At 70.6% G+C, this 57,306-nt stretch carries 49 protein-coding genes and 1 pseudogene (2 of these 50 running past the window's edge); 22 read left to right on the top strand and 28 right to left on the bottom strand.

Going from position 1 to position 57,306, the window contains the following annotated elements:
• The 3 genes from ABZU25_RS07900 to ABZU25_RS07910 form a co-directional block, all read left to right on the top strand.
• Positions 1 to 846, top strand: partial view of a ParA family protein gene (locus tag ABZU25_RS07900; protein WP_355028561.1) — the 3' portion only. It extends 474 nt beyond the left edge of the window; the window shows 846 of its 1,320 coding nt (coding positions 475–1,320); its start codon lies off the left edge, out of view; the stop codon is at positions 844 to 846.
• A gap of 27 nt (positions 847 to 873) precedes the next feature.
• Positions 874 to 1,887 carry a ParB/RepB/Spo0J family partition protein gene (locus tag ABZU25_RS07905; protein ID WP_355028562.1) on the top strand — a complete coding sequence of 338 codons (1,014 nt, stop codon included), beginning with the start codon at positions 874 to 876 and terminating at the stop codon, positions 1,885 to 1,887.
• Positions 1,888 to 3,527: 1,640 nt separating this feature from the next.
• On the top strand, positions 3,528 to 4,532 hold the full coding sequence (locus ABZU25_RS07910) for a hypothetical protein (RefSeq protein WP_355028623.1): 1,005 nt from the start codon (positions 3,528 to 3,530) through the stop codon (positions 4,530 to 4,532).
• Positions 4,533 to 4,638: 106 nt separating this feature from the next.
• Here the strand turns inward: ABZU25_RS07910 and ABZU25_RS07915 are convergent, their stop codons facing one another.
• A complete protein-coding gene (locus ABZU25_RS07915) occupies positions 4,639 to 5,643 on the bottom strand; it encodes a D-alanine--D-alanine ligase (RefSeq protein WP_355028563.1) in 1,005 nt (334 codons plus the stop codon).
• Positions 5,644 to 5,650: 7 nt separating this feature from the next.
• The gene (locus ABZU25_RS07920; protein ID WP_355028564.1) at positions 5,651 to 6,964 is read right to left on the bottom strand and encodes a PLP-dependent aminotransferase family protein; all 1,314 of its coding nucleotides are present in this window, start codon (positions 6,962 to 6,964) and stop codon (positions 5,651 to 5,653) included.
• 293 nt (positions 6,965 to 7,257) lie between these two features.
• On the opposite strand from ABZU25_RS07920, the gene ABZU25_RS07925 reads away from it, so the two are divergent.
• Positions 7,258 to 7,923 (top strand): GNAT family N-acetyltransferase, encoded by a 666-nt coding sequence (locus ABZU25_RS07925; RefSeq protein WP_355028565.1) that lies wholly within the window; start codon positions 7,258 to 7,260, stop codon positions 7,921 to 7,923.
• Positions 7,924 to 7,939: 16 nt separating this feature from the next.
• On the opposite strand, the gene ABZU25_RS07930 is transcribed toward ABZU25_RS07925, so the two are convergent.
• The 7 genes from ABZU25_RS07930 to murJ form a co-directional block, all read right to left on the bottom strand.
• A complete protein-coding gene (locus ABZU25_RS07930) occupies positions 7,940 to 9,103 on the bottom strand; it encodes an N-acetylmuramoyl-L-alanine amidase (protein WP_355028566.1) in 1,164 nt (387 codons plus the stop codon).
• Positions 9,104 to 9,275: 172 nt separating this feature from the next.
• Entirely contained in the window at positions 9,276 to 9,599 is a 324-nt protein-coding gene (gene trxA, locus ABZU25_RS07935; RefSeq protein WP_053651673.1) for a thioredoxin, read from the bottom strand.
• Positions 9,600 to 9,630: 31 nt separating this feature from the next.
• Positions 9,631 to 10,581 carry a thioredoxin-disulfide reductase gene (gene trxB / locus ABZU25_RS07940; RefSeq protein ID WP_355028567.1) on the bottom strand — a complete coding sequence of 317 codons (951 nt, stop codon included), beginning with the start codon at positions 10,579 to 10,581 and terminating at the stop codon, positions 9,631 to 9,633.
• 182 nt (positions 10,582 to 10,763) lie between these two features.
• Positions 10,764 to 11,753 carry a hypothetical protein gene (locus ABZU25_RS07945; protein WP_355028568.1) on the bottom strand — a complete coding sequence of 330 codons (990 nt, stop codon included), beginning with the start codon at positions 11,751 to 11,753 and terminating at the stop codon, positions 10,764 to 10,766.
• Positions 11,750 to 12,466, bottom strand: coding sequence for an RNA polymerase sigma factor SigM (gene sigM / locus ABZU25_RS07950; protein WP_355028624.1), 717 nt, complete (start codon positions 12,464 to 12,466; stop codon positions 11,750 to 11,752). Before sigM ends, ABZU25_RS07945 begins: the two co-directional genes overlap by 4 nt.
• A gap of 43 nt (positions 12,467 to 12,509) precedes the next feature.
• Complete coding sequence (locus ABZU25_RS07955) at positions 12,510 to 14,117, bottom strand: protein kinase family protein (RefSeq protein ID WP_355028569.1); 1,608 nt, start codon at positions 14,115 to 14,117, stop codon at positions 12,510 to 12,512.
• Between the two features lie 445 nt (positions 14,118 to 14,562).
• Positions 14,563 to 16,302: a murein biosynthesis integral membrane protein MurJ gene (murJ, locus tag ABZU25_RS07960; protein ID WP_355028570.1), complete on the bottom strand. Its 1,740-nt coding sequence runs from the start codon at positions 16,300 to 16,302 to the stop codon at positions 14,563 to 14,565.
• A 129-nt stretch (positions 16,303 to 16,431) separates the two neighbouring features.
• Here murJ and ABZU25_RS07965 point away from each other — a divergent pair, with 129 nt between their 5' ends.
• Positions 16,432 to 17,892 carry a CCA tRNA nucleotidyltransferase gene (locus ABZU25_RS07965; protein ID WP_355028571.1) on the top strand — a complete coding sequence of 487 codons (1,461 nt, stop codon included), beginning with the start codon at positions 16,432 to 16,434 and terminating at the stop codon, positions 17,890 to 17,892.
• 56 nt (positions 17,893 to 17,948) lie between these two features.
• Here the strand turns inward: ABZU25_RS07965 and ABZU25_RS07970 are convergent, their stop codons facing one another.
• Together ABZU25_RS07970 and ABZU25_RS07975 are read right to left on the bottom strand one after the other, a co-directional pair.
• Positions 17,949 to 19,484, bottom strand: a complete 1,536-nt coding sequence (locus tag ABZU25_RS07970) for an SPFH domain-containing protein (RefSeq protein WP_355028572.1) — start codon at positions 19,482 to 19,484, stop codon at positions 17,949 to 17,951.
• 28 nt (positions 19,485 to 19,512) lie between these two features.
• Entirely contained in the window at positions 19,513 to 20,034 is a 522-nt protein-coding gene (locus tag ABZU25_RS07975; protein WP_355028625.1) for a hypothetical protein, read from the bottom strand.
• 80 nt (positions 20,035 to 20,114) lie between these two features.
• Here ABZU25_RS07975 and ABZU25_RS07980 point away from each other — a divergent pair, with 80 nt between their 5' ends.
• Both ABZU25_RS07980 and ABZU25_RS07985 read left to right on the top strand, forming a co-directional pair.
• Entirely contained in the window at positions 20,115 to 20,594 is a 480-nt protein-coding gene (locus ABZU25_RS07980; protein WP_355028573.1) for a methylated-DNA--[protein]-cysteine S-methyltransferase, read from the top strand.
• A 119-nt stretch (positions 20,595 to 20,713) separates the two neighbouring features.
• Positions 20,714 to 21,655 carry a hypothetical protein gene (locus ABZU25_RS07985; protein WP_355028574.1) on the top strand — a complete coding sequence of 314 codons (942 nt, stop codon included), beginning with the start codon at positions 20,714 to 20,716 and terminating at the stop codon, positions 21,653 to 21,655.
• A 92-nt stretch (positions 21,656 to 21,747) separates the two neighbouring features.
• On the opposite strand, the gene ABZU25_RS07990 is transcribed toward ABZU25_RS07985, so the two are convergent.
• Together ABZU25_RS07990 and ABZU25_RS07995 are read right to left on the bottom strand one after the other, a co-directional pair.
• Positions 21,748 to 22,827 carry an inositol-3-phosphate synthase gene (locus ABZU25_RS07990; RefSeq protein WP_355028575.1) on the bottom strand — a complete coding sequence of 360 codons (1,080 nt, stop codon included), beginning with the start codon at positions 22,825 to 22,827 and terminating at the stop codon, positions 21,748 to 21,750.
• A gap of 23 nt (positions 22,828 to 22,850) precedes the next feature.
• Positions 22,851 to 23,489, bottom strand: coding sequence for a PadR family transcriptional regulator (locus tag ABZU25_RS07995; protein ID WP_355028576.1), 639 nt, complete (start codon positions 23,487 to 23,489; stop codon positions 22,851 to 22,853).
• A gap of 175 nt (positions 23,490 to 23,664) precedes the next feature.
• Here ABZU25_RS07995 and ABZU25_RS08000 point away from each other — a divergent pair, with 175 nt between their 5' ends.
• Positions 23,665 to 24,114, top strand: a complete 450-nt coding sequence (locus ABZU25_RS08000) for a DUF5318 domain-containing protein (protein WP_355028577.1) — start codon at positions 23,665 to 23,667, stop codon at positions 24,112 to 24,114.
• Positions 24,115 to 24,253: 139 nt separating this feature from the next.
• Here the strand turns inward: ABZU25_RS08000 and ABZU25_RS08005 are convergent, their stop codons facing one another.
• Positions 24,254 to 24,961 (bottom strand): hypothetical protein, encoded by a 708-nt coding sequence (locus ABZU25_RS08005; protein WP_355028578.1) that lies wholly within the window; start codon positions 24,959 to 24,961, stop codon positions 24,254 to 24,256.
• Between ABZU25_RS08005 and ABZU25_RS08010 the strand changes: the two genes are divergently transcribed.
• Positions 24,924 to 27,161 (top strand): transglycosylase domain-containing protein, encoded by a 2,238-nt coding sequence (locus ABZU25_RS08010; RefSeq protein ID WP_355028579.1) that lies wholly within the window; start codon positions 24,924 to 24,926, stop codon positions 27,159 to 27,161. The two genes, ABZU25_RS08005 and ABZU25_RS08010, sit on opposite strands and share 38 nt — an antisense overlap.
• A 127-nt stretch (positions 27,162 to 27,288) precedes the next feature.
• Positions 27,289 to 28,797, top strand: a complete 1,509-nt coding sequence (locus tag ABZU25_RS08015) for a glycosyltransferase 87 family protein (protein ID WP_355028580.1) — start codon at positions 27,289 to 27,291, stop codon at positions 28,795 to 28,797.
• A gap of 15 nt (positions 28,798 to 28,812) precedes the next feature.
• Here ABZU25_RS08015 and ABZU25_RS08020 read toward each other — a convergent pair whose 3' ends face one another.
• Positions 28,813 to 31,248 (bottom strand): hypothetical protein, encoded by a 2,436-nt coding sequence (locus ABZU25_RS08020; RefSeq protein ID WP_355028581.1) that lies wholly within the window; start codon positions 31,246 to 31,248, stop codon positions 28,813 to 28,815.
• Positions 31,245 to 32,036 (bottom strand): deoxyribonuclease IV, encoded by a 792-nt coding sequence (locus tag ABZU25_RS08025; protein ID WP_355028582.1) that lies wholly within the window; start codon positions 32,034 to 32,036, stop codon positions 31,245 to 31,247. Before ABZU25_RS08025 ends, ABZU25_RS08020 begins: the two co-directional genes overlap by 4 nt.
• Before the next feature lie 638 nt (positions 32,037 to 32,674).
• On the opposite strand from ABZU25_RS08025, the gene rpsF reads away from it, so the two are divergent.
• The 4 genes from rpsF (at position 32,675) to rplI (ending at position 34,337) form a co-directional block, all read left to right on the top strand.
• Positions 32,675 to 32,965: a 30S ribosomal protein S6 gene (gene rpsF / locus ABZU25_RS08030; RefSeq protein WP_036411437.1), complete on the top strand. Its 291-nt coding sequence runs from the start codon at positions 32,675 to 32,677 to the stop codon at positions 32,963 to 32,965.
• An 81-nt stretch (positions 32,966 to 33,046) separates the two neighbouring features.
• Complete coding sequence (locus ABZU25_RS08035) at positions 33,047 to 33,595, top strand: single-stranded DNA-binding protein (protein ID WP_355028583.1); 549 nt, start codon at positions 33,047 to 33,049, stop codon at positions 33,593 to 33,595.
• A complete protein-coding gene (gene rpsR / locus ABZU25_RS08040; protein ID WP_051723758.1) occupies positions 33,595 to 33,876 on the top strand; it encodes a 30S ribosomal protein S18 in 282 nt (93 codons plus the stop codon). The genes ABZU25_RS08035 and rpsR overlap by 1 nt, the downstream gene beginning before the upstream one ends.
• A 14-nt stretch (positions 33,877 to 33,890) precedes the next feature.
• On the top strand, positions 33,891 to 34,337 hold the full coding sequence (gene rplI / locus ABZU25_RS08045; RefSeq protein ID WP_355028584.1) for a 50S ribosomal protein L9: 447 nt from the start codon (positions 33,891 to 33,893) through the stop codon (positions 34,335 to 34,337).
• Between the two features lie 136 nt (positions 34,338 to 34,473).
• On the opposite strand, the gene ABZU25_RS08050 is transcribed toward rplI, so the two are convergent.
• On the bottom strand, positions 34,474 to 36,018 hold the full coding sequence (locus tag ABZU25_RS08050) for a hypothetical protein (protein ID WP_355028585.1): 1,545 nt from the start codon (positions 36,016 to 36,018) through the stop codon (positions 34,474 to 34,476).
• 383 nt (positions 36,019 to 36,401) lie between these two features.
• Between ABZU25_RS08050 and dnaB the strand changes: the two genes are divergently transcribed.
• Positions 36,402 to 39,146, top strand: a complete 2,745-nt coding sequence (gene dnaB / locus ABZU25_RS08055) for a replicative DNA helicase (RefSeq protein ID WP_355028626.1) — start codon at positions 36,402 to 36,404, stop codon at positions 39,144 to 39,146.
• Between the two features lie 23 nt (positions 39,147 to 39,169).
• Here dnaB and ABZU25_RS08060 read toward each other — a convergent pair whose 3' ends face one another.
• The 5 genes from ABZU25_RS08060 to ABZU25_RS08080 form a co-directional block, all read right to left on the bottom strand.
• Positions 39,170 to 39,844, bottom strand: coding sequence for a maleylpyruvate isomerase N-terminal domain-containing protein (locus ABZU25_RS08060; protein ID WP_355028586.1), 675 nt, complete (start codon positions 39,842 to 39,844; stop codon positions 39,170 to 39,172).
• A 104-nt stretch (positions 39,845 to 39,948) separates the two neighbouring features.
• Complete coding sequence (locus ABZU25_RS08065) at positions 39,949 to 40,317, bottom strand: zf-TFIIB domain-containing protein (protein WP_355028587.1); 369 nt, start codon at positions 40,315 to 40,317, stop codon at positions 39,949 to 39,951.
• A gap of 22 nt (positions 40,318 to 40,339) precedes the next feature.
• Positions 40,340 to 40,972: a phosphoribosyltransferase family protein gene (locus ABZU25_RS08070; protein ID WP_355028588.1), complete on the bottom strand. Its 633-nt coding sequence runs from the start codon at positions 40,970 to 40,972 to the stop codon at positions 40,340 to 40,342.
• Between the two features lie 41 nt (positions 40,973 to 41,013).
• Positions 41,014 to 42,351 (bottom strand): glycosyltransferase family 87 protein, encoded by a 1,338-nt coding sequence (locus ABZU25_RS08075; protein WP_355028589.1) that lies wholly within the window; start codon positions 42,349 to 42,351, stop codon positions 41,014 to 41,016.
• Between the two features lie 67 nt (positions 42,352 to 42,418).
• Positions 42,419 to 44,935 carry a bifunctional diguanylate cyclase/phosphodiesterase gene (locus ABZU25_RS08080; RefSeq protein ID WP_355028590.1) on the bottom strand — a complete coding sequence of 839 codons (2,517 nt, stop codon included), beginning with the start codon at positions 44,933 to 44,935 and terminating at the stop codon, positions 42,419 to 42,421.
• A 1,182-nt stretch (positions 44,936 to 46,117) separates the two neighbouring features.
• Here ABZU25_RS08080 and moaC point away from each other — a divergent pair.
• The 4 genes from moaC to ABZU25_RS08100 all read left to right on the top strand — a co-directional run bounded on the left by moaC (position 46,118) and on the right by ABZU25_RS08100 (position 48,832).
• A complete protein-coding gene (gene moaC, locus ABZU25_RS08085; protein WP_355028591.1) occupies positions 46,118 to 46,609 on the top strand; it encodes a cyclic pyranopterin monophosphate synthase MoaC in 492 nt (163 codons plus the stop codon).
• Positions 46,606 to 47,076, top strand: a complete 471-nt coding sequence (locus ABZU25_RS08090; protein WP_355028592.1) for a MogA/MoaB family molybdenum cofactor biosynthesis protein — start codon at positions 46,606 to 46,608, stop codon at positions 47,074 to 47,076. The genes moaC and ABZU25_RS08090 overlap by 4 nt, the downstream gene beginning before the upstream one ends.
• A gap of 74 nt (positions 47,077 to 47,150) precedes the next feature.
• Positions 47,151 to 48,407 carry a molybdopterin molybdotransferase MoeA gene (locus ABZU25_RS08095; RefSeq protein WP_355028593.1) on the top strand — a complete coding sequence of 419 codons (1,257 nt, stop codon included), beginning with the start codon at positions 47,151 to 47,153 and terminating at the stop codon, positions 48,405 to 48,407.
• A complete protein-coding gene (locus tag ABZU25_RS08100; RefSeq protein WP_355028594.1) occupies positions 48,404 to 48,832 on the top strand; it encodes a molybdenum cofactor biosynthesis protein MoaE in 429 nt (142 codons plus the stop codon). The genes ABZU25_RS08095 and ABZU25_RS08100 overlap by 4 nt, the downstream gene beginning before the upstream one ends.
• A gap of 4 nt (positions 48,833 to 48,836) precedes the next feature.
• Here ABZU25_RS08100 and ABZU25_RS08105 read toward each other — a convergent pair whose 3' ends face one another.
• Positions 48,837 to 50,282, bottom strand: coding sequence for a glycosyltransferase 87 family protein (locus tag ABZU25_RS08105; RefSeq protein WP_355028595.1), 1,446 nt, complete (start codon positions 50,280 to 50,282; stop codon positions 48,837 to 48,839).
• 215 nt (positions 50,283 to 50,497) lie between these two features.
• Positions 50,498 to 51,043 carry a DoxX family protein gene (locus tag ABZU25_RS08110; protein WP_355028596.1) on the bottom strand — a complete coding sequence of 182 codons (546 nt, stop codon included), beginning with the start codon at positions 51,041 to 51,043 and terminating at the stop codon, positions 50,498 to 50,500.
• Between the two features lie 132 nt (positions 51,044 to 51,175).
• Between ABZU25_RS08110 and ABZU25_RS08115 the strand changes: the two genes are divergently transcribed.
• On the top strand, positions 51,176 to 51,724 hold the full coding sequence (locus ABZU25_RS08115) for an N-acetyltransferase (RefSeq protein ID WP_355028597.1): 549 nt from the start codon (positions 51,176 to 51,178) through the stop codon (positions 51,722 to 51,724).
• Positions 51,725 to 51,748: 24 nt separating this feature from the next.
• Here the strand turns inward: ABZU25_RS08115 and ABZU25_RS08120 are convergent, their stop codons facing one another.
• The 3 genes and pseudogenes from ABZU25_RS08120 to ABZU25_RS08130 form a co-directional block, all read right to left on the bottom strand.
• Positions 51,749 to 52,990, bottom strand: coding sequence for an ATP-binding protein (locus ABZU25_RS08120; RefSeq protein WP_355028598.1), 1,242 nt, complete (start codon positions 52,988 to 52,990; stop codon positions 51,749 to 51,751).
• A 135-nt stretch (positions 52,991 to 53,125) separates the two neighbouring features.
• Positions 53,126 to 53,626 carry a hypothetical protein gene (locus tag ABZU25_RS08125; RefSeq protein ID WP_355028599.1) on the bottom strand — a complete coding sequence of 167 codons (501 nt, stop codon included), beginning with the start codon at positions 53,624 to 53,626 and terminating at the stop codon, positions 53,126 to 53,128.
• 280 nt (positions 53,627 to 53,906) lie between these two features.
• Positions 53,907 to 54,353, bottom strand: a pseudogene (locus ABZU25_RS08130) (hypothetical protein); the annotation flags it as partial.
• Between the two features lie 408 nt (positions 54,354 to 54,761).
• On the opposite strand from ABZU25_RS08130, the gene ABZU25_RS08135 reads away from it, so the two are divergent.
• The gene (locus ABZU25_RS08135; RefSeq protein WP_355028600.1) at positions 54,762 to 55,766 is read left to right on the top strand and encodes an EamA family transporter; all 1,005 of its coding nucleotides are present in this window, start codon (positions 54,762 to 54,764) and stop codon (positions 55,764 to 55,766) included.
• A 10-nt stretch (positions 55,767 to 55,776) separates the two neighbouring features.
• The gene (locus ABZU25_RS08140) at positions 55,777 to 56,418 is read left to right on the top strand and encodes a prepilin peptidase (protein ID WP_355028601.1); all 642 of its coding nucleotides are present in this window, start codon (positions 55,777 to 55,779) and stop codon (positions 56,416 to 56,418) included.
• Positions 56,419 to 56,435: 17 nt separating this feature from the next.
• Here ABZU25_RS08140 and ABZU25_RS08145 read toward each other — a convergent pair whose 3' ends face one another.
• Positions 56,436 to 57,306, bottom strand: partial view of a UvrD-helicase domain-containing protein gene (locus tag ABZU25_RS08145; RefSeq protein WP_355028602.1) — the 3' end only. The gene runs 2,318 nt beyond the window's last position; the window shows 871 of its 3,189 coding nt (coding positions 2,319–3,189); its start codon lies beyond the right edge, outside the window; it ends in the stop codon at positions 56,436 to 56,438.

A 57,306-nucleotide genomic window follows, 5' to 3' on the forward strand; every position in this document is an offset into this window, starting at 1 on the left:
CGCGCCGTGCAGATCCTGAATCCCAGTGGCGAGGTGACCATGCCTCGGCCCGACCGGACCCGGGTCATGTGCGTCGCCAACCAGAAGGGCGGCGTGGGCAAGACCACGACCACCGTCAACCTTGCAGTGGCGCTCGCCCTGCACGGCAACCGGGTGCTCGTGGTGGACCTCGATCCGCAGGGCAACGCCTCCACCGGGCTCAACGTCCCGCACCACACCGGAATCCCGGACGTCTACGACTGTCTGATCAACAGCGTGCCCCTGGCCGAGGTGGCGCAGGCGGTCGAGGGCATCCCCAATCTCTGGTGCGTACCCGCGACCATCGACCTTGCCGGCGCCGAGATCGAGCTGGTGTCGGTGGTGGCGCGGGAGTCGCGCCTGGACCGGGCGATCGCCGCCTACCCGGGCGAGTTCGACTACGTCTTCATCGACTGCCCGCCGTCGCTCGGTCTGCTCACGGTCAACGCTTTGGTTGCCGCGCAGGAGGTGCTGATCCCGATCCAGTGCGAGTACTACGCCCTGGAAGGGCTCAACCAGCTGATCAACAACATCAACCTGGTGCGCCAACACCTCAACCCGAAGCTTGACGTCTCCACCATCCTCCTGACGATGTACGACCGGCGTACCCGGTTGGCCGATGCCGTCGAGCAGGACGTCCGGAACCACTTCGGCGACAAGGTTCTCCAGGCGGTCATCCCCCGCAACGTCCGGGTCTCCGAGGCGCCCAGCTACGGCCAGTCGGTGATGACCTACGATCCCGGATCGCGGGGTGCCACGAGTTACTTCGAGGCCGCCCAGGAGATTGCCGAACGAGGCGTCAAGGAGCCGGTGGGCCGGAATGCGTAGTGCGGACGAGTCGCTGGGAGGCGAGGCATGAAGAACCGTCCTCGGGGCGGTCTGGGTAGGGGCCTGGGAGCGCTGATCCCAACCGGGCCGGTGCCGGGTGCCGCTGGCACCTTAACCGCGGAGCCGGAGAACGAGTACGCGGACGACACCGGCACCGCGACCGTCCCGGCGGCACCCGTCGAGGCACAGGTTCACGAACCAGAGTCCACGCTCAGCCCGGTACCCGGAGCGCGATTCGCCGAGATCCCGGTAGACGCGATCCTGCCCAACCCGAAGCAGCCCCGCCAGGTCTTCGACGAGGAGGCACTGGAGGAGCTCAAGACCTCCATTCAGGAGGTCGGTTTCCTCCAGCCCATCGTCGTTCGGCAGCTCGACGACGAGAAGTACGAGCTGGTGATGGGCGAGCGGCGTTGGCGGGCCGCCCAGGCGGTGGGGCGGGACAGTATTCCGGCGATCATCCGGGACACCCGTGATGACGCCATGCTCCGCGATGCCCTGCTGGAGAACATCCACCGAGCCAATCTGAACCCTCTCGAAGAGGCCGCCGCCTACCAGCAACTGCTTGAGGAGTTCGGGGCCACCCACGAAGAGTTGGCGCGCAGGATTGGCCGGAGTCGCCCGCAGATCTCCAACACGATCCGGCTACTGAACCTGCCGGCCCAGGTGCAGCGCCGGGTCGCCGCAGGGATCCTGTCGGCGGGTCACGCCCGCGCTCTGCTGAGCCTCGACGGCACCGAGGCGCAGGAGCAGTTGGCGTTGCGGATCGTGGCGGAGGGTCTGTCGGTTCGGGCGACCGAGGAGATTGTCGCCCTGACTCTGAACGACGGGCCGCCGAAGGGGCAGGCCGCGAAGCGCCGGCCGAAGGCGCACGCGCCGGCCCTGACCGATCTGGCCGATCGACTGTCCGACCGGTTCGACACTCGGGTAAAGGTCGACATCGGCCGGAGCAAGGGAAAGATCACCATCGAGTTCGCGACCGTGGACGACCTTGAGCGGATCGTCGGGATCATCGGCGTGCAGCAGGAGGAGGGCGAGGGCTGAGCCCGTCCTCGTCGCCGACGACCGCGCACCCCTCCGGGGTAGCGCGGTCGTTCCGCATCCGGCCCGCCGCGTTTCACGTGAAACAGCCGCCGTTCCCGCTCCTCAGGCGAGGATTCCCGAACGCGGGAGTCGTTGTCGGTGGCTCCAGCGGGCCGGACCGTGACTCAGCAGCCGACACTCGGCCCACCGGACGGGACCGCCCGACGACGACTCGGTGGGCGCGTTTCACGTGAAACGGAGATCGCTTAGGCGGCGGAACTCCCTGGGGCCTCACCCGAGGATGACCATGAGGTGCCTTTGCGACCGCTGAGTGGCCCGCTGCCGCCTCGCGTGGCCCAAGGCGACCTTCCGGTGGGCCCGAACGTGCCCCAATGCCTCTCGACGCGAATGCGGCCCACTGGCTCCGCTGTTACTTCCTTGTCTCCCGTCGACGGTCGACTGCTGCCTCCAGCCGTTGGTGCGTGAGGTTCGGCGAGGGTTTGGATTCCGGTCGTTGGTGCCTGAGGTTCAACGAGGCGTCTGAGGTTGGGCGGGGGTGCCTCTGGACCTTGGTGCCTGAGGCTCGGCGGGGGCGGCTCCGGTCAGTTGGTGACTGACTGTCGGCTGGGTCACCCGCCGGCTGTTGCCTGACGATCGGCCGGGGCCTCCCGTCGTCGTTCGGTTGCTGCCTCGCGTGCCCGCCCGCCAGAATCTCCGGCGGCGTCTGACGTCCGCAGACGATTCGTCGACGGTCGGTCCATTGCTGAGGTCGCGTGTCCTCTCGGCCGCGACTGCGCGTCCTCGCGGCCTAGCCCGTGGCGTGGACGCGCCGATCAGGACTCGGCGGCTCTCCCGTCCCCCGAGCCACGTCGTGCTTGATTCAGATCGAGGTCAGGTCGGCGTGGTTGTGCGAGGGCACGCACCACTCGCCCTTGCCGTGGCGCTCCTTGGGCGGTGGCGTGGCGACCGTCTCAGTGAACCGTCGGCGTGGACCCACCCCAGAGGCGACGGCTCGGCACGGAGAACGCCTCCGGAGGTCGCTCGTGCTGTCGACGTCCGGCTGCCGATCCACGGAGGTGGTCCCTCCCGGGGCAGCTTTCGCAGCGGCAGAGGACGGCAGATCGGCCGCGGCGGCCGGCGGTGGCGAGCAGTTGTTGCCGAGCGGTTCAGCGATCTGCGGACAACGACCGACCGGCCGAAAAGTTATCCACAACCGTTGTCCACAGGCACCCCCTGTTTCACGTGAAACAGCGCGTGAGAGCGGGTGCGAGCCTGTGGATGACGGCCTGTGTTGGCGATCTCGGCAGCCTGTGGATATCGGCTCACCGCGCGGTGGTGACGTGGCACACCCGGCCGACCGAGGGCACTGATCTGGTCGGTCGGGAGCGGTCAAACAGGTAGGGACAGCGGTGCCAGACTCGGTTAGGGTCAGCGTCGTGCACGACACCCCTCCCTCAGTCCCGGACTTCACGCAGTGGCCGTCGTTTCCCTTCGAGGGGGACCTCCACGTGAAGCAACTCGATGATCCGGTCCCGGTCGAACCGCCCCGGAAGGGCGAGGGTCTCCGGGAATGCACCGCCTGCAACGCACCCGACGAGGCCTATATCTGGGTCGGCGAGCGGTGGCGGGTCCGTGCCATGGACCGGCCTACCGGCCTGCCCATGGTGCTCATCCTGGAATCGCGGACCCACCTCGACCTTGGTGACCTGCCGAACCTGCTTGCCGCCGAGCTGGGCGTGATGACCGTACGTCTGGAACGGGCCATCCGGTCGCTCGACGGTGTGGCGCGGGTACACGTCAACCGGTGGGGAGACGGCTCGGCCCACCTGCACATGTGGTTCCTCGCCCGGCCGTACGGTCGCCTTCAGTTGCGGGGCACCTTCCTGTCGCTGTGGGATTCGATCCTGCCGCCGATCTCCGAGGCGCAGTGGCGGGAGAATTTGGCGCTCGTCGCCGCCTGGCTTGCCGAGTTCGGCGGCCGTCCGCTCGCCGAGCCACCCCGTATTCAGTGGCAGGCGCCGTCCAGTCTGCTGGCCCAGTCCGCCGCCGCGGATGCCGCTGCCGCCGCGCAGGCAGCCTCGGCGGCGGCCGCCTCCGTCATCGAGGCAGCGGAGGAAACCCCGGAACCAGCGCCGGAGCCCACCGCCAGTGCCGATCACGCCGACGGTGCGGGGGCACCCGCAAACGATCCCGTGGGCCCGGACTCGGACGCCGGCTCTCCGGCCGACACCGAACGGACGAGCGGACCCGCTCGATCGGCATCCGCCACCAACGAGCCAACCGGCGCGTCCACCGCCCCAACACCCGGCACCCCAACGTCCGGCAGCGCAACGTCCGGCACCCCAACGTCCGACACCAGAGCATTCGGCACCCCACTGTCCACCGCGCCAACGTCCGGCACGTCAGCATCCGGCACGTCAGCATCCGGCGTTGCTGGCACCGACGAGTCGGCTCCTGGCGGACCCGCAGTCCCCAGCGGCGCCGCATTCCCTCGTGACCGGGCGGGCAGCACCGATGTCGAGGCCGCCCGCGGCGCGGCCAACGAGACCGCCCGAAAGGCCACCCCGGACAGCGCCACCCCGGACAGCGGCGCAGCGGGTGCTTCACCTGCCACACCCGCGCACGCCGACGGCCCGGACACGTCCGACGTACGCACGGCTCCCTGATCGCGGATCGACAATGAGGGTGGCGCGGTGGTCCAGGATCGCGGCAACCGCGCAAACCCTGTGGTCGGCCTGGGGGCAGCGCCGCACCGAGGCGGCGGCGAGTGGGTCAGGGAGCGGTGACGCGCGCCGCCGCTCGGGCGACCAGGGTGCCGAGGAGTCGGCCGAAGTCCAGCCCTGCCGCCTGCACGGCGAGTGGCAGTAGCGACGTCTCCGTCATCCCCGGGGAGACGTTGACCTCCAACACGTGTGGCTGGCCGGCAGCGTCCACGATCACGTCGACCCGGGAGAGGTCCCGCAGACCCAGTGCGGTGTGCGCGGCGAGGGCCACGTCGGCGACGGTGGCGGACACCTCCGGGTCCAACCGGGCCGGAGCGTGCCAGGTGGTCCGCCCTGCCGTGTAGCGCGCGGCGTAGTCGTACACCCCGTTGCGCGGCACGATCTCCACCGGTGGCAGCGCCTGTGGGCCGTTGCCCAGGTCGACCACGGAGACCGCCACGTCCATACCGGGCACGTACCGCTCGACCAGGGCGGTGGAGTCGTACGCGAAGCAGCCCACCATCGCGGCGGGCAGCGCCGCGGCGTCCCGGACCACCGCGCCACCCAGCCCCGATCCGCCCTGTGCGGGCTTCACCATCAGCGGCAGACCCAGCCGGTCGACGATCCGGTCCAGTACGGCGACCGCGCCAAGCTCGGAGAAGCGATCGTGTGGGAGGGCCACCCAGTCCGGGGTGGGGATGCCGGTCTCGCGGAGCACCGCCTTGGCCGATGGCTTGTCCCAGGCGACCCGGGAGGCTCGGGCGTCACAGCCGACGTACGGGATGTCGCACAGGTCCAGCACACCACGCAGTGATCCGTCTTCACCGGTGGCACCGTGCAGTGCGATGACGACGGCGTCCGGCGGGTCGGCGGTCAGCGCCGGCAGCAGGGCCACGTCGGCGTCCCGCAACTCGGCCTCCACGCCGACGGCGCGCAGTGCGTCGAGCACCCGGCGACCGGAGCGCAGTGACACGTCCCGTTCGTAGGAGAGCCCACCGGCGAGCACGACGACGCGCAGGTCGGCCGGAACGGCGGAATCGGTCACGAGGAGGCGCTCGACGGCGGTCGTACCCATGCCGGCATCATGCCAAGTCGGGCCCGGGCGCGTCGGAGCCGGCCTGGCCGCGGCGGCCGGTGGCGCCGCCCACGGCACCGAAGACCCGGCGCATCGCGATCTCCTGCTCCATCACGCCGGCCAGCCGGCGGACGCCCTCGCGGATCCGCTCCGGCGACGGGAAGCTGAAGTTCAACCGCATCGCGCCGGTGCCGGTGCCGTCGGCGTAGAAGCCGGTGCCGGGCACGTAGGCGACCCGGGCGGCGACCGCGCGGGGCATCATCGCCTTCGAGTCGAGCCCGTCGGGCAGGGTGGCCCAGGCGAAGAGACCGCCGGCCGGTTTGGTCCAGGTGGTGCCCTCGGGCATCAGGTCGGCCAGCGCGTCGAGCATGGCGTCCCGGCGTTCGCGGTAGACCTCGCGGTAGACCTTGAGCTGCTGCCTCCAGGGCATCGTGCCCAGGTAGGTGGAGACGGCGGCCTGGGCGTAACCGCTGGGGCAGAGGATCTGCGCCTCGCTGGCGATGACCAGCTTGTCGCGGACCGCGTGCGGCGCCAGGATCCAGCCGACCCGCAGCCCGGGGGCGAAGGTCTTGGAGAAGGTGCTGAGGTAGAAGACCCCGTCCCGGCGGCGGGCCCGCAGGGGCGCCGGCGCCTCACCCTCGAACCCCAGCTGACCGTACGGGTCGTCCTCGACCACGAGCAGGCCGGCGCGCTCGCAGATGTCGAGCACCCGCTCGCGGCGCTCCTCGCTGAGGGTCACACCGGTCGGGTTCTGGTAGGTGGGAATGGTGTAGAGGAATTTCACCCGTCGGCCGGCGCGGGCCAGGTCGGCGAGGGCCGCCTCCAGCGCCTCCGGGATCAGCCCGTCGGCGTCCATCGGTATGTGCACGACCTGCGCCTGAGCGGCCTGGAAGACACCGAGCGCACCGACGTACGTCGGCCCCTCGGCCAGCACCACGTCACCCGGGTCGAGGAAGAGTCGGGCCACCAGGTCGAGTGCCTGCTGCCCGCCGACGGTGACCACGACGTCCTCGGGGGAGGCGCCACACGCGGCGTCGATCCCGGAGAGCGCCATCACCTCGCAGATCCGCTCGCGCAGCTCGAGTGTGCCCTGACCGATGCCGTACTGAAGGGTGGTCACGCCGTGCTCGGAGCCGAGCCGGCCGAGCATCTCGCCGACGGCGTCGAGGGGCAGCGCGGCGATGTACGGCATTCCGCCGGCGAGCGAGATGACCTCTGGACGGCTGGCCACCGCGAACAGTGCTCGGATCTCGGAGGCGGTCATCCCGCGTACCCGCCGGGCATACCGGTCGGTGTAGTCGTCGAGTGTCGTGCCGGTCATGACCTCACCTCGATCGCTGCTCGGGTGGCTCCCGCCCCGGGTACCCCATGCGCCGATGACCATGGCGACGGGACACCGATTGTCGATCCTAGTCCGCCAGAACCATGCTGCCGCCCCACCGATACGGATCGACCACATGGCGGACCGTCCTGGCCGTCCCCCGGTGTGGTGAGCATCTGCGCGTCCCCTCCCGGATCGCCGATCGGCGGCGTACGATCGCTCGTCGGAGCAGGATGGCGGCGCTGTCGTTGCATGCCGGTCCTACCACCGAGCCTATTGTGGGGATGCGCCATATGTCGCGACGTCTGGTCAGCCTGACCCTCGACACGTTGGAAGACCTTCCTCGCCCGTGCCGGCAGTGCGTCTACTGGGAGCTTGATCCGGTCTCCGCGGACCGGGCCTGCGCCGCCGGCGATCCGGGCCTGGAGAAGGAGGCGTGGGTCTCCCAGACGCTGCTGGAGTGGGGTTCCTGCGGCAAACTCGCGTACGTCGACGGCATGCCGGCGGGTTTCGTGACGTATGCGCCGCCCGCCTACGTGCCCCGCTCGATGGCGTTCCCGACCTCGCCGGTCTCCGCTGACGCGGCACTGCTGATGACCGCCAACGTGGTCGCCGCGTTCGCCGGTGGCGGGCTGGGCCGGATGCTGGTGCAGGGCGTCGCGCGGGACCTGACCAAGCGGGGGATCAAGGCCATCGAGGCGTTCGGCGACGCCAAGTTCGGCGACGCGGACGACCCCGCGGGCGGCTGCGTGGCACCTGTCGACTTCTTCCTCTCGGTGGGGTTCAAGACCGTACGTCCGCATCCGCGCTTCCCCCGGCTGCGCCTTGAGCTGCGTACCGCGCTGAGCTGGAAGTCCGACGTCGAGTACGCGTTGGAGAAGCTGCTCGGCTCGATGAGCCCGGAGACCCTGCTTCGTCCGGTGCGTCCCGCCCCGGCCAGCCGCTCCACAAACACCTGATCGCCGGATCGGCGGATCAGTCGATCACCGTGCCGGCGGTCACGACGGCCCGCAGTTCGCTGACGTCCAGCGAGCCGGTGGGCACGTCCCGCTCGATCGGGTAGTACATCCGCTGCACCGCCGCCACGATCGCCTCCACCACCCGGTCGCGGAAACGGGGATCGACAAGTTGGGCTCGGTCCGTGGGCGAGGTGAGGTAGCCGACCTCGACCCGGACGGCCGGCATCCGGGTCAGCCGCAGCAGGTCCCAGGTCTTGGCGTGGGTACGGCAGTCCCGGAGCCCGGTGCGGGCGACGATCTCCCGCTGCACCAGCCCGGCGAGGCGTTCACCGGTCGCCGACGTCACGCCGTTGTCGGTGCCGTAGTGGTAGGTGGCGACGCCCTCCGCATCGGGGTTGGCGTGGCCGTCGAGGTGCAGCGAGATGAACACGTCGGCGCCCAGCGAGTTGGCCAGCAGGGCCCGGTCGGTGTCCGGTAGGCACCTGTCGGGCGACGGGCCGCGAGTGAGCTGCACCCGTACCCCGGTCGCGGCAAGTCGCCCCTCCAGCCGGCTGGCCAGGTCATGCACCAGGTCCGCCTCCGTCCAGCGCAGCGAACCGTCGGGCACCACCATCCCGGGGTCGGTGCCCCCGTGCCCGGGGTCGACGACCACCGTCTTGCCGAGCAACGCCGGCCCGGACTGCCGGATCGCGTCGGATTCGCGGAGCCACTGCGGTCGGCCACCGACCACCTTGCGGCCGATCCGCCGCAACGCGTTCATTGTGTGCGGGCCGCAGGACCCGTCGGGGGTGAGGCCGACCTCGCGCTGGAACTGGGCCACCGCGCGGGACGTCCGGATGCCGTAGATGGCGTCCGCGCGGCCCACGTCGTACCCCATCTCCAGCAGCCGCTCCTGCAGTGACCGAACGTCCTCGCCGCTGAGTGGGTCGGGGATCGCGTGGTAGAGGGTGCGGGCGCCGAGCCGCCAGCGGGCAGCGTCCAGGGCGCGCCAGGTCTCCGCCCCGACCCGGCCGTCCACGCTGAGGCCGCGGGACTGCTGGAACGCGCGGACCGCCCGCTCGGTGTCGCTGTCGAATTCGTCGGCGGCCGGTCCTGCGACGGTGAGTAGGTCGAGGCCGGTCAGGATGCTGCGGATCTCCGTGACCGCGGGTCCCCGGTCACCGGATCGGATCGGACGCACGGCACGACCCCCTCTGCACGACACTGGCTGGCCGGGCGGCCCAGGGTTGAGGCTATGCGTTCCGGGGCGGCGAGGTGGCACGGCCGGGAAAAACGTCGACCGGCGCGGCCGGAAAGACAGCGAACCCCGCACCCGACGAGCGGGTACGGGGTTCGGTGGATGTTTCGGCTGGTCAGAGAGCCGACTCGATGAGTCGGACCAGCTCGCCCTTCGGCTTGGCACCGGCGATCGACTGCACCGGCTGGCCGTTCTTGAACACGGTGAGCGTCGGCACCGACATGACCCGGTAGGCGCGGGCGGTCTCCGGGTTCTCGTCGATGTTCAGTTTGACGATGCTGACCCGGTCGCCCATCTCGCCGGCGATCTCCTCGAGCAGCGGCGACACCTTGCGGCAGGGGCCGCACCACTCGGCCCAGAAGTCCACCAGAACCGGCTTGTCGGCCTGCAGCACGTCAGCGACGAAGCTCTTGTCGGTGACCGCCTTGGTATTTCCCACTGTGCCCCTCCTCCGGGATGTGTTCCTTGTTTCAGCTGAGCGTCGCGATGAACCGTTCGGCGTCGAGCGCGGCGGCACAGCCGGTGCCGGCCGCGGTGATCGCCTGACGGTAGGTGTGGTCGACCACGTCGCCGGCAGCGAAGACGCCGGGCACGTTGGTGTGGGTGCCGGGGGCCTGGACCTTCACGTAGCCCTCGTCGTCCAGCTCGACCTGACCACGGAAGAGCTCGCTGCGGGGGTCGTGACCGATGGCCACGAAGACACCTGTCACGTCCAGCACCTTGGTCTCACCGGTGTGCACGTTGCGGACCCGTACGCCGGTGACCTTGCCGTCGTCGCCGAGGATCTCCTCGACGGTGCTGTTCCACTCGACCTTGATCTTCTCGTTGCTCAGCGCCCGGTCGGCCATGATCTTGCTGGCCCGGAACGAGTCGCGCCGGTGGATGATGGTGACCGACTCCGCGAAGCGGGTGAGGAAGGTGGCCTCCTCCATCGCCGAGTCACCGCCACCGACGACCACGATCTGCTGGTTGCGGAAGAAGAAGCCGTCACAGGTGGCGCAGGCGGAGACGCCGTGGCCGAGGAACTCCTGCTCGCCGGGCACGCCCAGCGGACGCCAGGCCGAACCGGTGGAGAGGATGATGGATCGGGCCCGGTAGGCGGTCTCGCCGACCCAGACGGTGCTCACCGCGCCGGAACCGGCGTCGCCGGTGTCCACCAGCTCGACCCGGGTCACGTCGTCGGTGAGGAACTCGGCGCCGAACCGCTCGGCCTGCTTGCGCATGTTGTCCATCAGCTCGGGGCCGAGGATGCCGTCGGCGAAGCCGGGGAAGTTTTCCACCTCGGTGGTGGTCATCAGCGCACCACCGGACTGCACGCCCTCAATGATCAGCGGCTTCAGGTTGGCGCGTGCGGCGTAGACCGCCGCGGTGTAGCCGGCCGGCCCGGAGCCGATGATGATCAGGTTGCGGACCTCGTCCACTGCCGTCTCCCGAATGTGTGTGTTCAGCGTCGGTGAGCGCACCGGTGCTGATCCGAGTTGCCGACGCCTGGATGGGGCCGACAGCTGACTTCCAGAACGTCATCGTACGAACCGGGGATTCCCGAGACGGGCATCTGGTGGGTCAGGTCACGTGGATGGTCATCGTGCCGTTGACCGTGGATTCACCCTACCCGCGCCGAATACCGGCTGTCCGAGCCGGACCCCGGCACTCCGCACTCCGGGCCGCTCACCCAGGCCCAGCGGGCCCCCGTCGTGTCGGTGAAACGGATGATCAGCGCCTGCTCGCCCTGGAAACGCGCGTAGTCGATCACCTCGACCGCCAGTGGGGCGGATCCGTGCTCCGCCGCCACGTCGGCCAGGCAGGTGCTCAGCGCGGCCTCGGTGGTCAGCCGGGCCAACTGGTCCAGCCCGTCGGGCGAAGAGCGTCGCTCCTCCTCGGTGCCCACCCCCGGCTGCGAGCCGGGAGCAGCACCGCTCGCCCGGCCGGGAGACGACGTGGTCTGCCTGTCGGCGCCCGGCGCGTTGCCGAGGGTCTGCGGGGTGTAGTCCGTACCGCTGCGCAGTGTCGGGCTTGTGGTGCGGGCCGCCGCGGGCGCTGCGGCGTCCTCGGGCGCGCTGGCCGGCCGGTCCATGGCGCTGGTGCCGGATTCGTCGCCCGCGCGCATCGACAGCTGGTTGAGGCCCAGCGCGACCGCGACGACTGCCATCGCGGCGGCGGCCATCGGCGCGCCACGGCGTAGCCAACCGCGCCGGCGACCCGGGCCGGTGGACGTCCGGCGACCAGAACCGGCCGGTGCGGGGACGGCTGGCCGCCGACCCGCCCCGCCCTGCGCCGGTACGACAAGCGGTGGCGCGGGGCTGTCGACCTCGTCGGTCGAGGTGTCTCCCACCGTCGGCCCCGCGTCAACGAGCGCGCTGACGAGACGGTCGGCGATCGCCTGCGGCATCTGCGGCGACGGCTCGGCCCAGCGGCCCAGGTCCGCACGGACCTCCGCGAGCGCGGGAGCCAGCAGCGCGTACGCCTCGGCCCAGGCCGGGTCCGTGGACACCAGCCGGGCGACCTCCTCCTGCTGCGGGGTGCCGTCCAACGCCCCGCCGAGGTAGTCAGCGAGGAGGTCGTCGTCGACCTCCCGGAACCCCTCGGTCGTCACGTGTCCTCCTGGTTGGCGTCCCGCCGGTACCGCCCCGACCCCGATCCGACGCCCTCGGCCGGGCCTGGGTTCCCCGGCGTGACGCCCGGCACCTCCCTGGTCGGGCCGGACGCTTCTGAACGGGCCGGCGGCGGCGGGGCGACGGCGGGCCGAAGGTGCCCGAGCAGCACCGCCAGCCGGGCCCGCCCCCGGGCGCACCGGCTCTTCACCGTCCCCTCGGCGACACCGAGGATCCGGGCGACCTCGGCGACCGGGTAGCCCTGCACGTCCACAAGCACCAGCGCGGCACGTTGCTCGAGGGGCAGCGCGGCCAGCGCCTCGCGGACCACCAGCGCGGTGTCGTGGTCCGGTGCGGGTGCGACCGGCTCGATCCCGCCGGTGCCCGAGCCGTCCCCCGCACGGTTGCCGTCCGGCAGCGGCACTGTCGGGTGCGCCTGCCGGCGACGGATCCGATCCAGGCAGGCGTTCACCACGATCCGGTGCAACCAGGTGGTGACGGCGGAGTCACCGCGGAACCGGGCGGCCGCCCGGTGCGCGGAGAGCAGCGCGTCCTGGAGAGCGTCGGCGGCCTCTTCACGGTCACCGAGCGTACGCAGGGCGACCGCCCAGAGCCGGTCGCGGTGCCTGTGGAACAGCTCGGCGAAAGCCTGCCGGTCGCCATCGGCGTGGGCGCGCAGCAGCTCCAGATCCGAAGCGGCGGCGCGCCCGTCCATCACCACGTCCTGCGGATGCGGTGCCACGACGGAGATGCCGAGATCACGACCCCTGGACCGTGATCTCCTGGACGTCGACCTGGAAGCCCCGGTCACTGGCCGGCAACTCGGTGATCCAGAACAGCAGGTACTGGTATTTCGCGTCGGCGTCGAAGCCGTCGAACGCCATCGTGGTGCCGTCGTGGTCCTCGAAGGGCTGCCCGATGGTGGTCTTCGCGGTCTTGTAGTTGGTGATCAGTTGCTTGTCACCGTTGGAGGTCGACGGCGGGTTGACGGTGCCGGTGAGAAGCTGGGCGGAGGCGCCGCGGGCCGAGAGGACCGCCTGCACCGACTTGACGGTGTGCGGCGCGCCGAGATCCAGCCAGATCCCCATGCCCTGCTTCTGGTTGCCGAACTTGGCGGCCGTGTACGTGTCGGTGCCCCAGCCCTTGTCCGGGTCGCCGTCGGTTACCTTGTCGGCGCCGCCCAGCTCATCGCGCTTCTGGCTGTCCGGGTCGATGATCCGAACAGCCTTGACGGGCAGCTTGCGGACTGTGGCGGCGGCCGGAGTGGGACCGCTGGACGGGGCGCTCGACGACGGCGCGGGACCCTGGCCGGTCTGCGGGTCCTTGTCGCCGAGCGTGCTGATCCCGATCAGCAGACCGACCAGGGCTACCGCCAGCAGGCCGGCGATGCCGATGGCGACCTTGCGACCACCGGCGGCGGCCAACGGCGACGGCTCTTCGCCGGTCTCGCCGGCGAACCGCAGCGGGCCGCTGTTGTCGAGGTAGTGCTCCTCTTCGGCTGGCACGTCCAGTCGGGCCAGCTCGGCGGCGAGCACATCGGAGGACGGCGGGGCGATCTCGGTGTCGAGCAGATCCATTGTCAGGTCGTCCAGGTACGCGGGCACACCCGCCCGGACCTGACGTGGTGCCGCGATGCCACCTCCGGCGTCCCGAACGGCGTCCGGGATGGCGGCCCGGCCGTGACCGGCGGTGGCGCCGTGCAGCGGTGCCTCGGCGTGCGGCCACGAGCCGGTCAGCGCGAAGTAGAGGATGCCGCCGACCGCCCGGATGTCGTTCTCCTGGCTGTCGGCGCCGTCGGTGCGCGCGTCGGCCAGGACCACCCGTCCCTCGTCACTGATCATGACGGTGCCGGGGTGGACGTTGCCGTGCACCATGCCGGTGGCGTGCACGGCGGCGAGTGCGCTCGCGACGGCGTTACCGATCGCGGTGGCGCGGGCCGGGTCCAGTGGGCCGTCGGCCGCCAGGTCGCGCAGGGACTGCCCGTCGACCCATTCGCGCACCACGTACGCCCGCTCGGCCTCGTCGATCGCGTCGTAGACGCCGACCAGGTTGGGATGGATGACTCGGCTGGCCGCCACTGCGGCCTGGAGCATCTCGGTGGCGGAGTCGCCACCCGGGTAGCGCAGCACCACCGCGACGGGACGGCGCAGGATGACGTCGACCCCGCGCCAGACCAGCCGACCCGCGCTGTCGTTGTTGATGTGCTCAACCAGCTCGTACCGCTCGGCGAGGACTTCACCGGCCGTGGGAGCACCGAAGGTCATGACCGGAGGAGCGCTTTCGTCCGCCTCCTGACCCTCGCCGACCTGGGTCACCCGTCCTCCCTCGGTGATCGTGTCGATCGATGGACCCGCACTGCTGGGCATGTGGCTTCCCGCTCTGCCGTTGAAGGAACCGGCCGACCGGTGTCGACGCGCAGCGTCGGCCCCTGCCGTACCCGTCGAGAGCGACCTTACCCGGGTTGCCCGTCTCCTCGACATGTCATCTTCCCGCCGTACCCGACGGGCTTCCGGCAGTCGAAGAACTCGTCCGGTTACGACCGTTGTCAGCCACGTTGCTGGCACATGTACTAGCTAATCTACGGCTTCACCGCAAGCGACCGACGCCGGGGCCGGGCTGGGGTGGCGCTACCGCCAACGTGCCTGTTCCCGCCGATCGGCTTGCCACGCTCAGCCGTACGGTTGGTTATCCACAGGACGATGCGGTGGTTGACCGGCGAATCGCTGAGTTATCCACAGCTGTGTCCCCAGCCTGGTGATCCGTTGTCACGTTCCGTGTGTATGTCAACTTTTTGTGACCGACCGCTGCCGGTCAGCGACCGAGGCGGCGACGAACCATCCCGACCACCTCGGTGATCTCGCCGATCCGCAGCACCATCGCCAGACCCAGGTAGCTCCCGCCGATCACTGCTCCACCGACGACGAGTTGGATCGCCGCCTCGATCCAACTCGGCTTGTCGCCGCCCGGCAGAACGGCGATCACCAGCCATCCGATCAGCGCCGCGCCGAGTGCGGCGACCACGACCCGGCCGAGGGTGCGCATGATGCCGCCCAGCCCGATCCGGCCGACCCGGGGCCGCAGCAACCAGGCGGAGGCAACCGCCGCCGCCAGGTACGAGACCGCGTTGCCGATCATCATCCCGGCCGCCGCGAAGTGCGCGGCGAACGCGGCGAAGAGCACGATCTGGACGCCGACCCGCAGCGCCACCACCGGGATGTTGATCAGGGCTGGGGTGCGGGTGTCCGGCAGCGCGTAGAAGGCAAAGGTGAAGAGCTGACTGATCGCGAACGGCACCAGGGCGAGCGCGGCGGCAAGTAGAACGGTGGACGTCGCCGTCGCGTTCTCGGCGCTGAACGCCCCGTACCGGAAGACCACGATCGAGATCGGGGTGGACAGCACGGCGTAGCAGACCGCGATCGGCGCGAGCACCGCTGTCACCATCCGGACACCCCGGGAGAGGTCGGCGGTGACGTCGTGGAACCGCCCGTCCGCCGCCGCCGCTGCCATCCGGGGCATCAGCGCGGTGATGATCGAGACGGCGATGATGCCGTGCGCCATCATCAGCAACAGGAAGACGTTGTTGTAGATCAGGATGCCGGCCTGGTCCGTGCCCGCGGCCCGGGTGAGGAGGTTGACCACCACGAAGAGACCGAGCTGGTTGACGGCCACGTAGCAGAACATCCAGGCGCCGAGCTGGGCCAGCTCGCGCAGCCCCAGCTCACGGAAGTCGAACCGCCACCGCCACCGGAAGCCGACCTTGCGCAACGCCGGCAGCAGCCCGGCGGTCTGCACCGCCACACCGAGCAGGGTGCCGCCACCGACCAGCAGGATCCGGCCGGTGCCCATGTCCGACGGCTGTAGCCCCTTCGCCCCGTAGACCAGGATGTAGAGACCGAAGACGCCGATCACCACCAGGTTGTTGAGGATGGGCGCCCACATCGGCGCGGCGAAGTGGCCCCGGGTGTTCAGCACCGCGGCGATCAGCGCGCTGACGCCGGTGAAGAACAGCATCGGCAGGATCAGCCACGACAGGTGCGTGATCAGGTCGGTGTAGGCCTTGTCCTTGCCACTGGCGTAGATGGCGGTCAGCCAGGACGCCGACGCCACGGCGATCAGGGCCGCCGCGGCCAGCGCCAGCACCGCGAGGGTGAGCAGCCGTTGGGCGTACGCCTCGCCCCGGTCCGCGTCGCTCTTGCGCCGACGGACCAGCACCGGGATGAGCACGCTGGTCAGCACCCCGCCGAGCAGGAACTCGTACACCTGGTTGGGGAGGAAGATGGCGGTCGTGTAGGCGTTGCCGATCAGGTTGCCGAGGGCGGCACCGATCATCAGGTTCCGGATGAAGCCGGTGCCCCGGCTGACCAGACTGCCCACCGCCATGACCGCGCTGTTGGCGGCGGCGCTGGTTTCGCCGACGACCTCGGGCGGGGGCGCCGTAGCCTCCACCCCGGGCTGGTTCAGCGGCTCCGCGGAGATGAAGATCGCCCCGTCAGCCGGCGGCACGTTACCGTCCGGCGTGGCGTTGGCGCTGCGGTAGAGCCCGCCGCTCATCTCCAGCCTCCCAGGGGGGTACGTCGAGCCGGACACCGACCCGCACGCCACAGACCATAGTCAACCCCCACCCGTTACCCCGCGCCCGGCGGATCGGATCACACCCCGGCCCGATAAGCTGGCGATCCCATGTCCGACGCCTCCGCTCCCCACGCCGCCGACCGCCGCGAACTCACCGCCGCGCAGCGCAACGCCGTCGCCGAACTGCTCCGGGTCTCCCCGGTCGCCGACGAGTTGGGCCGCCGGTTCGTTCGCGCCGGTCACGAGTTGCACCTGGTGGGCGGTTCGGTGCGGGATGCCCTGCTCGGGCGACTCGGTGACGACCTCGACTTCTGCACCGACGCGCACCCCGACGAGACGCTGCGGATCCTCAAGGGCTGGGCCGAGTCGATCTGGGAGACCGGTCGCGAGTTCGGCACCATCGGCGCGCAGCGCGACGGCCTCCGGCTGGAGATCACCACCTTCCGTGCCGAGTCGTACGACCAGGTCAGCCGCAATCCGGTGGTGGTGTACGGCACCAGCCTCGACGAGGACCTCAAGCGGCGCGACTTCACGATCAACGCGATGGCGGTCAGCGTGCCGGAGCACCGGTTCACCGACCCGCACGGCGGCCTGGACGACATCTCGGCCCAGGTGATCCGGACTCCGAGCACCCCGGCTGAGTCGTTCGGCGACGACCCGTTGCGGATGCTGCGGGCCGCCCGGTTCGCCGCCCAGTTGCGCTTCGCCGTGCACCCGGACGTGCACCGGGCGATGAGTGAGCTGGCCGCCGACCTGGACCGGATCACCGCCGAGCGGATCCGGGACGAGTTCACCAAGCTGCTCTGCGGCGCGGACCCGATCACCGGGCTGCGGCTGCTTGTCGACACCGGCCTGGCCGAGCGGTTTCTGCCGGAGCTGACCGGTCTGAAGCTGGAGATCGACGAGCACGCCCAGCACAAGGACGTCTACGAGCACACCCTGACGGTCGTCGAGAACGCGGTCTCCTACGAGGAGGAGGGCTGCGACTTCATCCTGCGGATGGCCGCCCTCCTGCACGATGCGGGCAAGCCGGCGACGAAGGCGGTCGGGCCAGACGGTCGGGTCAGCTTCCACCACCACGAGGTGGTCGGCGCTCGGCTGACCAAGGCCCGGATGAAGGCCATGCGTTACCCGAAGGACGTCATCGCGAAGGTGACCGCGCTGGTCGCGCTGCACCTGCGCTTCTACGGGTACGGGCGGGGTGAGTGGACCGACTCGGCGGTGCGTCGCTACGTCGCCGATGCCGGTGACCTGCTGCCCCGGCTGCACAAGCTGACCCGCTCGGACTGCACGACCCGTAACCGGCGAAAGGCCGCCCAGCTCGCGGCGGACTACGACGCGCTGGAGGAGCGGATCACCCGGATCGCGGCCGAGGAGGACCTGGCCCGCGTCCGTCCCGACCTGGACGGTAACGCGATCATGGAGCTGCTCGGCGTACCGCCGGGGCCGGTCGTCGGGCGCGCCTGGAAGCACCTCAAGGAGCAGCGCCTCGAACACGGCCCGCTGGACCGCGACGCCGCCGAGGTGGAGCTGCTGCGCTGGGCCCGCGCCGAGGGCCTGATCACCTAGCGCCGCCGCCCGCGCGCCGCCCCCGAACCGGGAGCGGCGCACGTCGGCGTACGGCGTCAGCGGGTCTCGACCGCGGTCCCGTCCACGGCCGGGGTGCCCCTGCCGGCGGAGGTGCCGTTGCCGGCCGGCGTCGACGCCGAGCCGAGCCGAGCCAGCAGACCGGCCAGGTCGATCCCGGTCAGATCGCTGCCGAGCTGAAGCCCCTGGGCCACGTTGCCGGCCACCGACTTCGTCAGCGACGACGCGCCGTCGGTGGAGATGACTGTCATCTTGTCGATCGCCCCGATCGGCGCGCTGGCCGCCTCCACCACCTGCGGCAGCACCTTGACCAGCAGATCCAGCACCGCAGCCTCCCCGTACGCGGCGAACGCCTCGGCCTTGCGCGCCATCGCGTCGGCCTCGGCCTCACCCTTGGCCAGGATGGCCGCCGCCTCGGCCTGACCCTCCCGCTCCACAGCCTCGGCGATCGCGGAACGGCGGCGCTGCTCGGCCTCACCTTCCTTGGCGCCCTCGATCGCGTTCGCCTCGGCGAGCGCGGCACGCCGGGCCCGCTCGCCCTCACCGGTGAGCCGCGCCTGCTCGGCGGATGCCTGCGCGGCGGCGATTACCGACTGCCGCTGCGCGTCCGCGTGCAGCACCGCCGCGGCGCGGGACGCCTCGGCCTCCTGCTCCACCTTGTACCGGGCCGCGTCGGCGGGCTTGCGCACCTCGGTGTCCAGTTGGCGTTGCTTGAGTTCGGCGTTGCGCTCGGCGACCTTCTGCTGCTCGGAAAGGATCGCCTGGTCCCGCTCCGCCTGGGCGAGCGGCCCGGCGGCGGCGGACTTCGCCTTCGCCGCGTCGATCTCGGCCTGGATGCCGGCCTGCTTGAGGGACAGGTTGCGATTGGCCTCCGCGATGGCCTCCTCGGCGAGCAGCCGTTCCTGCTCCGCCTGCTGCCGGGCGCGCGCCTCGGCGATGGCCGCGTCCTTGAGCACCCGGGCGGCCTCGGGCCGGCCCAGGTCCTGCAGGTAGGAGCCTTCGGCGAGGATGTCCTGGAGCTGGAAGGTGTCAAGCACCAGACCCTGGTTGGTCATCGAGTGCTCGGCCTCCTCGGCGACCGCGCTGGCGAACGCCGCCCGGTCCCGGATGACCTCCTCGACGGTGAGCCGGCCGACGATCGAACGCAGCGCGCCGGCCAGCACCTCCCGGGTGAAGTTGTCGATCTCGTCCTGTTGGTGCAGGAACCGCTGGGCGGCGGCCCGGATCGCGTCCTCGGTGCCGCCGACCTTGACGATCGCCACGCCGTGCAGATCGGCGCGGATGCCCTGCTTGCTCACCGCGCCCCGGATGCCGACGTCGATCCGTCGGCTGGACAGGTCGAGCGACTGGAGCTTCTGCACCACCGGCAGCACGAAGACCGAGGCGCCCAGCACGACCTTCTGCCCGGAGTTGTCGGTCGACCGGCCGCCGTCGGCGGTCTGCGTGGTGCGGCCCTTGCGGCCGGTGACGATGAACGCCTCGTTCGGCCCGGCCACCTTGATCCGGGAGAGCACGAAGAGCACCAGGATGAGCGCGAGGAGCACCGCGCCACCGATGGCGATGAGCAGGGCCATATAGGGAGTCCCGTCTACGAGGAGGAGATCAGTAAATCTCGACGTGCACGCTGGTCTCGCTGAGCGCCTGCACGACGAAGACCTGGGCGCCGAGCGGTATCGGCTGGTCCGCGCGGGCGCTGAGCTTTACCGGTTGGCCGGCGAGGCGTACCCGGACCTCGCCGTACCCGTCGGCCGGCACCGGGGTGACGACCAGGCCGAGCGCGCCGACCAGGTCGTCGCGGGTGGGGGTGGGATCGGTGCGCATGTTCCGGGCCGCGCGGCTCAGCCGGGACGCCAACCACCCGGTCGGCACGGCCGCGAGCACGCCGCCGGCCGCCGCACCGACGATCATGCCGGGGGTACGCGCTCCGAGCAGTTCGTTGACGATGGCCCCACCGAACCCGAACGCCCCGGCGAAGCCGGCAACCGTCTCGACCGAGATCGGACCGTCCACGTCGACATGCCCGAACTGGAACAGCTCGGTGCCGAGCAGCGCGAGCGCGAGCACCCCGATGCCCGCCCCGCCGATGATCAGAAAGATGAGCGTCCCCGTTGCCACGACCTGCACGGTATCGACGCCCCGCAACGCGGACCACCTCCGATCGACGGGGTCCGTTCGGTGTCACCCGCATCGGGGAGAATGGGGCGATGCGCTGGACCGTGCTCGACTCACCGATCGGCGAGTTCTCCGTCGCCACCGATGGCGCGAGCGTCTGCGGCACCCATTTCGGCCGGGTCGAGGCAGCCACCGAGGAGCCCGATGACGTGCTGTCCCGGCAGGTCGTCGCCGAGCTGCGGGCCTACTTCGCCGGCGAGCTGACCGCGTTCACCGTTCCGGTGTCGATGCCGCGCGGCTCGGACTTCGAGCGGGCCGTGTGGCGGGAGATGACGCGCATTCCGTACGGCGAGACGCTGACGTACGGCGAGGTGGCACGCCGCGTCGGCGATGCCGGGGCGGCTCGGGCGGTGGGCGTGGCCTGCAACCGCAACCCGGTGCCGGTGATCGTGCCGTGTCACCGGATCGTCGGCGCGGGCGGCAAGCTGGTCGGCTTCGGTGGGGGCCTGCCGCGCAAGGTCAAGCTGTTGGAGCTGGAGGCCGCTGTCGCACTGCGCCACGCCTGGTCCTGACCGCTCGCGGTCGGCCCGCGCGATCGGAACGAATCCTGACTATCAGCCGACCGGTCGATGTGAAGCTGTCGTCGCAACGGTCATGATCGAGCGTCATTTCCACTTTCGCGGGGGTACCCATGACCGAAAATCAGGACAAGACCGTCGGCCGCCGTCAGCTGTTGCGCCGCGCGGGCACCGTGGCCGCCGGCGTGGCCGGCACCACAGTGGTCGGTGCGGCAGTCGCCGGCCAGGCACAGGCCGACCCGGGCCAGCCGGTGATCCAGGCCGCCAGCAACTTCGTCACCGGCGGTGGCACCACCGCGCTGGTCAACCCGGCGAACGGGCCGACCCTGCGGTTGGCGAACACGAACGTCACGGTGGCCCGCGACATCGAGTTCGCCGGCCCGCCGCTCATGCTGATTCCCAGCGGTGAGCTGCTGAGCGAACAAGCGCCGGTCGGCTCGATGGGCGTGGACAAGTACGGCAACTTCCAGGTGGTCTCCGTCCAGAGCGGCAGCACCTCGCTGACCGACTACGTGCACACCACCGGCAACTCGAACCAGATCGTGCCGATCGTGCCGCAGCGGATCATCGACACCCGGGAGGCGGCCCTGCGCACCCGGATCTACAACGCCTCGGCGACCACCCTGGACTCGTCGGGTCGCCTGAAGGGCGGCCAGACGATCCACGTCCGGCTGGATGACTTCGTCCACTACGGTGACGCGCTCTTCGGCATCGTCACCGCGACGACAGCGGTCAACGCGGGCTTCCTGCAGATCTTCCCGTACGGCACCCCGCGTCCGGCGAACTTCGCCTCGCTGAACTACGTGGCCAACCAGGTCAACTCGAACGCGTTCATGTCGGGCATCGGCTGGGAAGAAGACTTCATCTCGATCTACGCACTCCAGACCACGCACGTCGTCCTCGACGCCACGGCGTTCGTGATCGGCTACGGCGAGGTCGACCCCGCGATCCTGCCGTTCTCGGTAAACGCGGCGGCGCGCGGAGCCGAGTCGCTGGCCGATCGCAAGGCGAAGCGGGCGGCCAAGGCCAAGCAGAGCACGCCGAGCTGGAAGTAGCTCGAGCGCCGCACCAGACGGCGAGGCACCACATGCGGCGAGGGCCGGGTCCCAACGGACCCGGCCCTCGGCCGTACCTGCTGCTCAGCGGGTCAGCGCTCGACCTCACCGGCGATGAACTCCTCGACGGCCTGGTGGGCGTCGTGGTCGGCGTACTGCACCGGCGGGGACTTCATGAAGTACGACGAGGCCGACAGGATCGGGCCGCCGATCTTCCGGTCCAGCGCGATCTTCGCAGCCCGGACCGCGTCGATGATGACGCCAGCCGAGTTCGGCGAGTCCCACACCTCGAGCTTGAGCTCGGCCATCAGCGGGGTGTCACCGAACGAGCGGCCCTCCAGCCGGATGTACGCCCACTTGCGGTCGTCCAGCCACGGCACGTGGTCCGACGGGCCGATGTGCACGTCGCTCTTGCTCATCTCGTGCGGGATCTGCGAGGTGACCGACTGGGTCTTCGAGATCTTCTTCGAGACCAGCCGCTTGCGCTCCAGCATGTTCATGAAGTCCATGTTGCCGCCGAAGTTGAGCTGGTACGTGCGCAGCAGCTCGACGCCGCGGTCCTCGAAGAGCTTCGCCAGGGCGCGGTGCACGATGGTGGCGCCGACCTGGCTCTTGATGTCGTCACCGACGATCGGCAGGCCCGCGTCGGTGAACTTCTGGGCCCACTCCGGGTCGGAGGCGATGAAGACCGGCAGGGCGTTGACGAACGCGCAGCCGGCGTCGATCGCCGCCAGGGCGTAGAACTTGGCGGCCTGCTCGGAGCCGACCGGGAGGTAGCAGACGACGACGTCGACCTGCGCGTCGCGCAGCGCCTGCGCCACGTCGACGGGGGTGGCGTCGGACTCCTCGACGATCTCGCGGTAGTACTGGCCTAAACCGTCGAACGTCGGACCGCGCTGCACGCTGACACCGGTCGGCGGCACGTCACAGAGCTTGATGGTGTTGTTCTCGCTGGCGACGATCGCCTCCGCGAGGTCCATGCCCACCTTCTTGGCGTCCACGTCGAACGCCGCGACGAACTCCACGGAGTTGACGTGGTAGTCGCCGAAGGTGACGTGCATGAGACCCGGGACGCGGTCGTTCGGGTTGGCGTTGCGGTAGTACTCGACGCCCTGAACAAGGGACGAGGCGCAGTTACCCACACCGACGATGGCGACGCGGACGGAGCCCATAGCGTCTGCCTCCTTCTTTTCTGTCAAGGCCGCTCATTCCTGGTCTCTCCAGGCGGAGGCGGGCTGTTGTCTTCTCGTCGGCCACCGGCCGTCCCGGTGTCCGGGACCGTCGGGGCTCGGCCGGAGCGCTCGTTGGCGATGAGCTCCTCCAGCCAGCGGACCTCGCGCTCACAGGCGTCAAGGCCGTGGCGCTGTAATTCCAAGGTGTAAGCGTCGAGGCGCTCGGCTGCCCGGCCCAGCACGTCACGAAGCCCTTCGCGACGCTCCTCGATCTTGCGGCGGCGACCCTCCAGAATGCGCAGTCGGGTCGCCTGGTCGGTTCGGGCGAAGAACGCGAAGTGCACCCCGAAGCCCGTGTCGTCGTACGTCTCGGGCCCGGCCTGTGCGATCAGCTGGGCAAAGCGTTCCTTGCCGTCCGCTGTGATTTTGTAGACCACCCGACCTCGTCGGCTGGTCAGCGCGGGAACCACCTCGGCAGTGGCGGGTGTCTCAGCAGCTTCGGTGATCCAACCCGCCGCCTGCAGCCTGCGTAGGGTCGGGTAGAGCGAGCCGTAGCTGATCGCCGCCCGGATCGCGCCGAGTTTGGCGGTCAGCTCCTTGCGCAGCTCGTAGCCATGCATCGGAGACTCCTGCAGGAGGCCGAGGATGGCGAACTCGAGCACTGGCCACCCTCTCTTTTCCCTCCGGCGTGGAGCGGTAACCGCCACGATGTATCGGACCGATACATCGCACGTTAGCGGGTTGCGCCGGCCAGGGCAAACCCCCTATCCGAGACGCTGTCGTCACGGATCGTGAGCATGGTCGCCTGCTCGGGCCGGACCGCGTACCCTTCTCCGCATGCGTACGCAGCGCCAGGTCGTCGACTACTCGCTTCAGAAGCGAGCAGTGCTGCGTGAGCTCCTGGCCGGCCGGGTCGGCACGTACGACGTCTGCGACGCGTCGCCGTACCTGAAGAACGCCGCCCGGTTCCACGGAGAGCCGACCGACCGGCGCTGCCCGATCTGCCGCAGTGAAAACCTGACCCTCGTCCACTACATTTACGGCGACGAGCTCAAGCAGTCCGCCGGACAGGCGCGGACACTGACCGAGCTGCCCGTGCTGGCGATGACGCTGCGTGAGTTCCAGGTCTTCGTGGTGGAGGTGTGCCTCGGCTGTGACTGGAACCATCTCATCGAGCAGTACCTGCTCGGCCGGGACGGTCTGACCGGCGACAGCGACGGCACCGGCGAGCAGGATGTGGTGGCCGCCGAAGGTGCGGGTCGGCGGAGGCGAGAGGCGCAACGGTGATCACAGCTGGTTGGACCGGCCCCGGGGCCATCGACGAAACCCGGGACGGACGACCGCTCGTTGGTCCGATTGGCCCGATTGATACGGCATTGACCACGGTGCAGCGGCACCCCCGTGCCGCTGTCCCAGGTGAAGCAACTCACGGCAACCCGGTGGCGGCGCAGTCGCGCCCCACCGCGACCGGCAGGGTGTGAGGAATGAACTCGTACGGCGATCCCAGTTCTGCGCGCGGACGGGCCCAGTACTCGGGCCCGGCGGGCGACCCCGGGGCGGGCGCGGACGACGCGTACCGCCGGCCCGGCGGTGACTCCGGCGGAAATGGCTGGTCGGCCTCGGAGGGCGGAGCGGCGACCCCGGGCCGCGCCTCGGTGACGCCGCGGGCCGCCGGTGGTCGGGCCACGGTGGGCGGATCGGCCTCGGTGCCGCCGCGTGGTGGCGCGGCGGCCGGATCCGCCTCGGTGGGCTCGGCGGCCCCGGGCCGAACAGGACGCGCCTCCGTGCCGGTGTCGCCGGCACCCGGAGTGGCTGCCGGCCGCGCCGGCGCCGGGCGGGCCTCGGTGCCAGTGTCCCCGGCACCCGGCGCACCGGCAGGTCGGGCCGTGGTCGGCGCCGCCTCGGCGGGTCGAGCCAGCGTCGGCTCCGCGTCGGTGGGTGGCCGGGCCGCGGTCGCCCGAGCGAGCGTCTCTCCGGTCTCCGGTGGCCCGGGTGGGCCGGGTGGACCCAACGGTCCCGGCGGGCCCAACGGCCCGGGCCGAGGTGGTCGTGGTGCGGGCGGCGCGGGTGCGGCACGTTCGAAGAAGCGCAAGCGGATGAACCTGCTGATCGCCGGGGTCGCGGTGTTCATCATGCTGGCCGGTGTCGGCGTGGTCGGGTTCACCTACTACTCGACGAACGTGGTCATGCCCAACGAGCTGCCACTGCCGCTGTCCACCACCGTGTACGCCAAGGACGGCAAGACCCAGTTGGCCAAGCTGGGCAGCGAGAACCGCACCTTCGTCACCATCAGCCAGATCCCGGAGCATGTGCAGCACGCGGTGGCGGCAGCCGAGGACCGCAACTTCTACCGGCACTCGGGCGTCGACTACAAGGGCATCGTCCGGGCCGGATGGAACAACATCTCCGGTGGCGACAAGCAGGGTGCCTCGACGATCACCCAGCAGTACGCCCGCAACGCGTTCGAGAACCTCCAGGACGACACGTACGGCCGGAAGGTGAAGGAGGCCATCCTCGCCTCCAAGCTGAACGAGAAGTACGACAAGCCGGAGATCATGCAGCACTACCTCAACGTCATCTACTTCGGACGCGGTGCCTACGGCATCGAGGCCGCGGCACAGACGTACTTCGGCAAGGCGGCGAAGGACCTGACCGTGGGCGAGGGTGCGGTGCTCGCGGCGGTCATCAAGCAGCCGCAGGCGAGCGACACCCACAAGGGGTTCGACCCCGCCGTCAACCTGCCGGACGCCAAGTCGCGGTGGGACTACGTGATCGGCGGCATGAAGAAGGAAGGCTGGTTGGACGCTGCCGGCCAGCCCGCGTCGCCGACCGCGTACCCCAAGGTGCTGCCGCCGAAGAAGGGGAACGGGTTCGGTGTCGACAGCCCACGGGGCAACGTCATCAACTACGTCCGCCAGGAGATGGACACGATGGGCCTCTGCTCCGACTCCGGAGCGGAGGGCAAGACGAGCTGCGTGGACGCGCTGCGCGACGGCGGCTACCGGATCACCACCACCATCGACCCGAAGCTGCAGACCGCCGCCGAGAACACGGCGATGCAGTCGAAGAAGGGTTCGTTGCTCAACGAGCAGCCGAAGAACCTGATGGCTGCGGTGGTCTCGATCGACCCGTCGAAGGGTCGGGTGCTCGCCTACTATGGCGGTGACAGCGGCGCCGACTTCGACTACGCCGGCATGAACACCGACAAGAACGGCGACCTGACCGGTGGCCACCAGCCGGGATCGTCGATGAAGGTGTACACCCTGGCCGCCGCCATCGAGGCGGGCATCTCGGTCAAGTCGCACTGGGACCCGACGCCGTACAAGCCCGAGGGCTCCGCTGTCGCGATCGGCAACGCCGGCCGTACCAACCTCAAGTGCGGCAAGTACTGCACCCTCGAAGAGTCGACGGTCCAGTCGTACAACGTGCCCTTCTACTGGGTCGCCGACACGATCGGCGCCGCCAAGGTGGTCGACATGGCCCGGAAGGCCGGCGTGACCACCATGTGGGGCGTCGACCCGCCGCAGGCCTTCGACCTGTCGAAGAAGGGGCCGAACCCGTTCGACAACTACACCGCCTTCGGCAAGTACCCGATCACGGTGTTCGACCACGCCAACGCCATGGCCACCTTCGCCAACGACGGCAAGTACATCAAGGCCCACTTCGTGTTCAAGGTCGAGCAGCAGGACAAGGACACCGGCAAGTGGAAGGTCGTCGGCAGCGAGCGCATCAAGTCGGAGCAGCGGATCCCCAAGAAGATCACCGATGAGGTCACCGGTGTCCTGAAGCAGATCCCGCGCCCCAACGACATCTCGCTGGAGGACGGCCGGCAGGCCGCCGCCAAGACCGGCACCTGGGAGTACGACAAGGACGACAACTCGCACGCCTGGACGGTCGGCTACACCCCGCAGAACGCCACAGCGGTGTGGGTGGGCAGCCGCGATCCGAAGAAGCCGGAGATCCGGCTCGCCAACGGCGACGACATCGGTGGTTCGAAGCTCCCCGGCCCGATCTGGGAGAAGTTCATGAACACCGCCCTGAAGGGCCTGGAGGAGATCCCCCTGCCCACCATCACCGGCGAGGGTGACGTCACGAAGGGCAACGGCAAGGAGCCGCCGCCCACGACTCCGGGCCTGCCGGGCCAACCGGGCTGCGACCCGCTGACCGACCCGTTCTGCACGGTCGCCGGCGGCAACCCCGGAGGGAACCCGGGCGGTAATCCTGGTGGTAACCCGGGCGGTAATCCCGGTGGGCCCGGTGGGCCCGGCGGGCCAGGCGGACCCGGTGGCGGCGGCGGTGGACTGCTGCCCGGCGTACCGCCGAACCGGGACTGATCCGCAGCTCCGCACGACGCCGCCGCCGGCCGGACGACCTGTTCGGCCGGCGGCGGCGTTTCCGTACCCAGATCTCTCCGCGTCGGGACGGGACGGGTACCCCCGTCATACGGCAGGATGCCTTCTCATGAGCACCCAGTCGACGCCCGGCATCGACGACGCCGGAACCACCGACCACCCGTCCCGATCCGACGGGTTCGTCCGCGGCCTCTCCGGCGCGATCGGCGGCCCACTGGGCGACCACGCGACGGCGCTGGACCGGCCGGCCGGCCAGGAGCGGCGCTTCTGGACCGCGGTCCGGATCGTGCTGGCCCTGGCCTGCCTCACTCTCGCGCTGCACTGGGTGCAGAAGTCGCCCTGCCAGGACGGCGCCTGGCAGAACAACGTCCAGTACAACAGGTTCTGCTACACCGACGTTCTCGCCCTGTACTACGCCGAGGGGCTCAACGAGGGCAAGGTGCCCTACCGCGACCACCCGGTCGAATACCCGGTGCTGACCGGCTACTTCATGGGCGCGCTGGGCCTGCCGGTGCACGCCGTCGGTGACGGCGACCCGAGCATCAACCAGGGCCAGTGGTTCTACAACCTCAACGCGCTGGTGCTGGGCGCGCTCGCGGTGGCCACTGTGGCGGTGATCCTGGCACTGCGCCGCCGACGACCCTGGGACGCCGCGTTGTTCGCACTCGCCCCGGCGCTGGTGCTCACCGCCACCGTCAACTGGGACCTGCTGGCCATCGGGCTGGCCGCCTTCGGTCTGCTGGCCTGGGCCCGAAAGAGACCGGCGGTCGCCGGCGTGCTGCTCGGGCTGGCCGGCGCGGCGAAACTGTGGCCGTTGTTCCTGCTCGGGCCGATCCTCGTGCTCGGACTGCGGGCCAACCGGGTCCGCCCGGCGCTCACCGCCGTCGGTACGGCGATCGCCGCCGTGGTACTTGTGAACCTGCCCGCCGCACGGGCCTACCCGGACAACTGGAACCGGTTCTTCGAGCTGAACACCACCCGGCCGATCGACTGGGGCACGCTCTGGTACATCGGGCGCTACCTGGACGGCAAGGTCGGCAACGACCCCGGCCAGCTCGGCCCGTTCGAGTGGCTGAACGCCAACATCCCCACCCTCAACACCCTCTCGTACGCACTGTTCGGGCTGGCCTGCCTCGGGGTGGCCGTGCTGGCGCTGCGGGCACCGCGCCGACCGCGGCTGGGTCAGCTCGCCTTCCTGGTGGTCGCGGCGTTCCTCATCTTCAGCAAGGTCTGGTCGCAGCAGTTCGTGCTGTGGCTCCTGCCGCTTGTGGTGCTGGCTCGGCCGAAGTGGGGGGCCTTCCTCGCCTGGCAGATCGCCGAGGTCTGCTACTTCGTCGCCTTCTACGGTGAGCTGCTCGGCGCGGCGACCAGCCGCCCGGTCTTCCCGGAGGGGGTGTTCGTGCTGGCCTCGACGTTGCGGCTGACCACCGTTGTGGTGCTCTGCGTGCTGGTCATCCGGGAGATCCTGCACCCCGAGCGGGACGCGGTGCGGGCCACCTACCCGGACGACCCGGACGGCGGCGTGCTCGACGGCGCACCAGATGCGCCGTGGCTGGACCGCTGGCGCCGCCGAGCGACGACGAACGAACCGGAACCCGAGCCGGCCCCCACCGGGTGATCCCGCAAACCCGCGTCAGAGCCGGTAGACGACGGCGTCCCCGACTTCCTGACGGGTGATGCCGAGCGACTCGACAGGCGCGTCGATGGTGATCTCCCACGGCGTGCCGGGCACCTTGGCGCGTAGCAGCACCACCGTCCGGACGCCGAGCGTGCGCAGGTAGTCGACGCTTGTCTGGTTGGGGAACGACTGGCTCACCCGACGGACGTCGTCAAGTTGACGGGGGGTGAAGCCACTGCCGCCGTTGACCACATCGGGGAACCCGCTGGTCGACCAGAGCATCACGTGCTGGTCCAGGTTCTGGCTGCTCGGCAGCACCAGCAGGGGCCCCTCGGCCGCGCGCAGCGCCGCCGGCTGGGTCGGCACCACCGGGTGCGGGGTGCTGTTCAGGCCCTCGACGGTCACCAGCAGCAGCGGCAGCAGCGTGGCCATCCGCAGCCACGGACCCGGCCACGACGGGATCCGCTGCGCGGTCAGCTCGCGGACCCGGTCGGTGAGCGCGGTGACCGCTCCCGCCGCGAGCAGGCCCAGCAACAACGTGGTCCACAGCATCAACCGACCCGGGGTACGCAGCGCGCTCCAGCCCGGCACGTGCTCGAAGAGCGGCACGTAGGTGAAGGTGCCGTCGAAGAAACGGGTGCCCATCGCGAAGGCCATCGTCACCAGCACCCCGGCGAGCAGCAGCAGTCGGTGCCGCAGCCGCCAGACCGAGAAGAACAGCCCACCCAGGGCGAGCGCGTAGAGCACGAAGCCCGGCAACAGGGTCATCTCCGGATGCCACGGCAGCGCCGCACGGGCACCCTCGTGCAGCCCACCCCAGATCCACGACTCCGCGGGCGCCGTCACGAAACCCGACGCCGGCGGCGAGAAGATGCTGACGTCGTCGATGGTGCGCTCGGCGTACGGGTGCAGCTCGGTGACCCGGAAGAACGGGAACGCCATCAGCAGACCCACACCGGCGAACAGCACCCCACCGAGCACGTTGGCGACGAACAACCGGCGACCGAAGGGCACGGCCTGGCGGGTGCGCAGCCGCCGCACGTAGAAGAGGACGACGGCGACCAGCACCGCGCCGCCCAGGAAGTACGCGAACGGCAGCCCGATGCCGAAGCCGAGGCTGAGCTGCCAGGCCGCCACCAGCCACCCGCCGTAGACCCAACCGTCGTGTCGCTGCTCGGGTCGGTAACCGTGCCGCAGTGACCAACCGTGCCCGCGCGCCAACATCGCCAGCGCCAGCGGGATCCCGCCGTTGGAGAGCACGTGCAGGTGCCCGGCCTGGGACAGCAACCACGGCGCGTAGGTGTAGGCGACACCGGCGACGGCGGCACCGATCCGGCCGGCGCCGAGCTGTCGAGCCAGGGCGTACGCGCCGAACGTGGCGAGCGCGTGCGCCAGCACGAACATGATGTTGTAACGCAGGATCGCGTCCTCGGGGCCGCTGCCGAGCATCCCCGCCGGGGCGTACCCGAGCAGTGTGTCGGAGAACGCGAAGCTCCACAGCTCGGGGAAAAACGTGTTGGACTGCCACAGGTGCGCCGGGTCGGTCAGCAGGATGTGCCCCGACCAGGCCATCTGCCAGGCCTGGAGGCTCGGATCCCAGTAGTCCTGCGGGAGTGTGTAGCGCGGGTAGCGCAGCGTCGGCCAGGTCATCAGCACGGCCAGTGCCAGCGCGCCGAGGGCGGCCAGGGTCCACTCGTGGATCAGGAATCGGCCGACGGCCCGGCCGGCCCGGCTGAAGATGGACGGCTTCGGCTCCGGCGCGGAAGCGAACGCCTCCCAACGATCCGGGTCAGCCGGCTTCGTCTCGCCATCGGTCTGCGTCTGACCGTTGGCCTGGCCCGCCTTCTCGCCCGTGGCCGTGCCACCTCTCTCGGCCGCATCGTCCTTGGTGTCGCCGTCCTTGACCGGGTCACCGACCTTGGTCGCGTTCGCCTTGGTGGCGTCGACCTTGGTCGCGTTCGCCTTGGTGTTGGCGCCCTTGGTGGTGCCGGCCTTGGTGGTGCCCGCCTTGGTGGTGCCGGCCTTGGCCGCCTCGTCGTCCTTGGCAGCGTTGTCCTTCGTGCCGTCCTCGGTGGTGGTTGCGCCCCTGGCCCACCAGCGCCGTGCTCGACCACGCCCCCGTTCACGCCAGCCGCGGGCTGAGTCGCTGTCCGCTGTCGCGTTGCCGTCCTCGGTCGCATCGTTCTTCGCGGGGCCAGGCTCGTTGTCGCTGGTCGCGGCGCTGGCACCCGTGGGTCTGCCGTTCGCGGCGTCCCCTGACGTCGTACCGTCGGCCAAGCGCGGGCGGTGCGCGGCGCTCTCCGCGGCGGGCGCGTCGTCGGGGACGGTGTCGGAGGCGCGGGCCGGCCGGGCCGGGGTGCCCGTTGCGGACGCGGTGGCGGGGCGGATCTCGGCGTCCGGGCCGGCGGGGGCGGGCCGGGCCTTACCGGTCCCGGGTTGTCCGGTCGTCATGCTGGCCGGCTCTCCGTCCCGAGCTGCTCACGGAGGAAGTCGATGTCGGCGGCCTGACCGGCCACACCTCCCGGTGTCTCGACGACCACCGGCGCTCCGGCCGCCCGGATCACCGCCACCACCAGTTCCGGGTCGATCGTTCCGCCGCCCAGGTTGTCGTGCCGGTCCTGCCCGGAGTTGAACGCGCCCTTGGAGTTGTTGGCGTGGATCAGGTCGATCCGTCCGGTGATCGCCTTGACCCGGTCGACGAGCCCGAGCAGCTCCTCGCCGCCCGCGTACGCGTGGCAGGTGTCCAGGCAGAAGCCGACCTCGTGGTCGCCGATGGCGTCCCAGAGTCGGGCGAGCGCGTCCAGTCGTCGGGCACAGGCGTTGTCGCCCCCGGCGGTGTTCTCGATCAGGACCGGCACGCCGAAGCCGCCGGAGTCGGCGGCGTACGCGAAGGTCTTGCGCCAGTTGTCGAAGCCCACGGCCAGGTCGTCCCCGGCGTTGACGTGCCCGCCGTGGACGATCAGGCCCTTGGCGCCGATGGCGGCGGCGGCGTTTGCGTGCCCGAGCAGCAGTTTCCGGCTCGGAATCCGGATGCGGTTGTTGAGGGTCGCCACGTTGATGACGTACGGCGCGTGCACGTAGAGGTCGACCTCGGCCGCGCGCAGCCGCTCGGCGTCTTCCCGAGGCTTGGGCGCCTTCCATCCCTGGGGGTCGGAGAGGAAGAACTGCACGGTGTCGGCGGACCGGGCGGCCGCCTCCGCCAGCGGGTCGGTCGAGTCGACGTGGGCTCCGATACGCATGCGAGCGAGCCTACGTCGCGACCCTGACCGCCGCCGCGACGGTCGGGGCGATGTCGCGCGCCGTTCACGTCACCGCTCGGACCGACGGTCGTTGATGGATTGAACCGGCGACCACTGCCCGGCCAGCCGGCGGTGCGAGCGCCGCGTACGGCGACCCGGGTCGACGGCCGACAGCGAGGTTGCCTCCGCCACGCGGCCCGGCGCGGCGGGGGTGACCCCTTCCGTCAAGCGGATTCCGACCGACGAAGAATCTCGGAAATTTGTGCTTTTTCCTCCGACAAGGTACGAGTGCTGTTGTATCGTCAGATAACAACACGATAAAGCTCCGCGGGGCGTCTCCAGTCCAACCTCATCGGTGTGGTCGTTCCTCCCCAGGTCCCACCCAAGGAATGCGGACGGGACGCCCCGCGGCCTCGTTGGACGGGGGTCCACCACCGATCGGTGCACGGTCGGGCGGTGGACCCCCGTCAGCATGTCCGGGTGCTGACCCGACCGCCCCGGGCATGATCGTTCGGACCGGGTATCCTGGCCAGGTTGTCCGCGTCCGGTCGGGTTCCCCCGGCACGTGCGGGCAGCGACGCACGACCTCCTGCCACGGAAGGACCGTGGCCGCTTAGCCCACAGGAGGTGAGCACGTCTTGCGTCATTACGAGATCATGGTGATCCTCGACCCCAGCCTCGAGGAACGCACCGTCGCCCCGTCGCTCGACACGTACCTGAACGTGATTCGGACCGCGGGTGGCTCGGTTGAGAAGACCGACGTGTGGGGCCGCAGGCGCCTCGCGTACGAGATCAACAAAAAGGCAGAGGGCATCTACGCCGTCGTCGATCTGCAGGCCACGCCTGCTGCGGTGGCCGAGCTGGACCGTCAGCTGCGTCTCAACGAGTCCGTGCTGCGCACCAAGGTCCTCCGACCGGAAATGCGCTAAGCCTTCAAACCCCCGGTTCGTCCGGATCAGCCTCCGCGACTCTGTCAGAGGGCTCTGGGAGCCTGTACGACGAGACGCTGAGTGCGCGAGGAGATGGTCATGGCAGGAGACACCACCATCACGGTCATCGGCAATCTGACCGATGACCCCGAGTTGCGGTTCACCCCCTCCGGGGCTGCGGTCGCCAAGTTCCGAGTCGCTTCGACGCCCCGATTCATGGACAAGGCGTCGAACGAGTGGAAGGACGGCGAGCCGCTGTTCCTCGCTTGCACCGTGTGGCGTCAGGCCGCCGAGCACGTCGCCGAGTCGCTGCAGCGTGGCGCTCGGGTGATCGTGTCGGGCCGGTTGCGTCAGCGGTCCTACGAGACCCGCGAGGGTGAGAAGCGCACTGTCATCGAGCTTGAGGTCGACGAGATCGGCCCGTCGCTGCGCTACGCCACGGCGAAGGTGCAGAAGATGTCCCGCTCCGGCGGCGGTGGCGGCGGCTTCGGTGGCGGCGGTGGCGGTGGCGGTGGCAGCCAGGGTGGCGGCGGAGGCAACTTCGACGACCCCTGGGCTTCGGCCGCTCCCTCTCCCTCTCCCGCGCGTGCCGGTTCGGGCGCCAATTTTGACGAGGAGCCACCGTTCTAATGGCGCCTAGCGCTCGCGATCGCAAACCAGGAGCACGTGCAACGGCCAAGGCTGCGGCACTGCGCAAGCCAAAGAAGAAGGTGAACCCGCTCGACAAGGACGGGATCGCCTACATCGATTACAAGGACACCGCGCTGCTGCGCAAGTTCATCTCCGATCGCGGCAAGATCCGCGCTCGTCGGGTGACCGGCGTGACCTCGCAGCAGCAGCGTCAGATCGCTCGTGCGGTCAAGAACGCCCGTGAGATGGCGCTCCTGCCGTACACGGCCACCACCCGCTGAGAGGAGGCACCGATATGAAGATCATCCTGACTCAGGAAGTGTCCGGCCTCGGTGCCCCGGGCGACGTCGTCGAGGTCAAGGACGGCTACGGCCGTAACTACCTGCTGCCGCAGGGCTTCGCGATCGCCTGGACCAAGGGCGCGGAAAAGCAGGTCACGGTTATCAAGCGGGCCCGTGGGGCCCGCGAGATCCGCGACCTCGACCACGCCAACGAGGTCAAGGCTCAGCTCGAGGGTCTCAAGGTCAACCTGAAGGTCCGCGCCGGCGACGGCGGACGGCTCTTCGGCTCGGTCACTCCGGCCGAGATCGTCGACGCCGTCAAGGCGGCCAGCGGCCCGGTCCTCGACCGTCGCCGGCTGGAGGTGCCCGGTCACATCAAGTCGACCGGCAGCTACCCGGTGAAGATCAAGCTTCACCCCGAGGTGACCGCGTCGTTCAACCTCAACGTCCTTCAGGGCTGACGTTCGCAACACCATCACGAGGGCCCGCACCGAGCGATCGGTGCGGGCCCTCGTGCGTACGTCGTCTGGCCCGCGTTCAGGCGCCGCCCCGGCCCGGCACGGCCCCGGCCCGGCGCGGCCCCGGCCCGCCGGCCGGTCAGCCGATCGCTTGACCGGTCACCGCGCTGATCAGCACCGTGGACAGGCCACCGCCCACCACCGCGGCGGCGAGCGCGATGGTCGCCGAACGCCACGTCGTGCCCACCCGACGCAGCAGCGCCGCCACCACCAGACTGCTCACCAGCGCCAACCCGAAGCGCGGCGAGCCGGCGAGCAGCGACTCCAACGCCCGGGACCGAGGTGAGTCGCACCCACCCCCGCTGATGTCTGTCACACAACCAGCCGGCGCCTGACTGTCCAAGGTCAACAGCCACACGAAGATCAGCACCGCCGGCGTCAGGTAACAGGCCGCCGTGTACAGCAACGGCCGGAAGGGCCCACCCGGATCCGGGTCGAGCAGGTCGTCCTCCAGGCGGCGAGCCCAGGCACCCGTGGCCGCCGACTCGACCCGCCGCCGCACCGACGCCGCCCCGGCCGCCGGCCGCTCCGCCCGACGCGGTGGCGCGCCCACCGGTGGCACAGCCGCGCTGCGCGGCCTCGGGGCCGTATAGCCCACCACCGGCGAGCGGGGCGCAGACGGCAGCGGATCCGTCCATCTGGGATCATCGCCGGCCAGCCGGGTGCCGGACCAGAACCCGTCGTCCCGGGCGGGCCACCCCTCGGCCGCGGCAGCCCGGTCGGAGCGCGGCGGCAGCGTACGGTCCCACTGGTCGTCCTCGATCGCGGACCGCTCCCACTGACCGGTGCGGTCGGACCGCTCCCAGCCGCCGACGCTCTCCACCGCCGACCACTGCTCGCTCAGATCCGTGCCGTCAGCACCGGCCCCGGGCGGCCACGCGTGCACCCCCGAGGCGTCCCACGGGTCCACCGCGGGCGGGTACGACGGTTCGGGCTCGGCCACCCGATCCGACCCACGTGCCCACGGATCGGCCGCCGGCCGGGACCACGACTCCTCCGCCGCACGGCGGCTTCGCCGGGTGGGACGGGTCACCTCCGGGCCCGGCACCGGCTCGCTCGGGGCGGACTCCAGATCCCCGCCCGACCAGATAACCTGCGGACGGCCAGCGGGCGCGCGGCGGGGACGGCGGTCCGGGACAGCGCCGGAAACCGGCTCGTCCTCCCCGGCGTCCGCGCGTCGGCGGCCGGCGTACCCCTGCTCCTGCGGACGGTCGAGGGTCCACTCCCGGGTGTGGTCCGACTCGGGGGCCGCGCCGATCGCCGCCCGATCCCGCCAACTCGTCTCGCTGCCCCGCTGCCGGCTGCCAGACGACTCGATGGACCGCCGTCCGGCACCGGAGATCGGCCGCTCGGGCTCGCGTTCGTCCTCGTTCTCGTCCGGCGCCGCGTGGCGACCGCCGCCGTCAGCGTGCCGAACGCCCGACTCCAGCGCCCACCGGGGCAGGTAGGCGTCGACAGGCTCGTCCTGGCCGCGGTCCAGTGCGCGCCGCCGGCTGGACGTGCGGTAGCGACCGTCCTCGTCGTATGGATCGACCGGAAGAGACGCCGCGCGCTCACCCCACGAGGCGGTCGGCTGGCGCTCGCGCGGGCTGCCATCCCCGCGTCCCCAGTCCCGGTAATTCACGGCCGGAGTGTGACCCTTCTGAACCGAAAGCGGAATCCGCTGTCCAGGTGTAGCCGTTCGCTGGAGATAGTACGGGACGATCGTGTCACAGGCCCGACCGAAATATTCTCCTCCACAGGCTGGGGAGCATGTTGCCGCAGGTCAGCGACCTAAGGCTAAGAAATCCCCAATGGTTATCCACAGGATGTGCACACCCTGCGCACATCATGTCCACCGGCATCCACAGGTTGTCCCGAGGCTCGTCCACCGGCCTTGTTGAGTCTCTGACCTCGGGGTCCGTATGGTTGGCCCTCGACCGCCGGCACGATGGCCCCCGATCGACCGGCCTGGTCGAAGGTGAAGTGTCGTACCCCAGCGGTAGAGCTGGAATCAGATCCGGCGCAGTGGAGGGGGGACCCGTGTCGGTCACCGACGACATGCGGGCGGAGTCACGGTCCGGTGGCGGCCAGCCACCCGCGCAACGAGACGGCCAGTTCGACAAGACCCCACCCCAGGACGTTGCCGCCGAGCAGTGCGTCCTCGGCGGCATGCTGCTCTCCAAGGACGCCATCGCCGACGTTGTCGAGATCCTCAAGACAAACGACTTCTACCGGCCGGTGCACGCCACCATCTTCGACATCATCCTCGACATCTACGGCAGGGGTGAGCCGGCCGACTCGATCACGGTCGGGGCGGCGCTCGCCGATTCCGGCGACCTGGTACGCATCGGCGGCGCACCCTACCTGCACACCCTCATCGCCAGCGTGCCGACCGCCGCGAACGCGGCCTACTACGCGCGCATCGTCAGCGAACGCGCGGTGCTGCGGCGGTTGGTCGAGGCCGGCACCAAGATCGTGCAACTGGGCTACGGCACCGCCAGCGGCGGCAGTCGCGATGTCGACGACGTCGTGGACCTCGCCCAGCAGGCCGTCTACGACGTCACCGAACGACGGGTCAGCGAGGACTTCGCGATCCTGGCCGACATGTTGCAGCCGACGCTGGACGAGATCGAGGCCGTGGGCGCGACGGGCGGCATGATGACCGGTGTGCCCACCGGCTTCAGCGACCTGGACCGGCTGCTCAACGGCCTGCACGCCGGACAATTGATCATCGTGGCGGGTCGGCCCGGTCTGGGCAAGGCGCTCGCGCTCGACACCCCACTGCCGACCCCGGACGGCTGGACCACGATGGGCGAGGTCAAGGCGGGCGATCAGCTACTGGCTGCCGACGGCTCCCCGACCACTGTCACACACGCCTTCGACGTGATGCGCGACCGTCCCTGCTACGAGGTCGAGTTCTCGGACGGCACCGTGATCGTGGCGGACGCGGAGCATCTGTGGAAGACGACCACCCGGGCGAGCCGGCGGCAGAGCCCGGCGCGGCAGAGGCGGCACTGGTCCGAGTCGTCGCTGGCTAACGTACGCGCGGCCCACAAGACGCTCAGCACCACGCAAAACCAACCAATCACCCTCTTCGACACGATCGAGCAGGTCGGGCCGGAGTTCCGGCATGTCCTGCACACGGTCTCCCGTGAGGTCGCGTCGATCGGCCGAATCGGCCGCCCCATCGTCCGCAACGGCGGAACGCGGAACTGGACTGCGCCCGGCTACCCGGCCGGTCCGCTGCTGACCGCGCTTCTCGAACGAGCCGAGCGGGAGGTCAACGCCGGCAGCCGGGCCGACCACGATGGTGTCGTCACCACTGCTGAAATCGCGGCCACGCTGCGTACTGACACCGCCCAGCGGCGGCTCAACCATGCCGTACAGAATTGCGCGCCCATTCAACTCCCGGACCGGGAGCTGCTGATCCCGCCCTACACGTTGGGAACGTGGCTCGGTGACGGGCACAGCGGCGCCAGCCGCTGCACCACGGCAGATCCGGAGATGGTCACGCACGTCGAGGCGGACGGCTTCGTCGTGCGGCCCAGCGGGCCGATGGTTTCGACCAGGAAGTGTGCCGGCTGCCGTCACCGGAACGGCTCCTTCCTCGGGTTGTTGCGTCAGGTCGGGGTGGCTTCCAACAAACACATCCCGGGTTCCTACCTGCGGGCCTCCGAGGCTCAGCGCAGAGCGTTGCTCGCTGGGCTGATGGACACCGATGGGACTGTGGCCCCCGCCGGTAACCTGCAGTACACGTCGACCTCGAAGCGGCTGGCTGATGACGTACGCGAACTGATCGTCAGCCTCGGCTACCGCTGCACGGTCAACGCAGAGCCGGTACGCGGCCGCACCCGCGAGTCGTCAATCGCGTACACCTTGAACTTCTCCACAGCGGATGTCATCTTCCGACTCAACCGGAAGCAGGATGCGCACGCCGAGCGCCGCCGCACCACCTCCGATGTTCGGACCACCTCGCGGTTCATCGTCGACGTCCGGCCGGTTGCCAGCGTTCCGGTCCGGTGCGTGACTGTCGACAACGACGAACACCTGTATCTGGCCAGCCGGGCGATGATCCCTACCCACAACAGCACCGCCAGCATGGACTTTGCTCGACATGCTGCTATTCGCGCCAACCAGGCCGCCGCGATCTTCTCGCTGGAAATGAGCAAGGTCGAGATCGTCATGCGACTGCTCTCCGCCGAGGCGCGGGTGCCACTGCACGTGCTGCGCAGTGGGCAGCTCTCCGACGACGACTGGACCAAGCTGGCCCGGTGCATGGGTGAGATCAGCGAGGCGCCGCTCTTCGTCGACGACACGCCGAGCATGAACCTGATGGAGATCCGGGCCAAGGCCCGGCGATTGAAGCAGCGGCACGATCTCAAGATGATCGTGGTCGACTATCTGCAGCTGATGACCTCGCCCAAGCGCACCGAGAGTCGCCAGCAGGAGGTCGCCGACCTGTCCCGTGGCCTGAAGCTGTTGGCCAAGGAGGTCGAGTGCCCGGTGATCGCGGTCAGCCAGCTGAACCGTGGCCCGGAGCAACGCACCGACAAGCGACCGCAGCTGTCCGATTTGCGCGAAAGTGGCTCAATTGAGCAGGATGCCGACGTTGTCATACTTCTGCATCGTGACGACTACTACGACAAGGAGTCCCCGCGGGCGGGCGAGGCGGATTTCATCATTGCCAAGCATCGAAATGGGCCAACCGACACGGTGACCGTCGCGGCCCAGCTGCACCTGTCCCGCTTCGTCGACATGGCCATCGGCTGACCGGCGCGGCACCCCGCCGTCGATCAGCCGAGCAGCGGAAACCAGCCCGCCGACTCGCCCAACTCCAACCGGTCCCGATCGGTGAGCGGCATGCGCCCGGTGGCCTTCAGCAGGAAATCCTTGTCGTCCCAACCGCCGGGGCGCACCGTGTCGTCGCTGAGCAGGCCCTCCAGGGTGGCCACCGCGACACGCACGGCCAGCGGGCCGGGCCGCGGCGCGCCGGGCAGTTCCGGGGTCAGGTCCAGGTGGTGGACGACAGCCTCGGTGGTCAGGGTGGCGAGGAAATCGGGTACGCGCAGCACGTGCCCCTGCGTGGTCACGTACCCCTCGGGGTTGGCTGACCCGGCGGCGCGGACCGCCGCCGGGGCGGTGTCCCGCCAGAGCCGAACGATCCCGGTCGGACGGTCGAACGCGGCGGCCGATCGGCGAACCCACCAGGCGTGCCGGATGCTCTCGTCGTCGGCCGGAAAGTCGCGCCAGTAGCTGACGTCGTCGACGTCGGCTGGCCCGTCGACGGGGCTGGCCAGGGCGACAAGCGCACGCTGGGCGTCGCCGAGCACGTGCAGGAGCAGGTCCGCGACCAGCCAGCCCTGGCAGCGGGTGGCTCGTTGCAGGCCGGCGTCGTCCAGGTCGCCGACCACCGCGGTGATCCCGTCGTACGCCTGGGCCAGCGCCTCGTTCGGTCGGATCGCGGTCATGCGATGCAGCCTCGCATGAAGCATCGCGCCCACCAACGATCAATGGCCCGGGTGGTGTGCCCGGGCCGACACGTGGATCGACCCGGGCGGAAGGTCGGTCTGGCTCAGCCGAACATCTCGTCGAGGAAGCCCTTGCGCTTCTTCTGCCGGTAGTGCCCGTGGTAGCCGTGGTGCTGCTGCTGGTGGCCGTAGGCCGGCGCCGGCGGATAGCCGGGCGGGGGCGGCGGGACGGCACCGTATCCGGGCTGGTGCGGAGGCGGCGGAGGCGGGTAGCCGGCCGGCTGGTGGGTGGGTTGCGGCGGCGCGCCACCGGTCTGTTGGCGGCTCCAGTTGGCCTCCGCCTCGAACAGCTTCTCCAACTCGCCGCGGTCCAGGAAGATGCCCCGGCACTCCCCGCACTGGTCGATCACGACGCTGCTGCGCTCGTACTGGCGCATTTCTCCGTGGCACTTCGGACAGGTGAGACTATTCATCGCCCGACGGTACCTGGTCGACCTAAGCGGTTGCTGTGAGCGCCTCGGTGACCTCTTCGTCGGACACCTCGTGGAAGTCCTCGTAGTAGACGCTCACCGCGCCGAATTCCGGTGGGCGTTGGGCACAGATGACCTGGTCCGCCTCTGCGGCGAGCAGTTCGTACGCCTCCTGCGCGCCGACCGGGACGGCGACCACGACCCGGTGTGCCCCGAGTTGGCGGACGACCTCCACGGCGACGCGGGCGGTCGCGCCGGTGGCCAGGCCGTCGTCGATGATCAGCGCGGTCCGCCCGGTGAGGTCCAACTGTGCGCGACCACCTCGGTAGAGCCGCTCCCGGCGGGCCAGTTCGGCCTGCTCCCGTTGGCTGACCTCGGCAATGTCGTCGCTGCTGAGTCGGCTGGCCACCGCGTCGTTGAGCACCTGGACACCGCCTGGCCCGAGCGCGCCGAAGGCGACCTCCCGGGCCCACGGCATGCCGAGCTTGCGGACGACAAGCACGTCCAGTGGTGCGCCGAGTCGTTCGGCGACGACCCGGGCGACCGGTACGCCGCCCCGGACGAGGCCGAGGACGACCACGTCCGGGTCGCCGACGAGTGCGGTGAGCCGCTCGGAGAGCACCCGGCCGGCGTCGGCCCGGTCGCGGTACGTCGTCATGCCTTCAGGTCTACGCCCTGGCGGGCTGTCGCGCGCAGCAGTTACGCGGATGTGGTCCGAGCGGACAGGTCGGGAAGGGGGATGGCCGGCGTGTCGGCCGGGCGGTTCAGGGCGGGTGCCCAGGTGAGCAGGGCCATCGGGTAGAGCAGATAGCCGAAGCGGGTCGAGGGCATCAGGGCGATGGCGGCGAGCAGCCCGTACCCGCAGATCAGCGCCGTGGCGACGGCGGTGCGGGGCGGGCGGCGGGCGAGCCGGACGGCGATGGCCACGCCGGCGGCGACCAGCAGCGCGGCGGCGACGAGCCGGCCGGCGGGGAGCGCGGTGGCGATCAGGTGGCCGGGGAACGGGGACTGCGCGGGGCTGGTGACCAGGCCGTGGCCGAGGGGGAAGCGCAGCACGTTTTCGGTGAGCGCGTCGCGGTCGACAAGCATCGCGGGGATCAGGGCGGCGACGGGCAGGCCGATCGCGCCGGCGGCAACCCGGGCGCCGCCGCGTCGGGTCAGGCCCCAGACGATCAGGACCAGCGCCACCGGCCAGGCGAAGAGCTTCAGCGCGCCGGCCAGCCCGACCGCGAGGCCGGCCCGGCCGGGTCGGTCGGCGGCGGCGAGTGCGAGGGCCAGCAGGCAGAGCGCGAGTACGGGGAGGTCGTCGCCGCCGGTGGCGAGGGTGAGGGCGCAGATGGGCAGTACGGTGGCGGCCTGCACGCCGCGCAGCAGCGCGGCGTCTCGCCGGTGCGCCTGAGCGGGGAGTGCGGTGGCCGGTGTTGCGCGCAGGGCGGCCACGGCCAGGGTGAGCGCCAGCACGGTGCCGACCGCGAACCACACTCGGGAGTCGGTCCACCAGTTGTCGGCCAGGGCCCTGGGCAGGCCGAAGATTGCCATGCCGGGTTGGTACGGGGTGTAGCCGAGCAGTTGCTCGCCGGGGGGCAGGGCGGCGATCGCGTCGGGTCCGAGGTACGGCGTGCCGTGCTCCAGGAGGCGGGTGCCGGCGTGCTCCACGACCAGCACCTCCTCCTGTGCCCGGTCGGTGCGTCCGTTGGCCCGCTCGATGCTCTGCCAGAGCAGGGGCAGCAGTGCGGTGCCCGCCCAGGTGAGCCCGGTGATCGCCCAGCGGGCTCCGGGACCGGCCAGCCGCGCGGTCGGGTGGTGCCGGCGCAGCAGGAGTTGGGTGATCACCGCCAGCGTCGCGACCAGGTATCCGACGGCGGCGACCGCGCCCCAGGCCCGGTGCGGCAGCAGGGTCGACGTGACCGCTGTGATCGCGGCGAAGATGGTCGAGACGGCGTAGAGGCCGAGGTCGACGGCGAGTCCGCCGGCGGCGGTGTCGAGCGTCCGCCAGTGCCAGGGATGGCGGCGGGCGGTCGGGGCGTCGTCGATCACGCGCGCCAGTCTGGCAGACCGGGCGGCACCTGCACCGAACCGTGTGGCGCGGTCGGCCGGTGCCCGGTCAGGCGGGCAGGTGCGGGAGGCGGGCGCGGCCGGCTTGGCGGCGGTTCTGGCTCAACCGGATCACCGCGCCGGCGTCGTGCAGAGGCGCGACGAGGGCGCCGGGACGCCCGCCGGAGCCTCGCTGCATCGCCGCGAGCAGGGTGCCGGCGGGCATCGGCCGCGCGAACAGGTGGCCCTGGCCGGCGACGCAGCCCAACTCCCAGAGGGCCCGCCTTTGCAGCTCGCTCTCCACCCCCTCGGCCACCACCGCCAGGTCGAGACTGCGACCCAGGTCGAGGGTGGAGCGGATGACAGCGGCGGCCTCCGCTGAGCTTTCCATCGTCGTCACGAAGCTTCGGTCGATCTTCAACTCGTGCACCGGGATGCGGGAGAGGAGCGAGAGCGAGGAGTAGCCGGTGCCGAAGTCGTCCAACGCCAACCGGACACCCTCGTCACGCAGCCGGCTGAGCACTCGGTCGACCACGTCGAGTTGGCTGAGCGTGAGCGTCTCGGTCAACTCCAGCACCAGCCGGTCCGCTGGGAGGTCGTGGGCGCGCAGGCGGGCCAGCACCGAGCCGGGGAACCGCGCGTCGAGCAGGCTGCGTGGGGACACGTTGACCGCGACCGGCACGTCGAAGCCGGCGTCACGCCAGGTGACGGCCGCGATCAGTGCCTGGTCGAGGATCGCTTCGGCGAAGGCCGGCAGCAGACCGGACCGCTCCACCGCCTCCAGGAAACGCAGCGGGTCGATCATGCCGTGGGAGGGGTGGTGCCAGCGGGCCAACGCCTCCGCGCTTGTCACCTCGCCGGTGCCCAGGTCGACGATCGGTTGGAAATTGACGATGAACTCGTGGTCGGCGACCGCACGGGGCAGGTCGCCGCCGAGGGCGAGCCGGCCCAGGTCAGCGGTGTCCCGGGTCGTGGCGTAGGTGGAGGTTTTCTGCCCGGCACGCTTCGCCTGATACATCGCCACGTCGGCGCGGCGCAACAGCTCGGCCATGCCCCCGCTGGACGGGGCGACGGAGATGCCGCCGCTGGCTTCGACGCTGATCCGCATGCCGTCCAACTCGAACGGCTCGTGCAGAGCGGCGAGCAGCGTCTCGGCCCGGTGCGCGGCCACCGCCGGGGCCGGCAGCCCGCGCAGGAGTACGGCGAACTCGTCGCCGCCGAGGCGGGCCACCAGGTCATTCGTCTGCGCGGCGCCCCGTAGCCGGTCGGCGACCTGCACCAGCACCTGGTCGCCGGCGGCGTGACCGAGGGTGTCGTTGACCTCCTTGAAGTGGTTGAGGTCGATCAGCACCAGTGCGGTCACCCCGTCGGCGTGGCGGGCGCTCAACTGCTCGGTGCCCTCGTCGAGGAGGTGCCGGCGGTTGGCCAGCCCGGTCAGCGCGTCGTGGGCGGCGGCGTACGCGTGTTCGTTGGCCACCCGGGCCAGTTCGGCGTACGCCTGGGCGTTGCGCACGGCCGTGCAGAGCGCGGAGGCGAAGGTGCGCAGGGTGTACTGCTCCCGTTCGGAGAGCTGCACCGGGCCGCGGAAGCGCAGTCGCAGCACGCCGACGTCGACGGTGCGGTCGTGCCCTTCGAGTGGGGTGGGGACGATGGTGCCGTCCACGTCGGTGGGCTTGCCGATGGGGCCGTCGAAGGTGATGCCGCCGGTGCCGCCGCGCACGGCGCGGTCGCCGTCGCGCAGCTCGATCTCGACCTCGTCGGCGGAGAACAGCTCGGCGGCCTGGGTGACGGCGGTGGTGAGGACAGTGTCCAGGTCGACAACGTTGAGCGCGTCGGTGGTGCGGGCGAGGCGCTGCCACGCCTGTTGTTCGGTCCGGGAACGGATTCTTGTGCTGTAGCCCAGGTGCAGGCTGAGCACGAGTGGCGGAATGGCCAACAGGAGTTTGAAGTTCGCGTCGAGGATCAGCAGCGTGCAGACCGCCACGACGAACCGTACGGCGAAGCCGGCGAGTCGGAGGTCGAGGTTGGTCCGGAACTGCTTTGAGATCTTGGTGGAGGATGCCAGCGCGATGACCGGGATGGCCAGTAGGTCGTCAAGCAGTGCCGCAACCAGGTACGAGGCGGCTACCGGCACTATCAGGGCGACGGTGCTCTCGGGTGGCCAGGTCCAGGCCGTCATTGCCAGCGTGATGCCGGCACCCCAGGCCACTATGACGTTCTTGCCCACACTGAAGGCCATCTTGATCGGCGGCAGCCGGAGCGAGGCGAAGGTGATGCCCACCGCGGTGCAGAGGACCACCGACTGGGCCGGAGCGATGGCAAGGCCAATGATGATCGCGGCCTCGGTCCAACTGATCGAGTGGGTGGTGGACCGGATCCGCACCCTTGCTTTGACAAGGGTTCCCAGGGCGATTGCGACGGTGAGCACGACGAGGATCGCGATGTTGGTCGGTGTGGCGGTCATCGCCGAGCGCGCCGCGACCGGTAGTGAAGTGGCCGTGATGATGGCTGCTACAACGACGACGAGACCGACGAGCAGCCGTAGCCGCCGATCGGTCTCAATCTCTCGTCGCTCAGGAAGGGTCATGCCACTCCCGAAGACCTGCCTCTGCCGTGCTCGTAGCCTACCGTTCGAGGCTCGTGCACGTCCCCGGTCGAGGGGTCAGTTCCACTCGCTGCCGCGCATCGCGTTGCCCCCTTCTCGCTAAGCCAATTCGAGGACCTACCCAAAGGGGAGGTCTTCCTCGGAAAGGCAGCTTAAGAGAAGGATTGGCTGCTTAGAAAGAATAAATGTCGGTATGCGCAACATTAGCCAAGTTGGAGACTGTTTGTGACGTTCTGTCCATCGCTACTGAACGGAGTGCGGTCGAACTCGCCCGTGCTGGATTCGTGGGACAGCTGGTAACTGCAGACGGTATCCGACGAGGTGGTGGTCGCGTTATTAGCTGGGTCCGTGGTACCCCAGGAGTTGCCTCATCCGGAGTTTGGACAGGCGTGCAGGCGGCATGGGCAGAGTTGACGCCTCCGGGGTGTCAGGCAGGCGGGGTAAAGGTGTCAGTCTTCGAGGATCGAGGGCGACGACGTGGTATTTGCGTCCCGGCCGGTGCCGATGCAACTTGCCGCCGACACGGTGCAGCTGCGGATAGGCAATCAAGCGGCCCTCCTCACGGTAATCCTGAGGTCACCAACGGCCATCCTCCTTCGCCCGTCAGCAGCACGTCACCGAAGAGGGGTCGGAGACTTCGTTGCGTGATCGACTGAGTACGTGGCAGGGCTGGAACAGGGAACCGGTGGAGATTCAGGTGCAACTGTCTACCCGCATGCTGCGCCTCGGTACGCCCCGAACAGCAGACAATCTTCGCGATGCTCGCAGTGCGGCCCGCTCGACTGGTGACATTACGACAGCGCTCGATGAGTTATGGGTCGATTGCCCACCGCGATCAGCTGTGGCTAATGGGTGGACCCGTGCGGCCAATCTGCGCCGGACTTTCGAGGTTTCCCGGCCGGTCAGGGTGCCATCCAACGCCAACGCATCGGCTATCGACTCGTTGTCGACCCGGAACGGGTCGACGTCTTTCGCTTCGAGCTGGAACGGAACGCGGGTCGGGAAGCGCTGACGGCCGGTTCACCTGGAGCGCGCCTTGGCTCGGTGGCGGGTCGGTGCGGAAGAAGCGGCGTCCGACCGGTGCGCCGTCAGCACCCGACGCTGCGGTCAGCGCGATACCGCTGGGTCCGAACGCCGTCGTACCGCACCGATAGGCTCACGGCCGTGACCGAACCCGCGCAGCTCAGCCACGTCGACCGCGCTGGCGCGGCCCGCATGGTCGACGTCTCCGACAAGGCGGTGACGGGCCGGCTGGCCGTCGCGGCCGGCCGTTTGCGGACCACACCCGAGGTCATCGACCTGCTGCACCGCGACGGGCTGCCCAAGGGCGACGCGTTGGCGGTCGGTCGGCTGGCCGGGATCATGGGCGCGAAGCGCACCCCCGACCTGATCCCGCTGTGCCACCCGATCGCCCTGCACGGCGTCACTGTCGACCTGCGATTGACCGCCGACACCGTGGAGATCACGGCCACCGCCCGCACGGCGGACCGCACGGGGGTGGAGATGGAGGCCCTCACCGCTGTCGCCGTCGCCGGGCTCGCTCTGATCGACATGGTCAAGGCGGTCGACCCGGCGGCCTCGGTGGAGGCGGTCCGGGTGCTGCGCAAGGAGGGCGGCAAGACCGGCGAGTGGGTCCGGCCGGAGGACCGGCAGTGATCCGGGCCCGGGTGATCGTCGCGTCCAACCGGGCCGCGGCCGGCGTCTACGCCGACACCAGCGGTCCGCTGCTCGTGGCCGGCCTGCGCGAGTTGGGATGCCAGGTCGACGAGCCGGTGGTGGTGCCCGACGGTGAGCCGGTCGGCGCCGCCGTGCGGGCCGCCCGCGCCGACGGTGTCGACGTGGTGCTGACCAGCGGTGGCACCGGGGTGACCCCGACGGATCGCACCCCGGACGTCACCAGGGGTCTGCTGGATTACGAGATCCCCGGCATCGCCGAGGCGATCCGCTCGCACAGCCGCGAGCGGGTGCCCACCTCGGTGTTGTCCCGCGGCCTGGCCGGGGTCGCCGGCCGGATGCTGGTGGTCAACCTGCCCGGCTCGACCGGTGGCGCTCGGGACGGGTTGGCGGTGCTCGGGCCGATCCTCGGGCACACCGTCGACCAGCTTCGCGGTGGAGACCACTGAATCCGCGGCGGAGACCACCGGCCGGTCCACGCCAGGCTCGGACGGGTGTCGGTCCGTGCCGATAGGCTCGGCCGGTGAGCACGGAAACCGCACCTACCGCGGATCGGATCGCCGCACCTCCGCCAGCCGGGTGGGAGGAGGCGCGGTCGCGGGTCTACGCGGTCGGTCTGGCCGCCGCGCTGCCCGCCCTCGCCCGACCACTTGCCGACATCGACGGGTCGACCCTGGCCGAGCCGTTGACCACCCGCACCGACCTGCCCGCCTTCCCCACCTCCAGCGTGGACGGCTGGGCGGTGCGCGGCGGCAGCCCGTGGCGCATCGTCGGCCGGGTGTTGGCCGGCAGCACCCCCGCGCCGCTCACCGAGGACCACACGACCGTTGAGATCGCGACCGGGGCCATGGTGCCCGAGGGTGCCACCGCCGTGCTGCGTGTGGAGGAGTCCACGACTGTCGACGGTCTGGTCAGCGGCGTACCCCGGGAGACGCCGGAGTGGCGCAAGCCCGGCGAGGAGGCGTACGCCGATGAGGAGCTGTTGCCGGTCGGCACGCCTGTCGATCCGGCGGTGATCGGCCTGGCCGCCTCCTGCGGGCACGACACGCTGCGGGTCCGCCGGGCGCCGCGCGCCGCGCTGCTGGTCTTCGGCGACGAGTTGCTGACCGCGGGCCCGCCTGCGGCCGGTCGGGTCCGCGACGCGCTGGGTCCCGCCGTGCCCGCGTGGCTGCGGCGCTACGGCTGCCAGGTCCGCCCATCGGACGTGGTCGGCCCGGTGGCCGACACACTGTCCGCGCACGTGGCGGCCCTGCGTTCGGCGCTGGCCGGTGCCGACCTGGTCTGCACCACCGGTGGCACGATGAACGGCCCGGTCGACCACCTGCACCCGGCCCTGGAAGCGCTCGGCGCCGACTACGTGGTCAACACGGTGGCGGTTCGCCCGGGTTTCCCGATGCTGCTGGCCCGGCTGGCCGGCCCCGACGGGCGGGTCCGGTTCGTGGCAGGGCTGCCGGGCAACCCACAGTCCGCAATCGTCGCGCTGGTGTCGCTTGTCGCGCCGCTGCTCGCCGGCCTGCAGGGCCGCTCGATGCCGGTGCTGCCGCACGCCACGTTGGCGGAGGCGGTGCCCGGTCGCGGTGACCACACCCACCTGGCCCTGGTCCGACTGGACCGGGCCGCCGGGACCGCGTCCCCGGTGCGCCACGTCGGCTCGGCGATGCTGCGCGGCCTGGCCGGCGCGGACGGGTTCGCCGTCATCCGGCCCGGCACCACTGGCGAGCCGGGCGACCGGGTGCCCATCGTGCCGTTGCCGCTGCTTCCTGGGGAGCGTTCGTCATGACCGCGCCGACGATCACCTTCGGTGAGATCACCGATCAGCCGCTCGACCTCGCCACGCACGAGGCGGCGGTCGCCGACCGCCGGGCCGGTGCCGTGGTCTCCTTCCAGGGCGTGGTCCGCGACCACGATCATGGTCGGCAGGTCACCAGTCTGGAATACGAGGGGCACCCGAGTGCCGCGCAGGTGCTGCGCGAGGTGGCCGCCGAGATCGCCGCGGAGCCCGACGTCTATGCGGTGGCGGTCTCGCACCGGGTCGGCTCCCTGGCGATCGGTGACGTGGCGCTCGTCGCAGCGGTGAGCACGGCGCACCGGGCGGCGGCCTTCGCGGCCTGCGCGCGGCTCGTCGACGAGGCCAAGGCGCGCCTGCCGATCTGGAAGCGGCAGGTCTTCACCGATGGCACCGAGGAATGGGTCAACTGCCCCTGACCGCTCAGCGGCGGCCGTTGACCGCCACGGTCCGGGCGAGCCGGTCGCCGTAGAACGCCGGCTCCGCACCCGGACGCCAGGGCAGCGCGGCGACCAGCACGATGAGCGCGAGCGCGAGCGAGTTTTCCATCAGGGCTCCGAAGAGACCGTCCTGGTAGTGCGACATCTCCGGCAACTGGTGCTCGTACGGCCAGATCGGGGAGATCAGGAAGAGCAGGTAGAGCCCGATCGCGGCGCCACCGTGCCGGAGCCCGGTCAGCGTTGGATACCAGATCGGCGGGCGGAGCCCGTTGACCCCGGGCAACCCGCCGAACACGGGCCCCTGGCCGGCGCGCGGTGGCATCGTCCGGCTCGCCTCCCGGCGGCGCACGGCGGCGTCGGCCAGCACGATGATCGCCGGGATCACCCAGACCAGGTGGTGCGTCCAGGAGATCGGGCTGATCACGTTCGCGGTGAGGCCGACCAGTGTGAACGCTGTCAACTCGTCCCCGTCGGCACGGGAGCTGGCTGCCCGGGACAGGCCCAGCGCCAGGATCAGCACCGAGAAGGCGAGCCAGAGCAGCCCGGGGGTCTCGATCGAGTCGTACAGGCGGGCGAGCAGGCCGGCGAGTGACTGGTTCGGCGTCATGTCCGCCGCGCCGACCCGCTCGGTCTGCCAGAGCACGCTGCCGAAGTACGTCCGCGACTCGTCACCGACGATCCCGAAGGTCGCCACCGTCACGCCGATCGCGGTGCCGATCGCGGTGGCCGCCACCCGCCACTGGCGGGTGATCAGCAGGTAGGCGATGAAGAGCGCCGGGGTGAGCTTGACCGCGGTGGCCAGGCCAATCCCGGCGCCGGCCCAGGCTCCGCCGTAGAGGAAACGCAGCAGGGGGCCGTCCGTCGCGGCGTAGTGGGTGCCCCGGCGGGAGCGCCAGCGCAGGCCGATCAGGTCAGCCATGATCAACGCGAACAGCAGGATGTTGACCTGGCCGTAGCCGAGCGTCTCCCGACCTGGCTCGATGGCGACCGCGAGCGGCACCGCCACGGCCACGGTGAACCACAGTGGCCACCCCAGCCGGTCCACGATGGGGCGGAGCAGCCCCGCCAGCACCAGCGCCAGCGCGGCGATGCTGGCGACGGCGTTGACCATGCCGGCGGCCTCGATCGGAAGCTGCGCCATCGGCAGCATGACCAGCCCGCCGAACGGCGGGTAGGTGAAACCGAGGGTGGTGCCGGGCGCGATGAACTCGTAGAGCTCATGACCGCTCGCCCACCACACCACGGCACCGTGGTAGATCTTCATGTCGAAGAAGTTGTACGGACGCCCGAACGCGCCGATGGCGAGCCATGCGGCGTAGGCGACGGCGACCACGATGGCACCCCGTACGACGTTCTTGCGATCGATCCGACGCGTCACGCGTTGGATTGGGGCGAGGCGGTCCGCCCGACTACCGACAGCCGTCGGCATGGCGTGGCCACCCCCATACCAAGGTCGTCCTACCCGTCCAGGTCCTGCACGGAGCCTAGAGCGGCGCCTCACGTCAGTGCCTCCCGCGTTATGCGACCGTGTCCGATCCCACACATGTTTTTGACATTTCCACCGCGTTAACGCCTACCGGGTGGTTCAGGTAATTCGCGGCCTTAGCGGGGGGTGGGGATGGCACAGAGAGGCATCGATGCAGGTCAGCCGGGCAGTCGACGTGCCGTGGACGCGGACCGGACGGCGATCCGGGCTTCTCGTCGGGCGGTACGGACGGCGCGCTGCACGGAACGTCGAGAGTGGCCGATGCGGTGACCGGTCCGCCAGCGCAGACCCGGCTTGCCACCGGTGTCGGCCGCGGCCAACAGCAGACCGCCGAGGAGACCGAGGTTCTTCAGGGCGTGAATCTGGTTGTTGTTCTTGGCGATGGGGTCGTCAGTGTTCCAGAAGGGATGCCCGGCGATGGTCACCGGCACCAGCGTGCCGGCGAGGACCAGCGCGGCGGGTCGACTCAACCGCCCGGTAGCCAGCATCAGCCCGGCGCTGACCTGCACTGCCGCGTTGAGTCGGATCAACGTCTCGGTGTCGGTGGGGAAGCTCGGGTGCGCCTTCTTCAACAGCGGCGCGACCTTGTCGGTGACCGGTGCGGCGGCCTGCGCCAGCCGCGCCGGATTGCGGAAGTTGCGATACCCGCTGACCACGAAGATGCCGCTCAACATGGCGCGGGCGAGGGAGCGTACGGGCGTCATGGATCAGTCATACCCCGTCGCGGCGTTTGCTACCCCGGCAACGGTCGGATCGGATCGGTGTTCATACACGTCGCCACGCCGATTGGAGCGACCGTCACGGATGGACCGGCCGAGGCGGGTAACGTCGCGCGGGTGACCACGCTGCGGCTACGCCCCGAGGACCCGGCCGACGCCGGTCCGCTACGCCGCGTGCTGGCCACCGCTTTCGCCCGCCCCGACGTGGCGACGCCGCCGGAGGTCAGCCTGGTCGACGAGTTGCGCGGCACCACCGCCTGGCTGCCGCAGCTGGCGATGGTCGCCGAGTACGGCGGCGAGGTGGTCGGGTACGCGCTGCTCACCCGGGTGCGGGTGCGGCCGGAGCGGGGCTCGGACGTACCCGCCCTGGCGCTCGGTCCGGTGGCGGTCGCGCCACACCGGCAGCGCGTCGGGCACGGCACGGCGGTCGTGCAGGCAGCCCTGGACGCCTCCACCGAGTTGGGTGAGCGGCTGGTCGTGGTCCTCGGCGACCCGGCCTTCTACCGCCGGTTCGGCTTCAGCCCCGCGACTGAGCTGGGCCTGACCAGCCCGTGGGCCGGTCTCGGTGAGCCCTGGCAGGCGTTGGTGCTGCCGCCGTCCACCAGCGAGGAGGGGCCTCCGCCGCGCGGGGAGGTGCTCTTTCCGGCGCCCTGGTCGAAGGTCTGACCGCGTCCACACCCCGGTCGGCGGTCAGGCCGGCTGGGTGCGCAGGTACCGGCCGAAGTGCGGCACCGTGAAGGCGACAGTGCCCCGCTCGCCGGAGTAGATCAGCCCTTTTTTGATCAGCGCGTCCCGCGCCGGGGAGAGGCTGGCGGGCTTGCGGCCGAGTGCCCGGGCGATCTCAGCGGTGGGCACCGCGGCGTCCATGTCGTCGCGGATCACCGCCCCGGACTCGTCCTCGACAGCGGACATCATGGCCATCGCCCGCATGTACTCACGTTCGGCGGGGGTGGCCCGCTCGAACCGGGAGCCGAAGAACCCGACCGCCAACTCGGCTTCCGCCTCGGGTGCGGCGACCCGCACGTCCGCCGCGGTGATCGGCGAGCGCGGCGCGTGGTCCCAGGTCGCCTTGCCGTACGCCTGGACGAAGTAGGGATAGCCGCCGGACTTCTCGTAGAGCAGGTCGAGTGCCTTCTGCTCGTACTCGACGTCCTCGCGCTCGGCAGGCGCGCAGAGCGCCTGGTCGGCGGCGATCCGGTCGAGCCGGTCGATGCGTTGGTAGCGGAACAGCCGTTCGGAGTACGACTTGGCGGCGCTGAGCACCGCTGGCAGGTGCGGGAGGCCGGCGCCGACGACGATCAGCGGCGCGCCGAGTTGGGACAGCTCGTGGCAGGCCGCGCAGAGCGCCGACACGTCCTCCGGACCGAGATCCTGCATCTCGTCGATGAAGATCGCGATGCCGGTGCCGACGTCACTGGCCACCGCGGCAGCGTCACTGAGCAACTCGACCAGGTCGATCTCGATGTCGCCGGAGTCGGCCCGGCCGCTGGCCGCTGGCACGTCGATGCCGGGTTGCCACCGGTCGCGCAGCTTGGGGGCGGCGCCGGCCCGGCCGGTCGGGGTGGACCGTTGGGCGAACGCCTTGAGAACGCCGAGGAACGCGTCGATCCGGTCGGGTGCGCGGTGTCGGGGCGCCAGCTCCCGGACTGCCATGTGCAGCGCGGCGGCGACCGGGCGGCGCAACGACTGATCCGGTCGTGCCTCGATCTTGCCGCTGCCCCAGAGATGGTTGATCGCCTGCGACCGGAGGGTGTTGAGCAGAACCGTCTTGCCGACGCCACGCAGCCCGGTGAGCATCAGACTGCGTTCGGGTCGTCCCCGTGCGATGCGTTCGAGCACGATGTCGAAGACGTCCAGCTCCCGCCCCCGCCCGGCGAGTTCGGGCGGACGCTGGCCGGCGCCCGGCGCGTACGGGTTGCGGACCGGATCCACGCATCGCAGAGTATCGGGCCGTCTAGCTGCGGGGCTAGACATGGATAGATGGGGTTATCGGCGTGTCGAGACCGTCGAGAAAAAACTAGGGCTGTCTAGCATCCACGCTAGACAGCCCTAGTTTTTGCAATCGGACTACCGCTTCCGCAGGCACAGCACGTAGTCGAACAGGTCCACCGAGTTGTCGTCCACGTAGGTCGCGTTCGCCTCGGGTGCCAGCGACTCACACTGGTCCGCGTCGGTGGTCGCCGCGATCCGCAACAACACCTGATAGGTGTCCGGGCCGCACGGCACCTTGCGCAACTCCGCCTCCTGCTCGGTGCCCTCGTTCACCACGCAGTCGCCCGTGTCGGGCTCGTCGTCCGGGGTCGGCGCGCCCGACCTCGGCGCGTCGCTGGGCAGGGCCGGCGGGACGACCGGCGCGCTCGTCGACGGCGTCCGCGTGTCGTTGGCGGCGTCGGCGACCCTCCAGACCGCCCAACCGGCCAGGCCGAGGCACGGGCAGAGCACGAGCAGCACCACCAGCGCGACGATGAGGGCGACGTTGCGGCCGGTCTTCCGCACCGGCGCGACGGGTGGCATCCCGTAGCCGGCCGGCGGCGGCTGGCCCCACGGTGCGGGCGGCTGACCCGGCATCGGTCCAGCCGGTGGGAACGGTCCGGGGGGCGGGTAATCCGGACCGGAGGACGGCGGCAGGCCCCACATCGGTGCGGTTGGCGGCGTCGCGGCGGGCGGCGGCGGGCCCCACTGCTGCCTGGCCGGATCTTCGGCGGGCGGCGGGGCGCCCCACTGGGGCACTGTCGGGTCTACCGCTGGCGGGCCGTCGGGCCCGGTGGGCGGGCGCTGGTACGGGTCGTCCGGCTGATCGGATCCCGTTGGTCCGTAGGTCGTCATGTCATCCCCGGGGGTGGGTGTCTCAGCGTTGCTTCAGGCAGAGGACGAAGTCGAGGGTGTCCAGCTCGCTGTCGAAGAAGTACCAGTTGGTGTAACCCTTGACCTTGTCGCACTTGGCCTCGGCGTCGCGCTCGCCGCTGGTCGCGCCGTCGATCCGGCTCAACACCTCGTACGACTTCGCGGCGCACTCGCTGATCAGCAGCTTGGGCTTGCCGTCCGCCGCGGCGTCGTTGCGGACGCACTGACCGACCTTGGCGAACCGGGGATCGGCCGACGACTCCGGGGCTGGGGCGCTCGGTGCCGGCGCGGGCCCGTCGGCGTCCGCGCTGGGCTCCACCGCGGCGGTCGAGTTGGCCGGTGCGGCCACCGGAGCCGGATCGTCCTGCCCGCGACGGAGCCAGAACGCACCGCCGACAGCCACCAGCAGCAGTACGACGGCCAGCACCGCGATCAGCGGCCCCCGGCCGCGCCGGCCCGGTGCCGGTGTGGGATCCGGGCCGTACGGGTCCTCGTCGGGCCGGTACGGCTGCCCGCCGTACGCCGGATTCGCCCCGGTCGGCTGGTACGCGCCGCCGTAGGGCGCCCCGGGATCACCGCCGTAGGGCGTTCCCGAACCGCCCCCGTAGGGCGCGGTCGGTGGGCCGCCGTACGGCCCGGGTCGTTCCTGTGGCGCCTGCGGGTACGACGGGACCGCCGGCGGGTAGGGCTGCTGCACCGGCCGGCCGGGCGTCTCGTCCGGTCGCTGCCCGCGCCACGGTCCCGGGTTGCCGCCTCCGGGTGGTCCGTAGTTCGTCATGCCGCCCTCCTGCACAAGTGGTGAGAGCCTGGCCACCGATACGCGACGCCGACTCCCACGTCACCGTAGCGTGGTCCACTGATGAGCCCACCTCCACCGAGCGCCGCAGCCGCCGTCGGCCGCCGCGCTGACCTCGCGCCGACAGTGATCTGGACCGCGTTGATCGTGGTCTACCTCCTCTGGGGGTCCACCTACCTGGCCATCCGGATCACCGTGGAGACGCTGCCTCCGCTGCTGTCGGCCACCCTGCGATTCGCCGTCGCCGGCCTGGTTCTGGCGGTGGTGCTGCGGCTGCGCCGGGGCCCCGGCGCACTGCGGGTGGACCGGCGGCAGCTCGCCTCGGCCGCGCTGGTCGGGGTGCTCCTGCTCGCCGGCGGCAATGGCCTGGTGGTGCTCGCCGAATCCGGGCCGCCCGGAGTGGCGCTTCCGTCCGGGATCGCCGCGCTGCTGGTGGCGACCGTGCCGCTGCTCGTGGTGTTGTTGCGCGCCGCCACCGGGGACCGCCCGCCGATCTGGACGTTCGCGGGAGTCAGCCTGGGTTTCGTCGGCCTGGTCCTGCTGGTGCTGCCCGCCGGCAGTTCGGACGCGGTACCGCTGGTCGGGGCGTTGACAGTGGTGGCGGGGGCAGTTTCCTGGTCGGTCGGGTCGTTCCTGTCCGGCCGGATCCGGATGCCCGCCGACCCCTTCGTGGCCACGGTGTACGAGATGCTGGCCGGCGCGCTGGTGCTGGCCGTCGTCGCCGCCGGGCGGGGCGAGCTGAGCGACTTCCACCCGGCGGCGGTCAGCACCCGGTCGTGGCTGGCGCTGGGTTACCTCATGGTGGCGGGCTCGCTGGTGGCCTTCACCGCGTACGTCTGGCTCCTGCACAACGCGCCCATCTCGCTGGTGTCGACGTACGCCTACGTCAACCCGGCCGTCGCGGTGGCGCTCGGCGCGCTGCTGGTGGCCGAGCCGATCACTCCGCAGGTGCTGCTCGGTGGCGCGGTCATCGTCGCCGGGGTTGCTCTGGTGGTGAGCACCGAACGGCCGCGCCGGGCGGGCGCGGCAGCACGGTCGGGGGCCGCGCCGGTGCGCGACCGGCGGTAACGTCCGGCCCATGTCGGCCGTCGCGCTGGTGCCGGTCGCGCTGCTCGGCGCGCTGGTCGGTCTCGTCGTACCCCGGCTGGCCCGATGCTTCACCACCGACCCGATCCGGCCACGACCCCGGAGTGCTGCCGGGGCGTGGCTCAGTCCATTGCTGGCGGCGGCTGTGTTCGCGGGGCTCGCTGTCGCCCGGCGTGACGACCCCGCCCTGCCGGTCTTCCTCGCGGTGGCAGCGGTGGGGCTGGTGCTGGCCCGGGTTGACCTGGCCTGCCTGCGGCTGCCCGACCCGCTGGTGCTCGCCGCCGGGGTGCTGGCCCTCGGCGGCCTGACCGCTGCGGCGATGCTGTCCGGCGAGGTGGCGCGGCTGCTCGGCGCGCTGGCCGGCGCGGCGGTCGCCGGCGTGGCGTACGTGCTGCTGGCCCTGCTGCCGGGCTCCCGGCTGGGATTCGGGGACGTGAAGCTGGCGGCCGTCCTCGGCCTGCCGCTCGGCTGGCTGGGCCGGGACGCCCTGATCGTCGGGCTGGTCCTGCCACATCTGTTGCACGGTGGTCTGGTGCTCGGCCTGCTCGCCACCAGGCGGGTGCGCCGGGACACCCTGCTGCCACTCGGTCCGGCCCTGCTCGCCGGTGCCTGGCTGGCCGTGCTGCAAGCCTGACCACCGCGCCCGGAGCGTCAGATCAACCGGAGCTGGCGGTCCTTCGGGCGACGCGGCTCGGCCGCACCGAACCGTTCGAACAGCCCCGGATCGATCACGCCCAGGAACGGCGACGGAGCACAGTCGCGTTCCGCGCCGTGCCGGGTGCGGCGGGCGGCGTGACTGACGTACAGCCGGTCCTGCGCCCGGGTCAGGCCGACGAAGAAGAGCCGGCGCTCCTCGGCGACCGCGTCCTCGTCGGGTGTCGAGCCCGGCCAGCGCAGCGGCAGCAACCCGTCCTCGACGCCGACCAGGAAGACCACCGGGAACTCCAGGCCCTTCGCGGCGTGCAGGGTGAGCAGCGTGACCGCCTCCGCGCGGGGGTCGAGCGCGTCCACCTCCGCGCCGGTGGCCAACTGCGACAGGAACGCCTCCAGGTCGTCGCCGCAACGCCGGGCCAGCGGGGTGAGCAGGTCCACGGCGGAGCGGACGGCCTCGGGGCGTACCGTGCCGGTGCCATCCAGGGTGGGCACCGCGAACCGCTCGGCGACCACCTGACCGGCCAACCGCACCCGGGCGGCCAGCGAGCCGGCCAACCCGTCGGCGTGCCGCAGCTCCCGGGCGATGGCCGCCACCCCGGGCCGGTCCCGCAGCCGGTCGTGTGAGCGCTTCTGCACCGGGATGTTGGCGCGGGCCAGAGCGTCGACGATCGGCGCGGCCTGCGCGTCGGTGCGGTACAGCACGGCGATGTCGGAGAAGGACAGCGAGGTGGACCGGCCGTCGATCCGGCCCGAGTCCAGCGACCGGTGCGACAGCCCGCCGACCAGGTCGTCGACAGTCCGCACCACGAAGTCGGCCTCCTCGGCGACCGACCCGGCCGGATAGCGCCCGACCAGCGGGGCCTCCGGG

The sequence above is a fragment of the Micromonospora sp. NPDC005215 genome (assembly GCF_040607915.1).
GTDB lineage: Bacteria > Actinomycetota > Actinomycetes > Mycobacteriales > Micromonosporaceae > Micromonospora.

Coding starts and splice junctions, on each gene's coding strand:
- ABZU25_RS08110 (WP_355028596.1), bottom strand. CDS start 51,043: ATGACGCCCGTACGCTCCCTCGCCCGCGCCATGTTGAGCGGCATCTTC.
- ABZU25_RS07980 (WP_355028573.1), top strand. CDS start 20,115: ATGCGCTGGACCGTGCTCGACTCACCGATCGGCGAGTTCTCCGTCGCC.
- ABZU25_RS08080 (WP_355028590.1), bottom strand. CDS start 44,935: ATGACCCTTCCTGAGCGACGAGAGATTGAGACCGATCGGCGGCTACGG.
- ABZU25_RS08025 (WP_355028582.1), bottom strand. CDS start 32,036: ATGCGTATCGGAGCCCACGTCGACTCGACCGACCCGCTGGCGGAGGCG.
- ABZU25_RS08065 (WP_355028587.1), bottom strand. CDS start 40,317: ATGAATAGTCTCACCTGTCCGAAGTGCCACGGAGAAATGCGCCAGTAC.
- ABZU25_RS07910 (WP_355028623.1), top strand. CDS start 3,528: ATGGTGCTCATCCTGGAATCGCGGACCCACCTCGACCTTGGTGACCTG.
- sigM (WP_355028624.1), bottom strand. CDS start 12,466: ATGGACGGGCGCGCCGCCGCTTCGGATCTGGAGCTGCTGCGCGCCCAC.
- rplI (WP_355028584.1), top strand. CDS start 33,891: ATGAAGATCATCCTGACTCAGGAAGTGTCCGGCCTCGGTGCCCCGGGC.
- ABZU25_RS08125 (WP_355028599.1), bottom strand. CDS start 53,626: ATGCCGGGTCAGCCGCCCGCACCGTGGGGCCAGCCGCCGCCGGCCGGC.
- ABZU25_RS07920 (WP_355028564.1), bottom strand. CDS start 6,964: ATGACCGGCACGACACTCGACGACTACACCGACCGGTATGCCCGGCGG.
- ABZU25_RS07985 (WP_355028574.1), top strand. CDS start 20,714: ATGACCGAAAATCAGGACAAGACCGTCGGCCGCCGTCAGCTGTTGCGC.
- ABZU25_RS07955 (WP_355028569.1), bottom strand. CDS start 14,117: ATGCCCAGCAGTGCGGGTCCATCGATCGACACGATCACCGAGGGAGGA.
- ABZU25_RS08000 (WP_355028577.1), top strand. CDS start 23,665: ATGCGTACGCAGCGCCAGGTCGTCGACTACTCGCTTCAGAAGCGAGCA.
- ABZU25_RS08105 (WP_355028595.1), bottom strand. CDS start 50,282: ATGCCGACGGCTGTCGGTAGTCGGGCGGACCGCCTCGCCCCAATCCAA.
- ABZU25_RS07925 (WP_355028565.1), top strand. CDS start 7,258: ATGTCGCGACGTCTGGTCAGCCTGACCCTCGACACGTTGGAAGACCTT.
- ABZU25_RS08135 (WP_355028600.1), top strand. CDS start 54,762: ATGAGCCCACCTCCACCGAGCGCCGCAGCCGCCGTCGGCCGCCGCGCT.
- ABZU25_RS08140 (WP_355028601.1), top strand. CDS start 55,777: ATGTCGGCCGTCGCGCTGGTGCCGGTCGCGCTGCTCGGCGCGCTGGTC.
- ABZU25_RS08005 (WP_355028578.1), bottom strand. CDS start 24,961: ATGATGAACACCGCGACCCCGGCGATCAGCAGGTTCATCCGCTTGCGC.
- ABZU25_RS07915 (WP_355028563.1), bottom strand. CDS start 5,643: ATGGGTACGACCGCCGTCGAGCGCCTCCTCGTGACCGATTCCGCCGTT.
- ABZU25_RS07970 (WP_355028572.1), bottom strand. CDS start 19,484: ATGGCCCTGCTCATCGCCATCGGTGGCGCGGTGCTCCTCGCGCTCATC.
- ABZU25_RS08070 (WP_355028588.1), bottom strand. CDS start 40,972: ATGACGACGTACCGCGACCGGGCCGACGCCGGCCGGGTGCTCTCCGAG.
- rpsR (WP_051723758.1), top strand. CDS start 33,595: ATGGCGCCTAGCGCTCGCGATCGCAAACCAGGAGCACGTGCAACGGCC.
- ABZU25_RS08020 (WP_355028581.1), bottom strand. CDS start 31,248: ATGACGACCGGACAACCCGGGACCGGTAAGGCCCGGCCCGCCCCCGCC.
- murJ (WP_355028570.1), bottom strand. CDS start 16,302: ATGAGCGGCGGGCTCTACCGCAGCGCCAACGCCACGCCGGACGGTAAC.
- ABZU25_RS07990 (WP_355028575.1), bottom strand. CDS start 22,827: ATGGGCTCCGTCCGCGTCGCCATCGTCGGTGTGGGTAACTGCGCCTCG.
- ABZU25_RS07965 (WP_355028571.1), top strand. CDS start 16,432: ATGTCCGACGCCTCCGCTCCCCACGCCGCCGACCGCCGCGAACTCACC.
- ABZU25_RS08010 (WP_355028579.1), top strand. CDS start 24,924: ATGAACCTGCTGATCGCCGGGGTCGCGGTGTTCATCATGCTGGCCGGT.
- ABZU25_RS08060 (WP_355028586.1), bottom strand. CDS start 39,844: ATGACCGCGATCCGACCGAACGAGGCGCTGGCCCAGGCGTACGACGGG.
- ABZU25_RS07905 (WP_355028562.1), top strand. CDS start 874: ATGAAGAACCGTCCTCGGGGCGGTCTGGGTAGGGGCCTGGGAGCGCTG.
- ABZU25_RS08015 (WP_355028580.1), top strand. CDS start 27,289: ATGAGCACCCAGTCGACGCCCGGCATCGACGACGCCGGAACCACCGAC.
- ABZU25_RS08100 (WP_355028594.1), top strand. CDS start 48,404: ATGACCGCGCCGACGATCACCTTCGGTGAGATCACCGATCAGCCGCTC.